Source organism: Microbacterium sp. K27, assembly GCF_004794435.1.
In the GTDB taxonomy this organism is placed as follows: Bacteria; Actinomycetota; Actinomycetes; order Actinomycetales; family Microbacteriaceae; genus Microbacterium; species Microbacterium maritypicum_A.
Window position 1 is genome coordinate 55,493 of record NZ_SSDK01000032.1, and the last position, 56,181, is coordinate 111,673.

The window sequence follows — 56,181 nt, forward strand, 5'->3', positions numbered from 1 at the left end:
GCCGAGTACGCGGCACTGCAGGATGGGTTCACCCTCGACACCACGTTCCGCCTCGACTCGATCTCGGGCGGCTACGTCGACGTCTTCGGTGGCATGCAGAGCGGCGGCATCGGCCTCGAAGCCGTCGGCACCAGCGCGACGACGTACGAGCTGCAGTTCTGGTACGCCTCGCCGCGTCCGACGGTCAGCCTGAAGTACGGCCAGTGGTACCACGTGACCGCCTGGTACGACGGTCACGATGCGCGGCTCTACGTCGACGGCGTGCGCAAGGCCGAGACCGAAGGGGTGTCGTTCTCCGTCAAGCCCAGTGCGGCCGATGCGCGCTACATGGTGATCGGCGGTGACGCGAACACCTCGGGCGCGCTCGACGACTCCACGATGGACGGACGGATCGCCGGCGTCGAGATCTACAGCGCTCCCCTCTCGGACAAGGACGTGTATCGCGTCGCGACACGGGAGGTCACCGCACTCGACACGATGCCGCCGCTCGTGCGCGTCGCCCCGGAACCTGCGGGTGAGGCCACGGTCGGAACCGCCTACACCGCCCCGCGCGCCGAGGCCGTGGACAACTCGGGACGCGTGAGCACGATGCTCGAGGTGACCGACCCGTCGGGTGCCCCCGTGGCGGTCGACGACCCGGCGTCCGGCCTGCGGGCGCTCGCCGCGGCTGCCGGAGACGGATACACGTTCACCCCGACCGCGACCGGCACCTACACCCTGAAGTACATCGCGACCGACGCGGCCGCCCGGCAGAACCAGGTCACGTTCACCGTGACGGCGATCGCGGGGTCGGACGGTGGCAACCCCGGCGGTAACCCCGGTGGCAACCCCGGCGGTAACCCTGGCGGCGGCCCCGGTAGCGGCGCGAACCAGGGCGGCGGCTCCGCCGGTGGACAGTCCGATCCACTGGCGGCGACCGGTGGCCCGGCCCCGACGATGCTCGCCTTCGCCGGACTGCTGCTGCTCGCCGGTGGCGGGGTCCTGGTCCGGCGGCTGCGGCGTCGTACGGAGGGTCAGGCATGACGACAGCACGTCGTCGTGCGGCGTCGCGGACGCGCACCCGACCGTCGATCCGCACCCTCGTCGCCGGAGCCGTCGCCGTCGCCGGGGTCGCCGTCAGCATCATGCTGGCGGCGGCCCCGGCCGCGGCGCACAGCTACTCGGCGACCGTCTTCGCCGATGTCTCGGAACCGGAACGCGGCGTCGTGCGCACCGTGCTCGACATCGAGTACGTGCTTCTCGCCACCGACGGGGCGCGAGAGATGGGCGACACGGCCTTCGAGCAGGAGGCCTACGCGGATGTGCAGGCGAGCGGTCGAGACCCGGAGAAGCTCACGCCCGCGGTGCTCGCCGAGCATGCCGATACGGTCGAGGGATACGTGCTGCCGCGTTTCTCGGTGAGCGTCGCGCAGGAGGGTGAGCCGACGGATGCCTGCCCCAGTGCCGTGGTGGCGCCCTACGAGATCGTCATCCGCGACGGTGTGCCGCATGCACGTCTGGTGATCGAAGCCGACTGCACGGCGCAGGTAGAGGCGATGCCCGTGCCGTATCGGATCACGACCGAGTTGTTTCCCGGAACGGCTCCCGGGGGCATGACGACGACCATCGTCGACTACGACGTGCGTTCGGGGGCGGGTGTGGCCAGCCTCGACACCGACACGAACCCCTCGATGGTCACCACGACCGACTGGGGCTCTCGGATGGGTGAGTTCCTCGTGCTGGGGGCGGAGCATCTGCTGCTCGGCCCCGACCACCTGCTGTTCCTGCTGGCGCTGATCATCGGATCTCGCCGGCTCAGGGACATCGTGCTGGCGGCGACGGCGTTCACGGTCGCGCACTCGGCGACTTTCATCCTCGCCGCCCTCGGGGTGGTGAGCATTCCCGCGTGGATCGTGGAGCCGGCCATCGCCCTGTCGATCGCCGTCGTCGCGCTCTGGGAGATGCGGCGGTTCCGGCGTGCACGGGGTGTGGACGACGCAGGCTCGGGCAGCGGTCTCGCGGAGGTGCCGGTTCTCCGAGGCCGGCCGCTCACCGGGACCGGAGGATCCGCTGTCGCTCTGCGTGAGCGGATCCTCGCGACGCCGTCCCCTGGGCCGACGGTCGACGGCTTCACCCGAGGGGATCTGCTGCGCATCGGCGTGGTCTTCGCCTTCGGGTTGATGCACGGCGTGGGCTTCGCCGGAGCGTTGGGAATCGACGAACCGTTCTCGTGGGATCTGCTCGGGGCGCTCCTCGTCTTCAACGTGGGTATCGAGCTGGCGCAGCTCCTGGTGATCGCGGTGGTGTTCCCGCTGTTCGTGCTGCTGCGCCGTCGGCTGCCGTCGGCGGGCTTCTGGATCGCGGCTGTGGTCGCCGCGATCGGGCTGTTCTGGTTCGCCGAGAGGCTGATCGCCGGAGTCTGATCCGCGTGCGCCCGCCTCCGACACGGGGGTGGGCGCACGGTGGTCTCAGCCGCGGGAGGCGAGCCCGGCGAGCAGTTCGAGGACGCACAGCGCCGCGAGCCGCACGGTGCGGGCATCGTCGGCGTCGGCGGTCGCATCGACCTCCGCGAGGTCGGCACTCACGACGCGGGCGTCCGCAGCCACGGCACGTGTGAGGGTCCGAAGCTCCCATGCCTGCAGGCCGCCGGGAACGCTCGCGGGGCACCCGGGCGCGACGGAGCGGTCGCACACGTCCACATCGATGTCGAGGTGGACGCGCGGATCGGCTCCGGTGCCGGCGACCTCCACCGCCTCCGAGACCACGTCGTCGATGCCGCGGCGGCGCAGCTCGTCGAGTGCGATGACGCGGATGCCCCAGTCGGCGGCGCGCCGGGCGTAGGCGGCCGAGTTCGCGAAGTCGGCGATCCCGATCTGCACGATCCTCGTCGGGTCGATCCGAGAGGTGTGCAGCGAGGATGAGCCGGGGACGTCCTCCACCAGACGCCGCACGGGCGTGCCGTTGGAGACGCCGTCGCGCAGGTCGAAGTGCGCGTCGAAGGTGATCAGTCCCGTCGCCTCGGCGCCGAGTGCCACGGGATATGTGAGCGAGTTGTCGCCGCCGAGTGCGATCACGAGTCTCGTGGCCGCGGCGAGATCGCGCACGCGGGAGATGACCCTCGCTTCGCCGGCGGAACCGTCCGGGTCGGCGACGTCACCGGCGTCGGCGATGCGCAGCACGTCATCGAGCTCGACCATGGGAGGCCCCATCACAGTCGTCCCGTAGCGGGGGAGCGCATTGCGGATGGCCGCGGGCGTCGCGTGCGCGCCCGTCGGCGAGAGCGAGGTGCGCCAGGTGGGCACGCCGAGCAGCACGGCGTCGGCGGCGGTGTCGAAGGCGGCCCAGGATCCGGCGCGCGGCCAGAGCGGGTCGTGACTCAGCTGTCGGGAGGAGGGGGACATGGTCAGACTCCGGGGATCAGGGCGTGGGCGATGGAGAAGATGGCGAGACCGGCCAGGGCGCCGACGAACGTGCCGTTCAGGCGGATGTACTGCAGGTCGCGGCCGACCATGAGCTCGATCTTCTCGGTGGTCTCGGCCGGATCCCAGCGCTCGACGGTGTCGGTGATGATCGAGGCGATGTCGTGCCGGTAACGGTCGACGAGGAAGACCGCGGCGTCGGATACCCACGTGTCGACCCGATTCTGCAGCGCGGTATCGGTCGTGAGGCGCTCGCCGACCTCCTGCAGTGCCTGCACGGCGCGGCGGCGCAGACCGCTCTGCGGATCGGCGAGGGCCGTGAGCAGGCCGTTCTTCGCGGTGTTCCAGGCCTCGGCGGCCAGGGCGCCGACACGGGGGCTGTCGAACAGCGAGGCCTTGGCGTTCTCGAGCTTCGCGCGCGTGGCCGGATCGTTCTGCAGGCTGTCCGCCAGACGCGCCAGGTAGCCGTCGACGGCGAGACGAGCCGGATGGCGCGGGTCGGCCTGCACGGCGTGCACGAACTTCACGGCCTCGTGATAGACGGTGTCGTCGACGAACCGGTGCGCGAGCTTCGGCACCCACCCGGGAAGCCGTCGCGAGACGAGGCCGGTGAACGAATCGGCATTCGCATCGAGCCAGCGGGCGATGCTGTCGGCGGCGAGGTCGACAGCGCCATGATGGGCATCCGCCTCGACGATCTTCTCCAGCCACGCTCCGGCGGGCGGACCCCATTCGGGATCGACCAGGTGTTCGCGGGCGAGGTCGGTGATCAGGTCGCGTACGTCGTCGTCGCTCAGCGCATTGAGCACGGCCGTGGCGATCGTCGCCCCCTCGGTGCCCACCCGCTCGGCGTGCGGGGCCTCGCGCAGCCATTCACCGGCGCGGAGCGCGATCCGCGTGCTCGACAACTTGGTGCGCACCACGTCGGCTGCGAGGAAGTTCGTCTCCACGAACTCCCCGAGGGAGCGGCCGATCTCGTCCTTGCGGTTCGGGATGATCGCGGTGTGCGGGATGGGCAGCCCGAGCGGACGGCGGAAGAGCGCCGTCACCGCGAACCAGTCTGCGAGGGCACCCACCATGCCGCCCTCGGCCGCAGCGCGCACATAGGCGAGCCCGTCGAACCGCTGTTGGAACGCGAAGGCGAACACGAACACGACGGCCATGAACACCAGAGCCCCGAGGGCGACGGCCTTCATGCGTCGGAGCGCGCGGAGGCGTTCCTGGTCGGCGGGCGAGAGCTGCGTCATCGGTGTTCGCGGCATGACGTCATCCTTTCACGGTGCTGCCCCGACGCTCCCGACCGGCGACGGTGCGGTGTCTCGGTGCGCAGACAGCCGCGCACCCGGAGAGACGAGTACCCTCAAGGGGTGATCGAAGACATCAAGAAGCGTGCGCTGCACCGCACCAGCATCCTCGAGGGGCAGATGCGCGGCGTCGCGCGGATGATCGAGAACGAGGACTACTGCATGGACATCATCACGCAGTCCCGTGCGATCCAGCGCTCGTTGGAGTCGCTGAACCGGCTGCTGCTGGAGAACCACCTGCGTACGCACGTCACGCACATGTTCGACGAGGGCGGCGAGGAGCGCGACAAGGCCGTCGTCGAGCTGCTCAAGGCCTTCGACTTCGACCGCAAGTAGAGCGCTCCGGGGTCGGGCACGACACAGCGCCCCGACCGACTCGTCGAGGCGCTGTGCGCGGACTCACCTGCCGCTGTCGTCGAACACCTCACCCTCCATGGCGTCATAGCCCTCGGTCTGCGGATCGCCGTGCGAGCCGCCCGAGATCGCGTACTCCTCCTCCGGGGAGAGCACCAGGCGGTGGCGGAAGAAGAGCCCGAACCCGAGCAGGATCACGACGTAGACGATCGCGATCGCGATGATCGCCGGTCCGAACGTCGGGTTCAGCAGGAATCCGACGAAGATGAGCGCGGCGATCACCAGCGCGACGGCCGCACCGGGGATGCCCCACGGGCTGCGGTACGGGCGGTCGACGTTCGGATACTTCTTCCGCAGGATCATGAACGACACCAGCTGCAGGCCGTAGGCGAGCACGGCACCCCAGACCGCGATGTTCAGCACGATCGCACCGGCGACCGAACCCGCGCCCTCGGCGTCGACGGCCGCGAGCACATCGAGCACGATGAGGGCGACGAAGCCGATCGCCGCACCCACGACGAGAGCCACCCAGGGGGTCTGTCGTTTGCCGGTGAGGGACAGGAACCGCGGGTAGTAGCCCGCACGGGACAGTGAGTACATGTTGCGGCCGTAGGCGAACATGATGCCCTGCAGGGACGCGAGCAGTCCGATCAGGGCGAAGAGGGCGAGCACCGCGGCGAGCTGGTCGCCGACGATCGCGCGGAAGCCGTCGAGCAGGGGCTCGCCGGCGGTGCCCGTGGCCTCGGCCCCGATCACGCCCGTGTTCAGGAACAGCACGAGCAGTCCCGTGACGATGAGGGTGCCGCGAGCCCAGAACCCGGCCTTGGGGATGTCGCGGGTGGGGTTGTGCGATTCCTCCGCGGCGAGGGGCAGTTCTTCGATGCCGAGGAAGAACCACATCGCGAACGGGAGAGCGAACAGGATCGGCAGCACTCCGTGTGGCAGGAACTCGGTCTGGCCCGGGTCGGGCGCGATGTTCCAGAGAGCGTCCCAGCTGAAGGCGCCGGAGAAGATGGCCATCAGGGAGAAGACCAGGATGATGCCGATCGAGATGATCGACACGACGATCGCGAAGCGGAAGGAGATCGCCGCGCCCGCGGAGTTCAGCGTGATGAAGACGACGTAGAGGATCAGGTACCAGAGCCACCCCGGCAGTTCCAGCCCCAGCAGCTCGCTCGTGATGCCGTTCGCATACGACGCCGAGAAGTAGACGATCACCGCCGTGGTCGCCACGTACTCGATGGTCTCGGCGGCGCCGGTCACCAGGCCGCCCCACGGGCCCATCGCGGAACGGGCGAACGAGTAGGCGCCGCCGGTGTGCGGCATCATCGCGGCCATCTCGCCGATCGCGAAGATCATGCCGTAGTACATGAGGACGAGGATCACGAAGGCGATCAGCATCCCGCCGAAGCCCGCGAAGTCGATACCGAAGTTCCATCCGGAGAAGTCGCCGGAGATGACGGCTGCGACCGCGAGCCCCCACAGTCCCCAGACGCCGGCGGATCTCTTCAGCGTCCGTTTCTCGAAGTACTCGCTTCCGGCACGTGTATAGGTCGCCCCAGCGACCTTGCGGGACTCACTGCTCTGCTCAGACATCCGCTCTCCGTTCGCATGCACACAGGCGCCGGGTGCACCTTGCGGATGATTGTGGCAGTCAATGGTGGTTTCGTCTACCTTTAGACGCCGAGGTGATCTACTCTGAGGGCGAAGCCGGTCGGCCGATCGCTTCACCACGACGACGGGAGCGAGAAGATGTCGGGAAACCTGAGCATCGAGCAGCTGGATGCCGGCATCGCCGCCGGCGAGATCGACACGGTGATCGTCGCCTTCGCCGATGCGCAGGGACGGCTGGTCGGCAAACGGGTCTCCGCGAGGCTGTTCCAGGAGGACATCCTGCATCACGGCGCCGAAGCGTGCGACTACCTGCTGTCGGTCGATGTCGACATGAACACGGTCGACGGCTACGCGATGTCGGGATGGGATCGCGGGTACGGCGACATGGTGCTGCGGCCCGACGTCGCGACCCTCCGCCGCATCCCGTGGCTCGATGGAACCGCGCTCGTGATCGCCGACCTGGTGTGGGGGAACGGTGAACCGGTGGGGCCCTCGCCGAGAGCCATCCTCGATCGGCAGCGCGACCGTCTCGCCGAGCGGGGCTGGACAGCGTTCTCGGGCACCGAGCTCGAGTTCATCGTCTTCGACGACACCTATCGCGAAGCATGGGCCCGCAAGTACGAGGGGCTCACACCGTCGACCGATTACAACGTCGACTACAACCTGCTCGCCTCCACGCGCCTCGAACCCCTGCTGCGCGACATCCGCAACAGCATGGACGGCGCGGGACTGTACTGCGAGGGCGTGAAGGGGGAGTGCAACCTGGGGCAGCAGGAGATCGCGTTCCGCTACGCCGAGGTGCGCGAGACCGCCGACCAGCATGCGCTCTACAAGAACGGCGCGAAGGAGATCGCGGAGCAGCACGGACAGGCACTCACCTTCATGGCCAAGTTCAACGAGCGCGAGGGCAACAGCTGCCACATCCATCTCTCCCTACGTACCGCCGACGGCACCCCGGTCATGGCGGGGGACGGTGAGCATGGGTTCAGCCCGATCATGGAGCACTGGATCGCCGGCATCCTCGCGACCCTGCGCGAATTCACCCTGCTCTACGCGCCCAACATCAACTCGTACAAGCGGTTCGCGAAGGGCAGCTTCGCCCCGACCGGCGTCGCCTGGGGCATCGACAATCGCACCTGCGCGCTGCGCGTGATCGGCTCCGGCTCCGGCCTCCGGGTCGAGAACCGGGTGCCGGGCGGCGACGTGAACCCCTACCTCGGCATCTCGGCGATCATCGCCGGGGGCCTGCACGGCATCGAGAACGAGCTGCCGTTGCCCGAGTGCTTCACAGGCAACGCCTACGAATCCGGCGTCGAGCACCTGCCCACCACCCTCCGGGAGGCGGCGCAGCTGTTCAGCGAATCATCCATCGCCCGCGCGGCGTTCGGCGACGACGTCGTGGACCACTACCTGAACCAGGCGCGCATCGAGGTCGAGGCCTACGACGCCGCCGTCACCGACTGGGAGCGCATCCGTGGTTTCGAGCGGCTCTGACCTGGCCCCGCTGATCGGTGTCACGACCTATCTCGAGCGGGCGCAGCAGGGGGTGTGGGATGTGCGGGCGGCGTTCCTGCCCGAGCAGTATCTGGCCGGGGTGACGGATGCCGGCGGCATCGCGCTGCTGCTGCCGCCACAGGACCCGGCGTCGGCGGAGGCCGCCATCGCCGGCATGGACGGCCTGATCCTCTCCGGAGGTGCGGATGTCGCCCCCGAGCTCTACGGCGAGGAGCGGCATCCGCTCACCGATCCCGCACGCGTGGACCGCGACGCGTGGGAGCTGGCGCTGTTCCGTGCGGCCGAGCGACGACGCATCCCGGTGCTCGCGATCTGCCGAGGGCTGCAGCTCGTCAACGTGGCACGGGGAGGCACACTCCAGCAGCATCTACCCGAATCGCTCGGCACCGAGCGGTACCGCCTCGGCGGCGGCATCTTCGCCGAGAACGACATCGAGGTCTCGGGCGACACCACGCTCGCCGAGGTGCTCGGTGCGGGCGGCGTGCGCGTGCACAGCTACCACCACCAGGGCATCGATCGCCTCGGGGAAGGGCTGATCGCGGCTGCGCACTCCGACGACGGACTCGTGCAGGCGTTCGTCGACACCTCGGCCGGCCACATCGTCGGCATCCAATGGCATCCGGAGGAGAACGCCGACGACCGGCGCCTCTTCGCCGATCTCGTCTCACAGGCTCGTGCGCTCGCCGCGCGGCGGAAGGAGGGCGCCCGATGAGCGCGTTCACAGTCATCAACCCGTCGACCGGGAAAGCGATCCGCGACGTCGCCCGTGCCGATGCCGCCGAGACCGATGCCGCGATCGCCCGAGCCGTCGCTGCTCAGCGCCGATGGGCGGCGCTCGTCCCGGTCGCGCGGGCCGATGCCCTCCGGTCGTTCGCCCGTGCTGTCGAGGGCGCGGTCGAGGAACTGGCGCAGCTCGAGGTGCTCAACTCCGGGCATCCGATCGGCTCCGCCCGGTGGGAAGCCGGCCACGTGGCCCAGGTGCTCAACTACTACTCCGCCGACCCGGAGCGGCTGTCCGGGCGTCAGATCCCGGTGGCCGGTGGCCTCGACGTCACCTTCCACGACCCCTACGGCGTGATCGGCGTCATCGTGCCGTGGAACTTCCCCATGACGATCGCGTCCTGGGCGTTCGCGCCGGCGCTCGCCGCGGGCAATGCCGTGGTGCTGAAGCCGGCCGAGCTCACACCGCTCACCGCGCTCCGCCTGGGCGAGCTCGCGCTCGAGGCGGGGCTCCCCGAGGGGCTGTTCCAGGTCGTCACGGGCTCGGGCTCCGTCGTCGGCCAGCGTCTGGTCGAGCATCCGGATGTGCGCAAGGTGGTCTTCACGGGCTCGACCGAGGTCGGGATCGAGGTCGCCGCCGGATGCGCCAGGGCGCTCAAGCCCGTGACGCTCGAGCTCGGCGGCAAGAGCGCGAACATCGTCTTCGCCGATGCCGACCTCGAGCGGGCGGCGGCGGGAGTCCCGGGCTCGGTGTTCGACAACGCCGGCCAGGACTGCTGCGCACGCAGTCGGCTCCTGGTGCAGCGCTCGGTGTACGACCGCTTCCTCGAGCTGCTCGAACCGGCCGTGACCGCGTGGCGCGTGGGCGACCCCGCGCGTGAGGACACCGACATGGGGCCGCTCATCTCGGCGGGGCACCGCGACACCGTCGCCTCGTTCCTCGACGGCGCCGACATCGCGTTCCGCGGGAGCGCGCCCGAGGGAGACGGCTTCTGGTTCGCGCCGGCCGTCGTGCTCGCGGCTCCCGCCGACCGCATCGCCCAGCAGGAGGTGTTCGGTCCCGTCCTCGCGGTGATGCCCTTCGAAGACGAGGCCGACGCGATCCGCCTGGCGAACGACACGGCCTATGGTCTCGCCGGCTCGGTGTGGACCGAGAGCCTCGGGCGCGGGGTGCGTGTCGCGCGTGGTGTGCGCAGCGGCGTGCTGTCGGTGAACTCTCACTCCTCGGTGCGGTACTCCACGCCCTTCGGCGGCATGAAGGCGTCGGGGCTGGGGCGCGAGCTCGGGCCGGACGCCGCGGAGCACTTCACCGAGACCAAGAACGTCTTCTTCGCGACCGATGAATCCTGATCGTCGCGCAACCCACCCCATCCGGAACGGAGAACCCACATGAGCATCGATCTGACCCAGCGACTGAAGGACCGCGTCGCCATCATCACCGGTGGCGCGAGCGGAATCGGGTTCGCCACCGCGCAGCGCTTCGCAGCGGAGGGTGCGTTCGTCGTGATCGCCGACGTCGATCCGGCCACGGGCGAGACGGCGGCTGCCGAGGTGGGTGGGGTGTTCCGCCGGGTCGACGTCGCCGACGAAGACCTGGTCAATGCGCTGTTCGACGGCGTCGCCGAGGAGTTCGGACGTATCGACATCGCCTTCAACAATGCGGGCATCTCGCCGGCGGACGACGATTCGATCGAGACGACCGAGCTCCCGGCGTGGGATCGGGTGCAGGACGTGAACCTCAAGAGCGTGTACCTGTGCAGCCGCGCCGCGCTGCGTCACATGGTGCCGGCGGGACGCGGGTCGATCATCAACACCGCCTCCTTCGTCGCGCTGCTCGGTTCGGCGACCTCGCAGATCAGCTACACCGCGTCGAAGGGCGGCGTGCTGGCGATGTCCCGCGAGCTGGGGGTGCAGTTCGCGCGCCAGGGAGTGCGGGTGAACGCGCTGTGCCCCGGACCGGTGAACACCCCGCTGCTGCAGGAGCTGTTCGCGAAGGATCCGGAGCGGGCGCAGCGGCGCCTCGTGCATGTGCCGATGGGACGCTTCGCCGAGCCGACGGAACTCGCAGCGGCGGTCGCCTTCCTCGCCTCGGACGACTCGTCGTTCATCACGGCGAGCGCCTTCGTCGTCGACGGCGGGATCACGAACGCCTACGTCACCCCGCTGTGAGCGACCCTCACCTCGCTGTGACAGGGTGAAGGCATGAGCGAGCACCCCCACGACGGCGACCTCGTCGAGGTGCGCAGAGCGGTCTACCGGCCGTTGCGGCGCGGCAACGCCCTGGAGGACACGGTCGCCCGGCTCGTGCAGACGATCCGTCTCGGCGTCGTCGCTCCGGGGGAATCCCTGCCGCCCGAGCGCGAGCTCGCGGCATCGTTCGGGGTCAGTCGCGACACCGTGCGCGAGGCGATCCGCGAACTCGCGGACACCGGCTACCTGCTCCCGCGGCGCGGCCGGTACGGAGGGACGTTCGTCGCCGATCCGCTGCCGCACCCGACCGTGTCGGGCACCGTGACCGCGGAGGAGATCGACGATGTGCTCGGGCTGCGCCTCGTGCTCGAGACCGGTGCCGTGCGTGCCGCGGCGAGCCGCTCGCTCGACGCCGCGACGCGCGCCGACCTCTGGGCGCGGCACGAGGCGGCTCTGCCGGCCGGGCCGGATGAATACCGGCGCCTGGACACTTTGCTGCACCTGTCGATCGCCGAGGCCGCGGGCATCCCCTCGCTCGTCGCTCTGGTCGCCGAGAACAGGGCGGATGTGAACGCCTGGCTCGACACCTTCCCGCTGATGCCGCGCAATATCCAGCACTCGGGCGCGCAGCACGAGGGCATCGTCTCGGCGATCCTCGCCGGACGCCCGGATGCGGCCGAGGCCGCGATGCGCGATCACCTCGCCGGATCCGAGGCGTTGTTGCGCGGCTTCCTCATCTGATCAGCGCTAATCGGTCGCGACTTCGACGATTCGCAACGGATATCGTTGCGAATCGATCAAGAGACTTCCGATTTCGCTATACCTGGCGACTTTCCTGTGTCAGACTCGCGGCAAGCGAATCTCAATGGGGAGGCTCCATGCCCGACACCACCCGAACGTCGACGGCGACACTCGACGCACCCACCGTCACCGGTGCGGTCCGCATCGATGGCGTGACCAAGCGGTACGGCACCGCCATCGCGGTCGACGACCTGAGTCTCGACGTGCAACCGGGCGAGTTCCTCTCGCTCCTCGGTCCGTCGGGCTGTGGGAAGACGACCACGCTGCGTATGATCGCGGGCTTCGAGTATCCGGATGCCGGGGACATCCTCATCTCCGGCCGCAGTGTCCTGAACCTGCCGCCCTATCGGCGCGAGGTCAACACCGTCTTCCAGGCCTACGCCCTGTTCCCGCACCTCACGGTCGCCGAGAACGTCGCCTACGGTCTGCAGCAACGGCGCGTTCCCAAAGCCGAGCAGCGGGAGCGGGTGAGTGAAGCGCTCGACATGGTGCAGCTGCGGGCGTTCGCCGATCGCAAGCCGACGCAGCTCTCCGGCGGCCAGCAGCAGCGGATCGCGCTGTCGCGGGCGCTCATCAACCGGCCGAGCGTGCTCCTGCTGGATGAGCCGCTCGCGGCGCTGGACCGTCAGCTGCGCGAGGAGATGCAGCTCGAGCTCAAGCTTCTGCAGGCCCGCCTCGGTACGACTTTCGTGTTCGTCACGCACGATCAGGCCGAGGCGCTGTCGATGAGCGATCGGATCGCGGTGATGCGCGCGGGACGGATCGAGCAGCTCGATGCGCCCGCGGCCATCTATGCGGAGCCCGCGTCGGCCTACGTCGCCTCGTTCATCGGGCAGCAGAACTTCGTGCATGGCACGGTGCGTGCCGACGGTGAGGCCGTCGACACGGCGATCGGCGTGATCGCCGGTCGCTGGGGTGGCGAGCGGGTCGCCGCCGGTCAGCCGGCGGTCGCTGCGATCCGGCCCGAGTACGTCCGCCTGGAACAGGGCGAGGGTGCAGGGGTCCGCGGTCGTGTGCTCGGGGTCTCGCATCTCGGCGAGACACTGCAGGTCGCTGTGCGCATCGGCGAGGATGCCACGTTCCTCTCGCGCATGCCGGCGCCCACCGCGCCGGAGGTCGGAGTCGACGACGAGGTCCGTTGCGTCTGGAATCCCGCGGATGCACGGCTGTTCGCCGCGGACGGCATCCCCACGACGGCGACGCACGTGATCACCCTGCCCAAGGACGGCGGCCGGTGACCGGTACGCCTCCGGTGCGGGTGCTCGCGCACCGGAGCGCCGCGCGGGTGATCCGCACCGAGCTGACCAGGCGCGGCTTCCTCGCCACCGCCATCATGGCGGGCGGCGCGGTCGTGCTCAGCGCGTGCGCACCGGGCCAGAACGCCGCGGCCGTGCACGCCAAGGGGGGACCGCTCGAGGACAAGCTCTCGATCTACAGCTGGGGCGACTACGACGCGCCGGAGGTGCTCGAGCAGTTCACAGCCGAGAGCGGCCCGCGCATCGTGCTCGACGCCTTCAACTCGAACGAAGAGCTGATCGCCAAGCTCGTCGCGGCGCGGGGCACCTCGGGCTACGACATCGTGGTGCCGACCGGCGTCTTCGTCGGACCGATGGCCGAGAACGGCCTCCTGCAGAAGTTCAACCTCGACCTGTTGCCGAACATGAAGCACGTGGCGCCGGAGTTCCGCGGGCGCTCGTGGGATCCGGGCAACGAGTACTCCGTGTGCAAGGCATGGGGGACGACCGGTTTCGTGTACGACAAGAGGGTGATCTCCCGAGAGCTCACGACCTGGAACGACTTCATCGACGCCGCACAGAACGAGGCCTCCGGTTCGACCTCGGTGCTCGACGATCCGGCGCCGCTGCTCGGCATCTACTTCTGGGCGAACGGTATCGACTGGACCACCACGGACCCGGACGACCTCGACGCCGTCGAGAAGTTCCTGGTGAAGGACCTCGCGCCGCACATCTCGGCGTTCGACTCGTACCCGGGAGGTTCGTCGATCCCGCAGGCCTCGCACGCGCTGCTGCAGTCCTACAACGGCGACGCGCGGCTCGGCATCTTCGAGTCCGACGACCCCGATCGGTGGCAGTGGGTGCTGGGGAGCCCCGCGACCGAGCTGTGGATGGACAACTGGGCGATCGCCGCCGGTGCCCCGCACCCCGAGGCGGCACACGCATTCATCGACTTCGTGCTGCAGCCCGACGTGCAGCTCGCACAGGTCGACTACATCGGCTACGACACCGGCATCTCGGGGATCCGGGAGGAGGCGGAGGCCGCGGGGCTGGAACGGCTCGACATGGTGTTCTTCGACGAGGAGCAGGTGGCCACGATGCACGAGGGCAAGCTGACGGACGCACAGGACCGCGTCGTCTCGATCTGGAACTCGATGAAGGCGGCTGCCGGTGCCTAAGCTCAAGTTCGGTCTCGCCATCCCGGCCTGGGTGTGGTTGCTCGTCTTCTTCGTCGCCCCGATCTTCATGGTGATCGTGTTCAGCTTCGGATACAAGCCGAGCATCTTCGCCACGCATGCGCTCGACCACCTCTCGTTCGACCGCTACCTCGAGGCGCTCTCGCCGACCTTCTTCAGCACGTTCCTGAACACGCTGTGGATCGGCATCCTGGGCACGGCCCTGTGCCTCGTGATCGGCGGGCCGGTCGCCTACTGGATCGCGGTGAAGGCACCGCCCTCGAAGCGGGGGTTGCTTCTCGCGCTGGTGATGGTGCCGTTCTGGACCAACTTCCTGGTGCGTACCATCGGCTGGCAGGTGATCCTCGCGCCCGAGGGCTGGCTCTCGCAGCTGCTGCAGGGGATCGGGGTCATCCCCGGTCCGCTCGACCTGCTGTACTCGCGCGGCGCCGTGCTCCTCGGCGTCGTATACAACTACCTGCCGCTGATGATCCTGCCGCTGTTCGTCGCCTTCGACCGGGTGTCGGGACCGCTGCGCGAGGCGAGCAAGGATCTGGGTGCGAACAGCGTGACGACGTTCCTCCGGGTGACGGTGCCGCTGGCCCGACCCGGCATCATCGCCGGCGTGCTCCTGGTGTACATCCCGTTGATGGGCGACTACATCACCGCCACCGTGCTGGGCGGAGCGAAGGGCAACATGATCGGGCAGGTGGTGGCGAGCCAGTTCCAGACCGCGCAGAACTGGGCATTGGGCTCGGCGATGGCCGTGCTGCTGATCATCGTCATCATGCTCTCGATCGCGGTCGCGGCCGGACTCCTCTGGCTCCTGACCCTGCCGCTCAGACAACGCAACCGACTCGTCCTGGGGGAGGGATCATGACCGATACGAAGACCGCCATGACGGCACCGCGCGTGCGCCGGGGAGCCGGACGCTTCGTGCTGCCGATCTGGGCGGCGCTGGTGTTCCTGTTCCTGTTCCTGCCGATTCTCGTGATCATCGCGTACTCGTTCAACGTCGGGCGCCTGCTGGTGTCCTGGGACCACTTCGGCTTCGACTCGTTCCTCGCGATCGTGAACAAGCCCGCGATCCGCGATGCCGTGCTCGTGTCGGTGCGCACCGGTCTGCTCGCGGCTCTGCTCGCCACGGCGCTCGGCACACTGGCGGGCATCGCGATGGCACGCAATCCCGGCAGGTGGGTGTGGTGGTTCCTCGGGCTTCTGCTGCTCGTGTCGGTCACGCCCGAGATCGTCGACGCGGTCGCGCTGCTGCCGTGGCTGGTGTTCCTCGGGCAGGATGCCGGGATAGGCATCTTCAACGACGGCACGATGAGACTCGTGGTGGGGCAGTCGCTGTTCTCGATCGCCATCGTGTCGTACATCGTGCGGGCGCGGCTGGTCGGGCTCGACGCCCGCCTGGAGGAGGCATCGGCCGACCTCTACGCGCCGCCCGTGCGCACGTTCCTCAAGATCACGCTGCCGCTCGCGATGCCGGCCGTGCTCGCCGGGTTCCTGCTCTCGTTCACGCTGAGCCTCGACAACACGGTCGTGTCGGCGTTCGTGCAGGTGTCGGGAACGACGCCGTGGCCCGTCTACGTGCTCAGCGCGCTGCGCAGCGGCTTGCGTCCGGAGATCGCCGCGGTGTCGACGATCATGCTCGTACTCACGCTGTTGGCGCTCGCGCTGGTGGCCGTGGTTCTGAAGAGGGCGGGGGACTCGGCGACCGAGATCGCCCGCACGATGGCAGGGGGTTGAGCGTGGGATACGCAGATCTGGTGTTCACGGGTGGCGTGCGCGGAGGGCGGGTGTTCCTCGCCGATGCCGCGCGCACCACGGCGCACGCGGTCGCCGTGACGGACGGGTTCATCAGCGCGGTGGGACACGACGTCGCGGCGCTGATCGGGCCGGAGACCGAGGTGATCGACCTCGCCGGCGGACTGCTGGTGCCCGGTTTCCAGGACGCGCACGTGCACCCGGTGTGGGGCGGGTTGGACATGCTCCGCTGCGATCTGTCCGCTCTGGCCACCCGCGAGGAGTACCTCGACCGGATCGCCCGGTATGCGGCCGCGCACCCGGACGACGAGTGGATCCTCGGGGGCGGATGGCAGATGTCGGCGTTCCCCGGAGGCACACCGACGGCAGAGGACCTCGACTCCGTCGTGCCCGATCGCCCGGCGTTCCTGCCGAACCGTGACGGACACGGTGCCTGGGTCAACTCCCGTGCGCTCGCGCTCGCCGGCATCACCCGCGAGACGGCCGACCCCGCGGACGGGCGGATCGAGCGCGATGCGACCGGTGCCCCCAGCGGCACGCTGCACGAGGGCGCGATGGGCCTGGTCAACCGGCTCCTGCCGACCGAGGCGCCCGAGCGGCTCGTGGAGGCGCTCCTGCAGGGGCAGCGCCACCTGCACTCCTACGGGGTGACGGCCTGGCAGGATGCGATCGTCGGCACCGAGTACGGCGATGCGGGCGATCCGCTCCCGGCCTATCGGACCGCCGCCGCATCCGGGATGCTCACCGGTCGCGTCGTCGGCTCCCTGTGGTGGGATCGATCACGGGGCCTGGAGCAGATCGACGACATCGTGCGCCGTCGGGACGAGAGCACGGTCGGCCGCTTCCGGGCGCGCAGCGTGAAGATCATGCAGGACGGCGTCGCCGAGAACTTCACCGCCGCGATGCTGGAACCGTACTGCGACGGCCACGGGCACCCGCGCGAGGATTCGGGGATCTCCTTCGTCGAACCGGAGCTGCTCAAAGAAGCCGCGACCCGGCTCGACGCCCTCGGCTTCACGCTGCACTTCCACGCGATCGGCGACCGCGCCGTGCGCGAGTGCCTCGATGCGGTCGAGGCCGCGCTCGTGCAGAACGGTCCGCGCGGCAACCGGCACCACATCTCCCACATCCAGGTCGTGCACCCCGACGACATCCCACGGTTCCGGGCCCTCGACGTCACCGCCAACATGCAGATGCTGTGGGCGACGCTCGAGCCGCAGATGGTCGACCTCACCATCCCGTTCCTCGGAGCGCAGCGCAGCGCGTGGCAGTACCCGTTCGGCGACCTGTTGCGTTCCGGTGCCGCGCTCGCGGCGGGCAGTGACTGGTCGGTCAGCACGCCGAACCCGATGGCGGCGATCCACGTGGCCGTCAACCGCCGTTCCGCGCCGACCGAGTGGGAGGGCGACTACGAACCGTTCCTCCCGGAGCAGGCGATCGACCTCGCCACGGCCCTCGTCGCCTACACGGCGGGATCGGCGCGGGTGAACCACCTCGACGACACCGGGACGATCGCGGTGGGGATGCGGGCCGACCTCGCTCTGCTCGACCGGGATCCGTTCGAGCATCCGGCGGAGGAGATCGGTCTGACCGAGGTGCGCGGCACCTGGGTCGAGGGAGTGCGGGTGTTCGACTCCGTGGGCGATTGAATGACACCACACCGACAATTACGCCGAGGGAAATCGGGGGGAGTAGCTCAGGGCCCCTCGGTCGCTAACCGCCCCCAGACCTGGTGCGTTGCGATCTCCTCGGCGGCCGCCGGACGCACAACGATCTGCGTGCGAAAGGTGGGGCCGGCGTAGACCTCGGGAAGCCACCAGTCGAACACATCGACGTGAGAGCGGAGTTTGCCGCCTAATCGTATATCGGTCGCTCTTCGCGATGTGGCGCGGGTTTCGCTGGTCCGTCCCCCGAATGGTGGACAGACAGGTTCTGCTGGAGTGCGGGATGCTTGTGCGCGCGGCGGGTCGAGTGATCGGAGAAACACAGTGAGATATCGAACGAAGGTTTCGGCTGGGGCGGTGGTGGCCTCCCTGGCTCTGATCTGTACGTGGGTGGGTCCGGCATATGCGTCCGAGGATGTTGACACGGTTTCGGTGGCAGACGTTGAGCGGGCTCTTGCCGGAGTGAGGGCAGGTTTGGTTGAGGATGCGGCGGCGTCTTCGCGTACAGATGATGCGGTGGCGGTGCTCGATGTCGGGGGAAGCACGGCTACCGTGCCGCGGGATGCGTCCGAGGGAGTGAAGCTCGCCGTCGGGGATGCTGTGGTGGGCATCAGCCTTCCTGCTGCGGAAGGGGGTGAAGCGGGCGTCTCATTGGAATCGGGGGCTGTCGCATACCCCTCGGATAACGGTGTGGCTAACACGGTCGTGCCATTTCAGATGGTGTGCAGATGCTCACCACGATCGCTTCATCGAAAGCTCCCGAGCGCTTCGCCTACGGAATCGACGTTCCTGTCGGCGGTTCGGTGATGTTGGTCGAGGACGGATCAGCGGTGGTTGCGGATCGAGATGGCATCACGGTGCTCACAACGAATGTGCCATGGGCGGTCGATGCGAACGGCGCTGCAGTTCCGACTCGATACGAAGTTGATGGCACTCAGCTCGTGCAGGTCGTTGAACACACTGCCCGCGATGTGGCCTATCCGGTCGTCGCCGATCCGACCTATTGGTGGGGAGGGAAAACGTGGATCCCCGCGAACAAGGTCTCGATCAGTCAAACTGCGTCCATCCTGTACGCACTGATTCCAGGATTTGTTGGCCCGGTAGCTCTCTACAACGTGGGGCTGGGGCTTTGCAACCAGGCCGGTAAGGGCATCTGGGTGTACTGGACCTGGGCGGGTCACATCTGGTGTACAGGACCGTAAGGAGATAAGGAGCTTCAACCATGGTCTCTCTCAATGAACTTGGCCCTATGGCGAAACGGAAGCGCAGTCTTCTCATCATCAGCTGGGTGGCGCCTGTCCTCGCGCTGGTCGCAGCTATCGTTTTCTGGAATGACCCTCCAATGCTGAGCGCGATCGCTGCAGCGATCTTGCTGCTCATGATGACGGCGCTCTATCTTGTAGAAAGAAGATTCTCCAGAGCCCTTATCGCGGCTCTGAGGCGTCAACAAACATGAAGTGACGAACGAGAAGGGGTGAGAGCGGCTGCGCTCACCCCTCCGCTGTTCCGGACTAGCGGCTAGTGCCCTCGTTGAGGTTCGCGTGGGTCGTAGCGAGGGCTGTAGTCGGGCTCGTAGTACGAGGGTCGAAGGTCGTCATCTGAAAACCCGTGTTCTCGCGTCAGCCTGCGGCGGCCTCGTCGGCCACGGAGAGCGCTTCGTCGAGCACGGTGAGTCCGCGCACCAGGTCTTCTTCGCTGATCACCAGCGGCGGGGCCACGTGCATGCGGTTGAAATGCGTGAACGGCCAGACACCGGCCTTCTTGGCGGCAGCGGCGAAGGCGCCCATCGGAGCGGCATCCGCGCCGGAGGCGTTGAACGGCACGAGGGGCTCGCGCGTCTCCTGGTCACGGACCAGCTCGACCGCCCAGAACAGTCCGAGACCGCGCACATCCCCGACGCTCGGGTGCTTCTCGGCCCAGGAGCGCACAGTCGGACCGACCACGCGTTCGCCGAGGTCGCGCACGCGCTCGAGGATGCCGTCGCGACGGAACACCTCGAACGTCGCGACGCCCGCCGCACAGGCCAACGGGTGCCCCGAGTAGGTCAGCCCGCCGGCGAAGGGCATCGTGTCGAAGGCGCTGGCGATGCGGTCGGAGATCACCACGCCGCCGAGGGGCACGTAGCCCGAGTTCACGCCCTTCGCGAAGGTGATCAGGTCGGGGCTGGCGTCGAACGCGTCGATGCCGAACCATTCGCCCAGTCGCCCGAATCCCACCATGACCTCGTCGGCGATGTAGACGATGCCGTAGCGGTCGCACAGCTCGCGCACGCCCTGCAGATATCCGGGCGGCGGCACCAGCACGCCGTTGGTGCCGACGACCGTCTCGATGATGATCGCCGCGATCGTCTGCGGCCCCTCGAGCTGGATCGTCTGCTCGAGATGCGCGAGTGCTCGTTCGGACTCCTGCTCCGGGGTCTCGGCGTGGAACGGCGAGCGGTACAGGTACGGTCCGAAGAAGCGCACGGCGCCGGAGTCGACGGTGTCGTTCGCCCAACGCCGCGGGTCGCCGGTGAGCGAGATCGCGGTCGATGTGGAGCCGTGGTAGCTGCGGTACATCGACAGCACCTTGCGACGGCCGGTGAACTGGCGGGCCATGCGCACCGCATACTCGTTGGCCTCGGCGCCGCCGTTGGTGAAGAACACCTTCTCAAGACCTTCCGGCGCGACCTCGGCGATCAGACGCGCGAGTTCCCCGCGCACGTCGTTGGCGATCGCGGGCTGGATCGTCGCGAGACGCCCCGCCTGCTCTTGGATCGCCGCGACCAGGTCGGGATGCTGGTGCCCCAGGTTCAGGTTCACGAGCTGGCTCGAGAAGTCGAGGTACGCGTTGCCCTGGTAGTCCCAGAACGTCGAGCCCTCGCCCGCGGCGACGGGAAGCGGATCGATCAGGCCCTGCGCGCTCCAGGAGTGGAACACGTGGCCGCGGTCGTCCGCACGCACCTGCGCTTCGGCCTCGGGCGCGGGGAGCGGGTGCGAGACGCCGTGGCGGTCGGTGAAGTTCGTCATCGTGGTCGCTCCTCGTCAGTGGTTGCTCGGGAAGCCCAGGTCGACCTGGGAGGGCGTGTGGTCGGGCCACCGGGTGGTGACGACCTTGGAGCGTGTGTAGAAGTGCACCGACTCGGGACCGTAGATGTGGGAGTCTCCGAACAGCGAGTCCTTCCATCCGCCGAACGAGTAGGCGCCGATCGGCACCGGGATCGGCACGTTGACGCCGACCATCCCGACCTCGATGTCGAACTCGTACTGCCGGGCCGTGCCGCCGTCGCGCGTGAAGATCGCGGTGCCGTTGCCGTAGGCGTTGGCGTTGACCAGCTCGACCGCCTCGGCGTAGGTCTCGACGCGCACGACCGACAGCACCGGGCCGAAGATCTCGTCGTCGTAGACCTTCATCCCCGGGGCGACCTCGTCGATCAGGCTGACGCCCAGGAAGAAGCCCTCGGAGTCGAACTGCTTCTGCGTGCCGTCGACGACGATCTTCGCGCCCTCGCCCTCAGCCCCCGTCACGTACGAGGCGACCTTGTCGCGGTGCTCGCGGGTGATGAGCGGACCCATCTCGCTCGCGGCATCCGTGCCGGCACCGATCGTGAGGCCGCCGATGCGGTCGGCGATCGCGGTGACGAGGTCGTCGGCGATGTCGCCGACGGCGACCAGCACCGAGACGGCCATGCAACGCTCGCCGGCGGAGCCGTAGGCGGCGGAGACAGCAGCGTCGGCAGCCGCATCGATGTCGGCATCGGGCATCACCACCATGTGGTTCTTCGCGCCGCCGAGCGCCTGCACCCGCTTGCCGGCGGCGGAGGCGCGCTGGTAGATCGAGCGGGCGATCGGGGTCGAGCCGACGAAGCTCACGGCGTTCACCCGCGGCGACTCCAGGATCGTGTCGACGGCCTCCTTGTCGCCGTGGACCACGTTGAGCACGCCGTCGGGCAGCCCGGCCTCGGCGAAGAGCTTCGCGAGCCACACGGAAGCCGACGGATCCTTCTCGCTCGGCTTGAGCACGACCGTGTTGCCGCAGGCGATCGCCGAGGCGACCATCCACAACGGCACCATGACCGGGAAGTTGAACGGGGTGATCGCCGCGACGACGCCGACCGGCTGCTTGACCGAGTGCACGTCGACACCGCGTGACACCTGCTCGCTGCGTTCACCCTTGAGCAGATGCACGAGTCCCGCCGCGAACTCGACGTTCTCGATGCCGCGCGACACCTCGCCGGCAGCGTCCGAGAGCACCTTGCCGTGCTCGGAGGTGACGATCGCGGCGAGTTCGGGTGTGCGCTCCTTGAGCAGCTGCCGCAAGCGGAAGAAGACGTCGGCGCGCTTGATCAGGCTCGTCTCGCGCCAGGCGGGGAGCGCGGCCGCCGCCGCGGCGATGGCGGAGTCGACCTCGGCGGTCGAGGCGAATGCGACCTGCTTCGACACCTGGCCGGTGGCGGGGTCGAAGACCTGGCCGGTGCGGGCCGCTTCTGCGGCCTCCACTCCGTTGATGACGTGACGGACGATGTCCACGATGTTCCTCCGAGGCTGAAGAATACGGATTCGAACACTCTGACTGAACGTTCGATACGCTGATGTTCCTCAATGATCACAGAGCGGAAGAGCGTCGAGTGGTGTCAGAACGTCAGGACTTGAGCCCGCATCGGACAGATCGTCCGAGTCGGGCAGGGGGTGTGCTCACGGTGGCCGACGTTCTCGCCGATCCGGTGCTGCAGGCGGGCGCACCGGACGTGGTCGTGGGCGGCGCCGCTCTCGATGCCGACGTGCGCTGGGTGCATGTCTCCGACAGCGCAGGAGTCGCCCGACTGCTCGACGGCGGCGAGCTGCTGCTCAGCACCGGGGCGGGATGGCCGACGGCTCCGGACGAGCTGCGCGACTTCGCGAGAGCCCTGCACCGTGCGGGGATCGCGGGCATCGTCGTGGAGCTCGGGTCCGGCCAATCGCAGATCCCCGATGCCGTGACCGAGGTGTGCCGGGACGTCGGTCTCGCCCTGATCGCCCTGACCAGCGAGATCAAGTTCGTCGCGGTGACGGAGTCGGTGCACAGATCGCTCATCGCCGCTCAGACGGATGCGCTGCACGAACGCCAGCGCCTGCACGAGCTCTTCACTGCGCTGAGCCTGCAGGGCGCTCCGGCCGACGTCGTCGTCGCCGAGACCGCGAGAGCGCTCGGCGCGCCCGTCGTGTTGGAGAACCTCGCGCACGAGGTGATCGCGCTCGAGACCCTGCGGATGCCGGTCGCGCAGGCGCTCGGACAGCTCGACGCGGCCGATCGCATCCCGGTGCAGGCGCGGGGGGTGCGGTGGGGAACCCTGCTCGCCCTTCCGGGCCCCGTGCACCCGGCGGGCCGGCACACGGTGCTCGAACAGGGGGCGACGGCACTGGCCTTCGGCTGCCTGGCGGACGGGGGCGACACCGAGTGGTCGCTGCTCGCGCAGCGGGGCATCATCGACGATCTGCTCGGCGCGCGGTTCGCGAACCCGGCCGACATCGCCGCCCGTCTGGCTTCGGGCGGGTTCGCTCTTTCGGGTCGGCATTGCCACGGCATCGTCGCCCGCGGGGCGGAGTCGGCGGCCGAGCTCGCCTACCGGGCTCGGCAGGCCGGGGCCGCCGTGGTCGCCGCACGCGTGGGAGAGGACGACGTCGCCCTGCTGTCGCTCCCTGAGTCCGCCCCGCTCACCGATGCTCTCGCCGTGCGCATCGCGGGGCCCGCGCGCACGGTCTTCGTCGGCCCTCCCGCCGAAGATGTCCTGGGGCTGCTCGCTTCGTTGCGCGCGGCGAGAGACCTCGCGGCGAGCGACCGCTCCGAATCCGGCCCGCGCGTGCGACGCGTCGACGACCGTCCGCTGGAACGCTTCGTCGCCTCGCTGCGCGACGATCAGCGGCTGCTCGCACACAGCGAGCGGATGCTCGCCCCGGTCGTGGCGTACGACCGCGAGCGGCGCGGAGACCTGCTCGACGTGCTCGCGGCGCTCGTCACCCACCCCGGGAATCGCTCCGCGGCGGCGGCCGCGAGCCACCTCTCGAGATCCGTCTTCTACCAGCGGCTCACCCTGATCGGTGATCTGCTCGACGTCGACCTCGACGACGGGGAGACGCTCGCCGCGCTCCACCTCGCCCTGCTGGCGAAGCGGAGCGCGGTGCCGGTGGCCTGACCCGTATCCGCCCGATCGGTGCGCGCGAGGGTCAGAGCACCGACTGCGCGCGTGTCAGCACGTCGCGCAGGATCTGCTCGATCTCGCGGAATTCCGAAGGCCCGACGGTGAGCGGCGGCGCGAGCTGGATCACGGGGTCGCCGCGGTCGTCGGCGCGGCAATACAGACCGGCCTCGAACAGGGCGGGGGAGAGGAAGCCGCGCAGCAGCCGCTCGGACTCGTCGTCGTCGAAGGTCTCCTTGGTCGACTTGTCCTTCACGAGCTCGATGCCGAAGAAGTAGCCGTCGCCCCGCACGTCGCCCACCAGCGGCAGGTCGAGCAGCTTCTCGAGCTCGGTGCGGAACAGCGGGGAATTCTCGCGCACGTGCGCGTTCAGCCCCTCCTCGTCGAAGATCGCCAGGTTCTCCAGAGCGACAGCGGCCGACACCGGGTGCCCGCCGAACGTGTAGCCGTGCGGGAAGGACAGATCGCCCTTCGAGAAGGGCTCGTAGATACGGTCGCTGACGATGGTCGCGCCGATGGGGGAGTAGCCGCTCGTCATGCCCTTGGCGCACGTGATCATGTCGGGCACGTAGCCCAGGCCCGTGCACGCGAAGGTGTGACCGAGGCGGCCGAAGGCGCAGATGACCTCGTCCGAGACGAGCAGCACGTCGTGGCGGTCGCAGATCTCGCGGACGCGGGCGAAGTAGCCGGGAGGGGGCGGGAAGCATCCGCCGGAGTTCTGCACCGGCTCGAGGAACACGGCGGCCACGGTGTCAGCGCCTTCGAAGAGGATCATCTCCTCGATGCGGTCGGCCGCCCAGCGTCCGAATGCCTCGAGGTCGTCGGCGGGTCCACCCATCTCGGCCGCGCGGTAGAAGTTGGTGTTGGGCACGCGGAAGCCGCCGGGGGTGACGGGCTCGAACATCGACTTCATCGCCGGGATGCCCGTGATCGCCAGCGCGCCCTGCGGGGTGCCGTGATACGCGACGGCGCGAGAGATCACCTTGTGCTTGGCGGGCTTGCCCTGCAGCTTCCAGTAGTGCTTCGCGAGCTTGAACGCGGTCTCGACCGCCTCGCCGCCCCCGGTGGAGAAGAAGACCTTGTTGAGGTCGCCCGGCGCCTCGTCGGCGAGACGGTCGGCCAGCTCGATCGCTGCCGGGTGCGCATACGACCAGAGGGGGAAGAAAGCCAGCTCGGAGGCCTGCGCCGCCGCGGCCTCGGCCAGCCGACGCCGACCGTGGCCGGCGTTCACGACGAAGAGTCCGGCCAGGCCGTCGAAGTATTCCTTGCCCTTGGCATCCCAGATACGATGCCCGTCTCCCTTGACGATGATGGGCACACCCGACTCCGCCATCGTCGACTGCCGGGTGAAGTGCATCCAGAGATGGTCCTTCGCCATCGTCTGCAGTGCGGACTCGGAAGGGATGGTGCGTGCGGTGCTCATCTGGTCCCCCAGTTGTAGAGCTGCTTCTGCAGCTTGGCGTAGATGAAGGTTTCGGTGGAGAGGACGCCATCGATCGGGCGGATGACGTCGTTGATCAGCGCGAGCAGGTCGTCGTCGTCCTCGCAGACGACCTCGGCGAGGACGTCGAACGAGCCGACCGTGATGACCACGTAGTCGACGGACTCGATCGCGGCGATGGCCTCGGCGACACGGCGCGCGTCGCCGGACACGCGGACGCCGATCATGGCCTGGCGGTGGAAGCCCAGCTGCATCGGGTCGGTGACGGCGACGATCTGCATCACACCCGACTCGGTGAGCCGCTGCACCCTCTGGCGCACCGCGGCTTCGCTCATCCCGACGGTGCGGCCGATCTCCGAATACGAACGACGGCCGTCCTCTTGGAGCAGCTCGACGATCGTCTTCGAGACCGCATCGAGGGAAGGGTGCTTCTTCGCCGGACTCATGGTGCGATCTTCGCACTCCGCAATGCGCTCGGCAACCGATTTCGCAGAATCTGGCGATTCGTCCAGCGGAATCGGCAGGAAATTCAGCTCTCGAGCGGACCCAGCCAGGCGTTCGCCGCCGTCGAATGCGCGGATTCGGGGTCGGAGGGGTGGAACGCCCCGGCCAGCACGTCACGGTAGAGACGCGAGAGCTCGTTGGCGGAGAAGTACGACCCGCCGCCGGCCACGAGCATCGCCTCGTCGACCACGTGCTTGGCCATCGTGATCGCCCGGTGCTTGACGCCGGAGAGCTGCGGGAACCAGCGCGCGCCGTGATCGACGCCGTCGTCCACATCACGGGCGAGGGAGGCGATCTGCGGCGGCAGGGCGTCGTAGGCGATGGCCATGTCGGCGATGCGCCAGCGGATGTCGGGGTCCTGGCTGTAGGCGAGGCCGGTCTTCTTCGAGTGCCGCTTCTGCGCCGTCGTCACGGCGAGCTCGAGCGCTCGCCGGGCGATGCCGGTGTAGACGGAGGCGAGCAGGATCTCGAACACCGAGAAGATGCCGAACACGATCGGATCGGGGCTGGGCCCGGGGTCGATGCGCCGCACCACGTGCGCGGCATCGGCCACGGCGCCGTTCAGCCGGGTGGTGCGGCTCTGCGTGCCCCGCATGCCGAGGGTGTCCCAGTCGTCGGACGTCGTGACGGCGTGCGTCCGCTCCACGAAGGCGAACACGAGCTTCGGCCCATCGGGGCTGGTGGTGTCGAGGCCGTGCAGCCCCAGCCGCGTCCAGACCGGAGCGAGGGAGGTGAAGATCTTGGTCCCGGTGAACGCGTAGCCGCCGTCGCCGTCGGGCACGGCCGCGGTGTCGCTGCCGAACAGTACCAGGTCGTTGCCGCCCTCGCTGATGCCGAAGGCGAAGACCTCGCCTGCCGCAGCGCCGTCCTGCACGAACTCGAGGCCGGGGACGCCTCTGTCGGAGAAGACCTTCGCCACGCCGGTCCACACGAGATGCATGTTGATGGCCAGCGCCGTCGCCGGCGCGGCACCGGCGAGACGCTGCTGCAGGATCGCGGCCTCGGCGAGTCCGAGCCCCGCCCCTCCGCGCTCCTTCGGCACCAGGATCGACAGGTAGCCGGCCGCGCGCAACTCGTCGAGGTCCTGCTGGGGGAAGGTGTTCTCGCGGTCGTGGATCGGTGCGCGCTCGCGGATGCGCTCGAGAAGGTCGTCGGGCAGGAGCGTCGCAGGGTCGAATGTCATGCCAGAGCCTCCAGAAGCTGACGGACGGATTCCTCCGGGCGGTCGCGGTGCAGGGAGTGTCCTGCACCCTCGACGACGGAGAGGGTGATCAGGGGGTTCGCCGCGAGGACCTCGTCGGCGAGTTCTCCCGTGAAGATGCTGTAGACCGCGGGGTCGGCGCCGATCACATGCGTGGGCACGGTCAGACGCGCAGCCTCTGCCCGTACGTCCCAGGGCTGATTCTGGGCACTGGTCTGCTCCACCGCCCACGCGCTCGCACGCAGCACCGCGTCGACCTTGAGCTCCTGATCCTGCGGATGCCAGTGCGGATGCTCCGCCTGCACCACTTCGAGGCGGGTGTCGGCGAATGCGCGCTCCTGGCTCCGTCGCACGATCGCCGCATCGCGCCCGCCCACATGGATCGCGGGGTCGATCAGCACCAGCCGTCGAGTCCATTCCGGGGTCGAAGCCGCCGCGACCGTGCTGGATGCGCCGCCGAGCGAATGGCCGATGACCGCGTCCCACGCGCCGCCGCCGTCCGGGAGGGTGGCGGCGAGATCGGCACCGTACGCGGCCACCGAGTAGTCGAGAGCGCGCGGTGCATCGCCGTGACCCCGCAGGTCGACGGCGGTCGCGTGCCATCCCGCTGCGGCGAGAGCGTCTCCGAGACGCCACATCAGTGCTCCTGAGGAACCGAGACCGTGGACGAGGAGGGCGCGACGGGATGCCGACGGGGAGCCCCACGAGATACGGGGCAGGGTGAGCGGGGCGGGCATGGCACCAGCCTACGACCGGTGGTGTTCAGGCGGCCGGGATCACCCGAGCCGCGTCAGGCGAGCGGCACCAGCGGTGGGAGGTCGGCGGCGATCGCCAGCACGCGCTCCGCGGCCGCGTGGCCGGCGGAGAGGCGCGCGGCGAGGTCGGCTCCGTCGAGGGTCGCCGCCAGGAAGCCGGATGCGAACGCATCTCCCGCGCCGACCGGCTCGACGACGTCGACCACGGGAGCGGGCACGAAGATCGGCTCGTCGTCGCCATGGAAGGCGGTGGCGCCGACATCGCCGTCCTTGACGACCAGCAGCGCGCAGTTCGGGAGGAAGGCGCGGATCTCGGCGGGTGTCGCGGTACCCCAGATGCGTTCAGCCTCGTCTCGGCCGACGAAGGAGATGTCCGCGGTGTCGGCCAGGCGGGCGAGCGTCTCTGCGGCCTCCTCCCTGCTCCACAGCGGACGCCGGTCGTTCACGTCGAACGACACGAGGGCTCCCGCGGTGCGGGCGTCGGAGAAGAGCTGGTCGACCGTCTCGCGGCACGACGCGGACAGCGCGGGGGTGATCCCGGTGGTGTGCACGATCCGCACCCCGTCGAGACGCCGCGCGGTCAGGAACCCCGGCTCCATGCGGGAGGCAGCGGATCCCCGACGGTAGTAGTAGACGGAGGAGGATTCGGCGCCCGGGTCCTTGAACATCACTCCGGTGGGTGCGGCATCGTCGCGCTCGACCCACAACTCCACACCCCGCCGCTCGAGCTCTGAGGCGACCCTGTCGCCGAGCGGGTCGTCGCCCAGGCGCGACGCCCAGGCGACGCGGTGTCCGGAGGAGGCGACGCCGGCGGCCACGTTGGACTCGGCGCCGGCCAGGCCGATCGACGCCTGCGCGGCGTCGGCGAGCGGGGCATCCGTCGGAGTGATCAGCGCCATCGTCTCGCCGATGCAGACGATCTCGGGGGCAGAGGTCGAAGAGATGGGGGAGCTCATGAGGGGGTGACCGCCAAGGGTTCGGTGTCGGGATGCGGACTCGCGTCGCGGTGACGCAGATCGGGGAAGGAACGGACGAAGACGACGGCCACGAGCAGTCCCACCGCGGCGAAGATCGTGGCGGCGAGGTAGGCGCCGCGCCAGTCGCCGACATCGACGAGGAAGCCGGCGACCGCGGATCCGGCGGCGGCGCCGATGAGCTGGCCGGTGCCGGCCCAGCCGAAGGCCTCAGCGGTCTCGCTGAACTTCACGCTGGCCGAGGTGATCGCGAAGAGCACGGCGAGAGCCGGAGCGATGCCGATGCCGGCGAGGATCAGGGTGCTGCCGAGCCAGAACACGTTGAGCATGACCATCGTCAGGCCGAGGCCGATCGTGACGATCAGCAGACGGCGCGCCATGGCCCATGGCCCGATGGGGATGTGACCGAAGGCCAGACCGCCGGCGAGGCTTCCCGCCGAGAATACGGCGAGCACGAGACCGGCCGCGAGGCTTCCGTGCTCGAACGTCGCGACGACTCCCACCTCGACAGCCGCACAGGCTCCGATCAGGAGGAAACCGATCACGGTCGCCAGCAGTACAGGCGGCTTGAGTACGACCTTGCCCAGAGCGTTGCGGCTCCGGGGGATGCGGACCCGTCCGACCTCGGGGGAGAGGATGAACCAGGCGCCGCCGCCGACGAGGATGATCGCCACCAGCAGCAGGCCCTCCGGCGTGCCGATCTGGGTCGAGACGAGCGTGATCACGACGGGGGCCAGCACCCAGATGATCTCCTGCAGCGACGCGTCGAGGGAGAATAGCGGCGTGAGGTTCGAGGAGTTGACGAGCTTCGGGTAGATGGTGCGCACCGCGGCCTGGACGGGCGGGGTGGAGAGTCCGGCGACCATGCCGAGAGCCATGTAGCCCGGTACCTCGAGCGGCAGCAGTGCGAGGCACAGCACCGCCACGACGCACACCGACAGTGTGAGCGTGAGCACGCGTCGCATGCCCCAGACGCCCATCCAGCGGCTGGTGATGGGACCGGCGATCGCCTGGCCCACACTGGTCGCGGCGAGGACCAGGCCTGCCGATCCGTACGACCCGGTCTGCTGCTCGACGTGCAGCAGGATCGCCAGCGACATCATTCCGTTGGGGAAGCGCGCGGTCAGCTGAGCAGCGATCATGCGCGCCACTCCCGGCGTGCGAAGAAGATCCCGATATCCCGCCACCAGACCACGGTACCGGGCCGCGGGGTCGGCCGCCGAAGAGGTCGATCCGCGACACGCCCGCGACACGCCGAAGGTCGATTTCCACAGGAATCCGAATGTCGGTGGGGCGTCGTAACGTCCCCCCTGTGGATGGATCGCTCACAGGGGCTTCCCAGCCGCGATTTCACGCGGTTCGAGTGCCTCCGGACGAGGGCTCAGCCTGTGGAAGAAACGGTGGAGAACCTGTGTTGTATCTGTAGAGAACGGTGGATAACTACACGGATGTAACTACTACCCCTTGTGGTCGCCCCCAATGTCGGTCCCCATATGTAGTATTGAAGTCCCGGCAGGGGGTCTACCGGGAAACAGCCTGATGAGAAGCAGGCCAGAGATTTGAGGGGTTACGAAAAAGATGTCGATCACGGTCTACACAAAGCCTTCCTGCGTTCAGTGCAACGCCACCTACCGTGCCCTCGATGCCAAGGGCATCGAGTACGAGATCCTCGACCTGTCGGAAGACCCGACGGCACTCGAGCAGGTCAAGGCGCTCGGCTACATGCAGGCACCCGTCGTCGTCACCGACGAGGGTCACTGGTCGGGTTTCCGTCCCGACAAGATCGACGAACTCGCCTCCCGTCTGGCGTGACGCCGCATGAGCGCCGTCGCGACCGCAGCGCCGCTCCTGATCTACTTCTCGAGCGTCTCGGGTAACACCGCGCGGTTCATCGAGAAGCTCGGACTCCCGTCCCGACGCATCCCCCTCCACCGACACGAAGAAGACCTCGTCATCGACGAGCCCTTCGTGCTGGTCACCCCCACCTACGGCGGGGGAGCGGGGCGCGGCGTCGAGAAGGGTGCCGTTCCGAAACAGGTGATCCGGTTCCTCAACGATGAGCGCAACCGGCGCCACATCCGCGGCGTGATCTCCGCGGGCAACACCAACTTCGGCGACGCCTTCTGCCTCGCCGGTGACATCATCAGCCGCAAGTGCAACGTGCCTCACTTGTATCGGCTCGAGATCTTCGGCACACAAGACGATGTGGATCGCGTGAGCGACGGATTGGAACGACGGTGGCAGCTTCAGTGACCGAGACAGTGGCATTCAAGGCGAACCCCTCTTACGAGGGTCTCGACTATCACGCCCTCAACGCGATGCTCAACCTGTACGACGCGAACGGGAAGATCCAGTTCGACGCCGACAAGCGCGCCGCGCGGGAGTACTTCCTGCAGCACGTGAACCAGAACACGGTGTTCTTCCACTCGCTCAAGGAGCGTCTGGACTACCTCGTGGAGAAGGAGTACTACGAAGGCGCCGTCATCGAGAAGTACTCGATGGAGTTCATCCAGAAGCTCAACGACCTCGCCTACGGCAAGAAGTTCCGTTTCGAGACGTTCCTCGGCGCGTTCAAGTACTACACGAGCTACACGCTGAAGACGTTCGACGGCAAGCGCTACCTCGAGCGCTTCGAGGACCGCGTCGTGATGACCGCCCTCGGCCTCGCCGACGGTGATGAGAAGCTCGCGGTCGCGCTCGTCGAAGAGATCATCTCCGGTCGCTTCCAGCCGGCCACCCCGACATTCCTCAACGCCGGCAAGGCGCAGCGCGGCGAACTCGTCAGCTGCTTCCTGCTGCGCATCGAAGACAACATGGAGTCGATCGCCCGCGGCATCAACTCGGCTCTGCAGCTCTCCAAGCGCGGCGGCGGCGTCGCCCTGCTGCTGTCGAACATCCGCGAGTCGGGTGCGCCGATCAAGCAGATCGAGAACCAGTCCTCCGGCATCATCCCCGTGATGAAGCTCCTCGAAGACAGCTTCAGCTACGCCAACCAGCTCGGTGCGCGTCAGGGCGCCGGTGCGGTGTACCTCAACGCCCACCACCCCGACATCATGCGCTTCCTCGACACCAAGCGCGAGAACGCCGATGAGAAGATCCGCATCAAGACGCTGTCGCTGGGCGTCGTGGTTCCGGACATCACGTTCGAACTCGCCAAGAACGACGAGGACATGTACCTGTTCTCGCCGTACGACGTCGAGAAGGTCTACGGCGTTCCGTTCGGCGACATCTCGGTCACCGAGAAGTACCGCGAGATGGTCGACGACCCGCGCATCAAGAAGACCAAGATCAACGCGCGCGAGTTCTTCCAGACCGTCGCCGAGATCCAGTTCGAGTCCGGCTACCCGTACGTCATGTTCGAAGACACGGTGAACAAGGCCAACCCGATCAAGGGTCGGATCAACATGTCCAACCTCTGCAGCGAGATCCTGCAGGTGAACACGCCGACCACGTACAACGACGACCTGTCGTACGACAACATCGGCAAGGACATCTCCTGCAACCTCGGCTCGATGAACATCGCGCTGTCGATGGATGCCGATGACCTGGGGCAGACCGTCGAGACGGCGATCCGCGCCCTCACCGCGGTGAGCGACCAGAGCCACATCGGCTCGGTGCGGTCGATCGAGGACGGCAACGACCGCTCGCACGCGATCGGCCTCGGCCAGATGAACCTGCACGGATACCTTGCCCGCGAGCATGTGTACTACGGCTCCGAAGAGGGCATCGACTTCACGAACATCTACTTCTACACGGTGCTGTTCCACGCCCTGCGGGCGTCCAACAACCTCGCGATCGAGCGCGGCACGACGTTCGACGGGTTCGAGGACTCGAAGTATGCGTCGGGGGAGTTCTTCGACAAGTACATCGACCAGGCGTGGGTTCCCGCGACCGAGAAGGTCAAGGAGCTCTTCGCCGGCAAGCACATCCCGACCCAGGACGACTGGGCCGAGCTGAAGGCGTCGATCCAGAAGCACGGCATCTACAACCAGAACCTTCAGGCCGTCCCGCCGACCGGCTCGATCTCGTACATCAACAACTCCACGTCGTCGATCCACCCGATCGCGTCGAAGATCGAGATCCGCAAGGAAGGCAAGCTCGGTCGCGTCTACTACCCGGCGGCGTTCATGACGAACGACAACCTGGAGTACTACCAGGACGCGTACGAGATCGGTTACGAGAAGGTCATCGACACCTACGCGGCCGCCACGCAGCACGTCGACCAGGGTCTGTCTCTGACCCTGTTCTTCAAGGACACCGCCACCACGCGTGACATCAACAAGGCGCAGATCTACGCATGGCGCAAGGGCATCAAGACGATCTACTACATCCGTCTGCGTCAGCTGGCGCTCGAGGGCACCGACATGGCCGAGTGCGTCTCGTGCATGCTCTGACCTGACAAACTGTCGACCCGAGAACGCGGCTGAAACCCGAGAAACGACGAAGAAATGACTCCTGAAAGACTCAAGCTGGTCTCCAGCGTGCAGGCGATCAACTGGAACCGCATCCAGGACGACAAGGACCTCGAGGTCTGGAACCGTCTGGTGAACAACTTCTGGCTGCCCGAGAAGGTGCCGCTGTCGAACGACGTGCAGTCGTGGAACACGCTCACGCCCGACGAGCAGCTGCTCACCATGCGGGTGTTCACCGGTCTCACGTTGCTCGACACGATCCAGGGCACCGTGGGCGCGGTGTCGCTGATCCCCGACGCGATCACCCCTCACGAAGAGGCCGTGTACACGAACATCGCGTTCATGGAGTCGGTGCACGCGAAGAGCTACTCCTCGATCTTCTCGACCCTCGCGTCGACGAAGGAGATCGACGAGGCGTTCCGCTGGTCCACCGAGAACCCGAACCTTCAGAAGAAGGCTCAGATCATCATGGACTACTACCAGGGCGACGACCCGCTCAAGCGCAAGGTGGCCTCCACCCTTCTGGAGTCGTTCCTCTTCTACTCGGGCTTCTACCTGCCGATCTACTGGTCGTCGAAGGCGAAGCTGACGAACACGGCCGACCTGATCCGCCTCATCATCCGTGACGAGGCCGTGCACGGGTACTACATCGGCTACAAGTTCCAGAAGGGCCTCGAGAACGAGACCCAGGCGCGCCGCGACGAGCTCAAGGACTACACGTTCTCGCTCATGTACGAGCTCTACGACAACGAGGTGCAGTACACGCAGGACCTCTACGACGGTGTCGGTCTGACCGAAGACGTCAAGAAGTTCCTGCACTACAACGCCAACAAGGCCCTCATGAACCTGGGCTACGAGGCGATGTTCCCCTCCAGCGTCACGAACGTGAACCCGGCGATCCTGTCGGCGCTCTCGCCGAACGCCGACGAGAACCACGACTTCTTCTCGGGGTCGGGCTCGTCTTACGTCATCGGCAAGGCCGAAGCCACCGAAGACGACGACTGGGACTTCTGAGAAGTCTTGGAGACTCTCTGAACTTCGTGCACCAGCGAAGGTCTACCGGGTGGAAGAGCCGCGGAATCACTCGATTCCGCGGCTCTTCTCGTGGGCCAAGCGGGCTCGTCGCTCCTCCTCGCGCTTCGAGTACGTGGCGGCGCGGATCGCATCGTCGGATTCCAACCCCGTCCCCAAAGCTCCGCCGAGTGTCGCGGCCGACGCGACGAACCAGGTGAGCACGAACAGATCCTCGACGCCGACGGCACGGCCGAGGGCATCGCTCATCACCGTCGTGTCGAGGACGAACAGCGCCCAGGCCAGGTTCACGACGTACAACGCCAGATAGCAGATGATGATGCCGATGGTCAGAGTCAGCAGCGTCGAAGTGTTGTAGAGACGGGATCTCTCTCGCGCCTGTGGCGAGTCGTTGTCGGGGCGGTCCCAGAGCCTGCCGTCGATCACGATCCAGGCGATGATGATCGTGATGGAGGCCAGCGTCGCCGCAGTCAGTCGCCAGCCCGACAGCGAGATGGCGAGCGACCACACCGTGGGCTCGATGGTCGCCACCGCCCCGGTAGCCAGGGCCGCCACCAGGGCGGACTTGAGCCCAGCGGCGAGCAGCCACGGACGGTTCGCCAACACCATGCCCAGAAGTACGCGTCCCCGGGCGCTGATGCGGGGAAGCGGCAGACGCTGTTCCCGGGGCGAGGCGGGTTCCGCCATGCCGCTGACGAGTCCTCGCACCGCGTGGCGGGCGCGGGCCTGCACGCGGTAGCCGCCCAGAGCGGGCAGTGACAGCACCGCGGACTGGCGTCGCGGATCGATCGCCGCCAGCAGGTAACGGCCGTCGTCATCACGAAGAGGAAGCTCGGTGACGCCGACGACGAGGTCCCACCGGTTCTGCTCGGCGTGCGCGCGAAGGCGTTCGAGGGCGGTGTCCACGTCTTCAGAACCGACGGTGAACGGCTCGCTCACGAGTTCGACGATCCAGCCCCCGGCCTCAGACGAGACCGGGGGTGTGAGGTCGGTCATCCGACGCGCGACGGCCGTGGGCGAAGCCGGGTCAGCCACGAGACCCACTCGGATCGGCTCCATCTCCGCAACCTACACCCGCCTCGAGACGACCGCATCGGCAACTGCGGCTCCTGAGGTGATCGGCGTCTGTCATGGGCCACCCATAGAATTCGGGAATGCGCACGCACAGAAGCCGCCTTGCAGAGCCATGCCCCTGACGCGCGAGATGCTCCTCCACGAGATGGAGGCGACCCTCGACCGCATCGGTGTCGGCATGAACGACTGGCCCGAGCGGGTCGACGTCGCGACGCTGTCACCACGTGGTCAGCTCGTGGCGCTGCTGCTCGTCATGGACGTGAGCCCCAGACGTGTGAACGGCTGGCGATTCCGGTCCGCTGAAGACGACATCGTGCGCTTCCTGCCGCGGAAGACCCTGCCCTGGGACTCCGACACGGCCGTGTTCGCGCTGCAGGCCGCGTTGAACGTCGATTGCATGAATTACATCTGCGGACCGGCTCTGCGGGGCGCGGAGAAGGCGATGGCTGACGGTTACGTCGATACCGCCTTGTACGAGGCACTCGACGCCTGCGCGATCCACCTTGCCGGCCTGATGCACGGGCGGATCGCGACCCGTTGGAACGTCGACAAAGACCTCAAGACGGCCAACCGGCTGCTGGCCTCTTTCCTCCCACCCGGAGTCCTCGACCTGACGGCCGTCCACGACGGTGACGAGTGGGCGGAGCGAGCCCGGCAGCTGGCCCGCGCGCACCCGGTCGACGATGTCGAGCCCCTGATCCGCCACCTCGCGGTGCTCGGTCACAAGACCCCGTCCCAGACCTGGCAGCGACAGCTGCAGGAGGTGCTGCGTCCCGACGCTGCTCGCGCTCTCGTCGGGGAATGGGTTCGTGCGGCACGGGAGACGGAAGTCGCCGAAGACGGTCATCTCTACGCGCCCTCTAACGAAGACCTGGTGCGGGCCGCCGTCATCGCCGCACGCTCGATGGACGTGACCGAGGTGCCCGCAGCGGTGCTGGGTGCCCTGGTGCGGCAGGGCGCCGAGACCCGCCCTCCTTCCACGGAGTCTCTGGCGCTCCGTGTGGCCAGCGCTGCCGTCGACACGCTCGCGCAGCGCTCCGCCGACGGCGACCTGGCCGAACTGGAGGCCCTTCTCGACGACATCTCCCGCCGCGACCTTCTGAAGCGGATCGGTGCCGCACTGGGGCCGGAGGCCGTTGCGCGCGCGGGGAAGCGCGACGCCGAGCTCAAGAAGGAGAAGGCCGCCGCCGTGCGGGCGAAGGCGAGTCCCATCCCGAAGCTCCTGCGCGGAGAGGTCGACCGCATGCTGGAAGAGCACGTGAACGGCACTATGCGCGAGCTGGGCTTCCGTAAATCGGGCCGCACCTGGCGCCGGTGGGTGGATGCACGCGTGGAGGTCGTCGATTTCTACTCCAGCGACCTGTACATGAGCGTGCAGTACGGGGTGCTGTTCGAAGGGCTGCATCCCGAAGGCGGCCCGGCGACGCAGCGGGACCCGAAGCGGGTGAAGCCCTTCGAGCTCGACCTGCTCGTGTCCGACACCGGATGGTTCGCTGACGACGACGTGCTCGACCTGCTCGCCGAGCGCGTGCGCACGGAGATCATCCCGTTCCTCCAGCGCTGCGGCGACCGCACCGCGCTCTTCGAGCTGCTGCTGCACGGGGTGGGTCTGCCGCCGGTCGTCGACCGCGGGGATCCGAGGTTCCGCGACACGGACTACTCCGTGTCCTTGCGCAGGAGGCCCGCGCAATCGGGTGTTCTGCTCGGAGCGCTCGCCTGCATCGACGGGGACCGTGCCGCAGCGGAGAGCTGGCTCGGCGCGGCCGACCGGCAGGTCGATCCCCTCAGTCACCATGCCACGAAATCCGAGATCGACTACTGGCGGACGCGCGTCGCCGCCCTCCCTGCGTCGTAGCATCATCTCGATGCCCGAGGAGACCGCCGCCGAAGCGCGCGTGCGTGTGAAGGTGACACGCACGCTCGTGCGCAATCCCCTCGTCGTGGGCGCCGTGCTGCTTCTCGCGGCCATCGCATTCACGCTGCTGGGCGATGACCTGAGCTTCTTACCGTTCCTGCTCATGCTGGTCGGCGGCTGGTGCTTCGGCTTCGCGTTCGTGAATGCGACGCAGGGAATCGTGCCGGCGCGCAACGGGGCGGTCCTGCATCTCGGCGTCGCCGTCGTCCTCGGTGCGCTCGTCGCGTTCGTGGTGGAGTTCGGGGGAGACCTGCTCGATCCGTTCCCCGAGGCGGTGCGCGGGATCGCCGTGGTCCTGCAGCTTGCAGCGATACCGGCCACCGGGTGGATCTGGCTCGCACTCATCGGCCGTGTCACCGACTTCTTCGCGCGCCGTGACACGAAGAAGAAGCCGCCGCCGGTGACACCGGACTGGGAACGGGAGGAGAGTGGCGACGGGTCGATCGTGCGATTCCCCGCCATCGAGCTCCGGATGCGTGCGCTCACCCAGGCGATCGTGGCGATCGTCGTGGTCGCCGGACTGTTCGGTGTCGCACTCCTGATCGCACTCGACGACATCGTGATGCGGATGGGGCCTCGGATCGCGATCGTCCTCATGGGAATCGTGGTCGGACTTCCGGTGTACCTCGTGTTCACCGCGATCCTGCGCCGACGCACTGCGCAGTGCACGGTCGCCTTCGGGAACGACGAGCTACGTGTGCAGGTGGACGATGAACTCCACACGATCCCGTTCCGGAACCTCGAGTTCCTGCGCTGGCGGTGCCGCAGCGATTACGCGCGCATCGAGGTGCGCGGCTCCGGTGCCGATCTGTCGTTGTTCGCCGGGCTCGCCACACCGCCGCGAGGCTTCTCCGCCGAACTCCCCGCCCTGCCGCGACGGGTGTATCGACGACTCGAGCTGGCAGGACTCACCGTCGAGAAGGCCCGCCGGGGCGAGGTCATCACGTTCCGCGCGCCGTCGGAGCCGTCGTCGCGCGCACCGGCGCACTGAGCGCATGTCCGTGACCCGTGCCAGGATCCGAGCATGGAGAATCTCCGCCTCCGGATCTGGTCCGAGAACGACCTCGAGCTGCTGCGCGCGGCCAACACCCCGGAGATGACCGCGCATCTCAACGGCCCGGAGACCGAAGACGAGATCGTGGAACGGCACGCCCGCTACCTGCGTCTGGTCGCCTCCGGTGAGGCGCGGATGTTCGTCATCGAAGACGGTGAGGGACGCTCTCTCGGATCGATCGGCCATTGGCACGTCGTCTGGCGGGAAGAGCCTGCGCTCGAGACGGGATGGTTCGTTCGGCCTGAGGCGCAGGGGCACGGTGTGGCGTCCGCCGCCCTTGCTCTCCTCATCGACGACGCCCGTGCGCATCGCCACGACCGACGCTTCCTGACGGCGTTTCCCGGGGTCGAGAACCCGGCATCGAACGGGGTGTGTCGACGCAACGGATTCACCCTGGCGGGGAGCTTCACGGAGGAGTTCCGCGGCGCCGAGCTGACCGTGAACGAATGGGCACTCGACCTCGCGGAGTGACCGAGATCACTCCGCGGGATACTCCTGCGCCTTGAGCAGTCGGGCCAGGTGTGCGGCGTTCCTCGTCGCCGTCCCGATGGCCGACGCGACCTTCTCGGGTGTCTCCTCGAGATCCTTGTAGTCGACGGTGTGCATCGCCTCGCCGTTCCAATAGACCGAGCCCTGTGCGGCGACCGTGTATCCCACGTCGTTCAGCGACTGGAAGAGGATCGCCGCGATGTGGTGCGCGCCGTCTTCATTCCCGACGACGCCCGCGATGGCCACCTTGTCGAACAGGGTGGGGCGGCCGCGGGTGTCCGTCTCGCCGAGCTCCGCATCGAGACGTTCGAGCACGCGCTGTGCGACGCTCGAATGCTGCCCCATCCACGTGGGGGTGACGAGGACGAGGATGTCGGCGTCCAGCACTCGCCGACGGATCTGGGGCCATTCGTCGTCGCCACCCATGTCCTTCTCGACACCGGGGCTGAGGGAGAGGTCGACGGCGCGGACCACGTCACCGGTGACGCCGTGGTCGGCGAGGCCGTCGAGCAGCTGCGTCGCGAGGAGATCGGAGCTGGAGGGCGCGGGCGACGGCTTGAGTGTGCAGGAGATGGCGACGGCGGTCAGTGGTGTCTTCATGCTCCGAGCAGACCAGACGAGGAAGAACATGCACAGGGGGTTTCCGAGTCCGGGCTATCCTGGTAGACGGCACCGACGACAGGAGATCCCGTGATCCTCAGCTTCCTCTTCTTCATGATCCTCTTCATCGGAGGGATCCTGCTGATGGGCATCTCGTTCGGGCTGCCGGCGTTCCAGGCTCTCGCCTTCTGCGGTGGGCTCCTGCTGGTGACCCTGGCCATGGCCTTCATCTTCCGCCAGGGCGGCTCGGCCACCCGCCGGTCGAACAACTGGTCGGGCAACGCCACCGAGTGACTCCCCGCGGTCCGCGGGTCGTCAGGCGTGGCGGCTGACCGCCGACGGTCGACGGTTCACCGTCGTCTGGCGAGCCTCGCTTCGAGGTTCGCCCTGACAGCGGGCCACTCCGGCTCGATGATGGAATACTCCACGCTGTCGCGCAACGCGCCGTTGCGGTAGCGGCTCATGGCCCGCATGACGCCGTCCTGCTTGGCGCCGAGCCGCTCGATCGCCGTGCGCGACTGGAAGTTCACCCATTGCGTGGTCAGGCCCACGCGGAAGACTCCCAGCGTCTCGAACGCGTGCCGGAGCAGCAGCAGCTTGGACTCGGCATTCGTGCCCGTGCCGTGTGCCGACGGTCGGTTCCACGTGAAGCCGATGTGCAGCCGGGGAACGTCGGCGACGATGTCGTAGTACGACGTGAGTCCCAGGATGCGACCAGTGGCGTCGAACGTCGTGAAAGGGACCATCTCGCCCTTCTCGACGAGCCCGAGCCGGCGCTCGACCTCCGCGGCGACACCATCGGGTGCGGGTACCGAGGTGTACCAGGCCGTCTTCCACAGGTCGCCCTCCTCCACGGCCTCGATCAGTCCATCGACGTGGGCGCGTTCGAGGGGACGGAGTTCGACGAGTTCGCCGGTCAGGGTGACAGGGGAGGGCGTGACGAGGAAGGGCATGACGATATTCAACCAGCGACGAGGATCGTCTGACGCAGCAGCCGCTGGTAGGCCGTGACGAGCTCGATCGTGACCTCCAGCTCGAAGGCCAAGCTCGCGAGATGCGGACCTCGAACCGCTTCTGCTTCCGCGTAGGCGCGCGGCGTGATGAGCTGCGACGCCGCCCATTCATCCGCCTGGCGCTCCTGCTGGGCGCGGATGGCGGGGGTCGGGGCGGGAACGTGGCCGAGAGCGGCGTGTCCGAGCTCGTGCGCGAGCACGCTGCGAGTGGTGCGGACGCTCATGCCGGGGCTGAGGCGGATCGTGCGAGTCGCGGGGTCGTAGCCCCCGCGCGTTCGACCGGTCCGCTCGACGACGCGAACCCGCTGTTCATCGGCGAGCCGGAGAAGGTGGTGCATGGTCACTCCTCCCGTGCCGATCTCGCGCCGGGAGCGGTGCCCGGCCTATTCGTAGAGGTCGTCGGTGTCGGCGTCGTGGCGGACACCGGATTCGAAGGCGACCTCTCGGGTATCTTCGCGCGTGCCGGCGACATCGGGCGCGCGTCGGATCGGCGTGATGCGCGCGACGGCCTCTCCGTCGGCGCGGAGACGTTCTTCCGCGCGTGCCAGCAGCACGTGGGGTTCGACACCGAGATCGGCGCACACCGCGTAGACGACGGGGACCGGGATCGCACGCTTGCCCGTCACGTAGTTGTCCAGTGCGCTGCGCGCGATCCCGATGGTGCGCGCCATGGCGGCGATGCTGCTGCGCGACGCGGCGATCTCGGCACGCATCTGGCGCCCGACAGCGTCGTTGAAATCCTCGGCAGGTGTCTTCACCCGGCTCACCATAGCAGCGAGACGACGCCAAAATGCTGCCATTCTGGTCCATTCGACCGCCATGCGGGTTCGTTCGTGGCGGTAGTGTAGGCGTATGGGGACAGAATTGCGTCATTTGCTGGCATCCGAAGTCGACGGGGCCCGGTTCCACGCCGGAGTGTCCTTCTCCGAGCTCTCCGCGCGCTCGGGCATCGACCCCGATGCCCTGGGGAATCTGCTCGACGGCATGGAGGACTTCACGGTGGTCGACCTCGCGCGCATCGCCGGAGTCCTCGGCGTTCCGGTCACGGCGCTGATTCCCGGCGCCGCGACCGAAGATTCCTGACGACGTCGGTGCGGGGCGGTAGCGTGATGCGCATGAAGACAGTGCCGTTCGGATCAGCCACCGCCCCCGCCGTGATCGCCGGCATGATGCGCATCGACGACAAGGACGACTCTCACATCCGCACGCTGTACGGCACCGCGCGGACGGCGGGCATCGACTTCTTCGACCACGCCGACATCTACGGCGGCAGCATGCACCATTGCGAGGCGCGGTTCGCCGACGCGTTGCAGCTCACCCCGTCCGAGCGTGACGAGATCGTGCTGCAGACGAAGTGCGGCATCGTGCCCTCGCAGGGGATGTTCGACTTCTCGTACGCGCACATCCTGGCGCAGGTGGAGGGTTCGCTCGCGGCGCTGCGCACGGACCGCCTCGACGTGCTCCTGCTCCACCGCCCCGACGCGCTCGTCGAGCCCGACGAGGTGGCGCGCGCGTTCGACGACCTGGAGCGCGCGGGCAAGGTCAGGGCGTTCGGCGTCTCGAACCACACGCCTCGCCAGATCGACCTCCTCCGCACGGCGGTCCGGCAGCCGCTGGTCGCGAATCAGCTGCAGCTGTCGATCACGCACGCGCCGATCATCGCGCAGCCGGTCGCAGCCAACATGGCCGGACAGGAGCAGAGCGTGGTGCGCGACGGCGGTGGCATCGTGGAGTACTGCCGCATCAACGACATCACGATCCAGGCCTGGTCGCCGTTCCAGGACGGGTTCTCCCACGGGGTGTTCCTCGGCAACCCCGAGTACGCGGAACTGAACGCCGTGATCGATCGCCTCGCAGCGGCGTACGACGTCGCGCCGATCGCCATCGCGACCGCGTGGATCACTCGCCACCCCGCCGGTATGCAGGTCGTGCTCGGTACCACCACACCCCAGCGGGTGCAGGACGCGGCGGCCGGAGCCGACATCACGCTCACGCGGCCCGAGTGGTACGAACTGTTCCGCGCCGGCGGGCATCTGCTGCCGTAGCCCGAGCGGCACGGCGCGGCGTCGTCTACCCTGAACTCATGTCGTTCCTGTTCTCGCTCCTCGTCATCGCGCTGATGATCGGTGCACTGATCGACATCATCACGCGGGACAGCTCGCTGGTGAAGTTCCTGCCGAAGCTGGCGTGGATCATCATCGTGATCCTGCTGCCGTTGATCGGTGGCCTGCTGTGGTTCGGGCTCGGGCGTGACTACGGCGAGTCCGGCATCCAGATGCCGCGGATGCGGAGAGCCGAGCGACCCGCGACGCCGACCGATGTGCGTCCGGCGCCACCCAGGGACACCCGCACGACGGAGCAGCAGATCGCCGACCTCGACCGTGAGATCGAGGAGTGGCGATTGCGCCAGGAGATCGAGAAGAAGCGCGGCACCGACGGCGAGGGGCCCGCCGGGGCGGCGAACGCCGGCTAAGCAGCGGGTTCGCGGTCGAACGACTCGCGGATCGCCTCTTCGAGGGTCGGGTATCGGAACTCGAATCCGGCCGTGGTGAGCTTCTCCGGCAACACCCACCGACTCTTCAAGATCAGCTCGGTCTCGGTGCGCATGCCGATCGCTCCGAGTTCCAGCATCCACCGCGGCATCGGCACACCGATGCGCGCGCCCAGCACCCGACGCACCGTCGCCATGAATTCGACGTTGTCGACCGGGTGCGGAGATGCGGCGTTGACGGGCCCTTCGAGGGAAGGCGTCTGCTCGAGGAATTCGATGATGCGGGCCACGTCTTCGATGTGCACCCAGCTGAAGCGCTGGCGGCCGCGACGGGCGCCGGGGAAGTGGCCGGTGCCTGCGGCCCGACGCGCAGCGCTGACCGGCCATCGTCCGTCGTGCTGGGATCCGCCGAGCCCGAGCCGGGCGAGGTCTTTCACCGGACCGAGGACACCGCCGTGGCCGAGGACGATGGCGCTGCGCAGCGCGACGCGTCGCGTGGAGGGGAGGTCGTCGGCGAACAGGGCTTTCTCCCAGGCCTTGGCGACCTCGACCGAGAACCCGGTGCCGATCTCGCCGGTCGACTCGGTCATGGCACGGTCTTCCGCATGACGGTAGATGGTCGCGGTCGAGGAGTTCACCCAGAGCGCCGGCGGCGTCGAGGCGCGGGCGATCGCGGTGCTCAAGGATGCCGTCGTGTCGAGGCGTGAGCGGAAGATCTCCGCGCGATTCTCCGGTGTGTAACGACAGTTCACGCTCTTGCCGGCCAGGCCAACCACGAGGGCCGCGCCATCGACGGCGCGGTCGATCTCGACCTGGTCGCCCCAGCGGATGTCGGCGCCCGAACGGGAGATCGTGACGACTTCACGGCCCTCGGCGCGGAACCGCGGCAGCAGGAATCTGCCCATGAAACCCGTGGACCCGCCGACCACGACCCGTCCTGCGCTCATGCCACCTGCTCCGTCTCGGAATGGTGGATGCGATAAGTGAAGTCGCCTCGGTACTCGTACACGCGGCCCAGCAGCGGCGCGTCGACGGTCAGCGACATGCGCTGACGGTCGAGGGCGTCGTCGAAGCGTTCGGTGAGGCGGATCACGGGGGTGACCGCACGTGGGAGGCGCACCCGGAGGCGTCCGAGACGCAGGCCGACCGCGCGACTGGTGAGGTGCAGGGCCCCCTGGTGGACGTCCACATCGAAGCAGGCGGCGAGGAGGGCGGGCTCTCCGAGCTCGTCGACCACGCGGCCGTGTCGAGTGAGCGCGGCCGCGTCGCGCATGGTCCACCCGCCGTGAGAAAACTGGAAGGTGCGCTCTCCGATGGCCCTCGACGCGATGGTCCGATTCTCCACGCGGAACGGCACATCGCGCTCCCACCCTGCGGCGACCACCCCGCGGCGCTCGAGCAGCCGGAGCAACGGCCACAGCCATCGCCGCGGGGTGCCGACGCGCCCGAACACCCCCTCGCCGATGCCGACGGCGCCGGCGGGGATCGCCTCGAAGTACGTGCGAAGCCGGGGATGCAGCTCATCGATGCGCTCGCCGAGCGCCCGGGCGTAGGGAGACTGCGGCACGGGCGTCACGTTTCGAGCCTAGCCCGGTCGTCGGGGTCCCGATCCGCGCCACGTCCTGCTCAGGATGCGGGTCGCAGCAGTCGGTCGAGGAGCGCGAGCGCTTCGTGCTGCGGTGCGGTCTCGTCGAGCAGCCACTGCGTCTGCAAGCCGTCGGATGCCGCGACGACGAGGGCGGCGACCGCATCCGGGTCGATATCGTCGCGGATCCGGCCGTCCTCCTGCTGGCGACGGACGACGTCGGCGAGTCGGGCGCGGAGGCGGCTGAAGCGACCGGTGGCGAACGTGCGGGCCGCCGGGTGTCCCTCTTCGAGAGCGGTGGCGACGAGGGTCGAGTAGAGCTGGACGAGGCCGGGGATCGCGCGGTTGGTCCGCGCGGATTCGATCATCATCTCCACCGGTGTCGCATCCTCCGGGGGAGAGCTGGACTGACGGGACGGGACCGTGCTCTCCTCGTAGACGGCGACGAGGAGCTCTTCCAGCGAGCCGAAGTAGTGCGTGAGCGCCGCATGGGTGACCCCGACCTCGCGAGCGATCGCCCGCAGGCTCGTGCGGTCCGCGCCGCGCTCGGCGAAGACCTCGATCGCGCGATCGAGGATCTCCTGTCGTCGAGCGATCCCCTTGGCGTACGCGCCGCGTGGGCGGGGAGGATCGGCGTGATCGGACGTGTCGGGGAGCATGTGGCGAGTCTAGTCAATCAAAACGTCCGCATGGAGGTATTTGGTGATAGCGTGCCTGCACGGGACAGCGGTCCCGCCACGTCACCGATGACCGAAGGAGCACGACCGATGACGATTCGGACTTCCCTGCAGCTGTTCACGATCAAGGACGAGCTGGAGGCCGACCTCGAATCCTCCCTGGCGGCGGTCGCCGCCCGCGGATTCACCGCCGTGGAGCCCTATGACTTCGTCCGCCGCGCCGAGCCCCTCGCTGCCGCACTGTCCACCGCCGGGTTGGTCGCCCCGTCCGGCCACGCCTTCCTGGCGTCGGAGTCGTTCGTGAACCCCGACGGCAGCGGCACCACGGTGCCGGTGCCGTCACCCGCTGAGGTCTTCGCCGCAGCGAAGGTGCTCGGCATGGACACGGTCATCGATCCGTACACCGAGCCCGCGCGCTGGGAGTCGGTCGAGCAGATCGAGCAGACCGCGCGACTGCTGAACGAGGCGGCGGAGATCGGTGCGACCGTGGGCGTGCGCGTCGGATACCACAACCACGCACACGAGCTGGAGGCCGTGTTCGACGGCGTCACCGGATTGGAGGTCCTCGCGGGCCTCCTCGACGAGCGCGTCGTGCTCGAGGTCGACCTGTACTGGGTCGCCCGCGGCGGCGTCGACCCCGTCGCGCTGCTCGAGCGTCTGGGCAGCCGCGTCGTGGCCGTGCACGCCAAGGACGGCACGCTCGACCCCGCGCTCGCCGGCGCCTACCCGCCCGCCGACCAGGTGGCCGCGGGCGAAGGATCCGTTCCGCTCGTCGAGGCCATCGCCGCGGCTCCGGCCCTCGAGCTCGCGATCGTGGAGTTCGACCACTACGAGGGCGACCTGTTCGACGCCATCGAGCGCAGCCGGGTGTACCTCGACGAGAAGGTCGCCGGCTGATGGTGGGCGACACCCGTTCGTTCGGGGACGGCCCCGTCGGCGTCGGCATCATCGGCGCCGGGAACATCAGCGATCAGTACCTGTCGAACCTGACGACTTTCCCGGATGTGCGCGTCCTCGCGATCGGCGACCTGCTCGAGGACCGCGCGCAGGCGCAAGCCGAGAAATACGGCGTCCCGCGCTCCGGCGGCGTCGACGCGGTGCTCGCCGATCCGGAGATCGACATCGTCGTGAACCTCACGATCCCTGCCGTGCACGTCGAGGTGTCCGAGGCGATCATCGCGGCGGGCAAGCATGTCTGGACCGAGAAGCCGATCGGCGTGAGCCGTGAGGAGTCCCGCCGACTGCTGGAGAAGGCGGATGCGGCCGGTCTCCGCATCGGAGTCGCCCCCGATACCGTGCTCGGACCGGGTGTGCAGACGGCGAAGCGGGCGATCGCGCGCGGCGACATCGGCCGTCCGCTGTTCGCGCAGACCACGTTCCAGTGGTCGGGACCGGAGATCTTCCACCCGAACCCCGCATTCCTGTACGCCAAGGGCGCGGGCCCGCTGCTCGACATGGGCCCCTACTATGTATCGGCTCTCGTGCACGTCTTCGGCCCGGTCGCCTCGGTCGCGGCCCTCGGGTTGCAGGGGACGCCGACGCGGCGTGTGCAGGTCGGCGAGTTGGCCGGCCAGGAGTTCCCGGTCGAGATCCCGTCGACCCTGAGCGTGCTGATGGACTTCGAGCAGGGAGGGCAGGCGCAGAGCGTCTACAGCACCGACTCGCCCGTCATCCGGCAGGGGATCGTCGAGATCACCGGCACCGAGGGCACCATCGTGATCCCCGACCCGAACACCTTCGGCGGCGCGATCTCGATCACCCGACCGCTCACGCGTCTGTTCATCCCACCGGAGCCCGTCCAGCAGGACATCATCGACGTCGAGCAGGAGGGTGTGCTCTCCGGCCGCGGCGTGGGGCTGCTCGACATGGCACGCTCGATCGCCGCCGGTCGCCCGCACGTGGCGACGGGGGAGTTCGGCTACCACGTGCTCGACACGCTCCTGTCGATCGAGGAGGCCGCCGAATCGCGCAGCTTCGTCGACGTCGAGAGCACGCTCGATCAGGTCGGTTCGATCGCCTCTGACTTCGACCCGTTCGAAGCAACGCTCTGATCGCAGCAGGTGGCGGCGGCGGTGGCGGCGGCGGAGGTTCGGATCACCGAGCCTTCGTCGCCACCGACCGGATCAGGGGGCAGGTTCGCGCGTGCTGATCAGGCAGCGCGTCGATCAGGCGGCGGGCTCGCGCAGACGGACGAGTCGCTCGTGCCCGGTCTCCTCCAGTTCGGCGATGTCGTCGCGCGACTTCAGGAAATCGGAGAACGAGCGGTAGCCGAGGGCCTTCTCGCTGAAGGACGGATCCATGCGGCGCATGTGCGTCTTGACCGCTGAGCTGTGCAGCCACTCGTCGGCGTCGGCCTTGTCGTGGCCGAGACGCAGCGCGCGTTCGAGCAGTTGGGTCGCTTCGCCCTGCTCGTCGAGCTTGGGCTCCTCGACCTTGGGTGCGGCCGCCTTCGACTTCGCCCGGCGCGGGGTCTTCGCCTTGACCGCGTCTGCGACATCGGGCACAGCCTCGGGCGCGGGCTCCGCGACGGCCTCGGCCTTCGCGGCGACGGCGGGCGCCGCCTTCACGGGGCGGACCACACCGGGAAGCGAGTCGTAGGATTCGAACTCGTCGCACGCGGCGGCCAGCGACTTGGCTGTGGAGCCTGACACTCCGACGCCGATCACGTAGCGTCCGAGGCGCTTGCACCGCTGAGCCAGCGGCACGTAGTCGCTGTCGCCCGCCACGATCACGACGTGCGTGAGGTCGGGCAACCGGAACATGTCCTCGACCGCATCGACGGCGAGGCGGATGTCGGCGCCGTTCTTGGCGTAGGCAGCTGCCGGGAACAGCTGCACGAGGTCGACGGCGCGCGCCACGAGCTGCGAACGGTACTCGGCGTTCACGGGAGACGACCAGTCGGCGTAGGCCCTCGTGAGCACCAGGGTGCCGAACGAGGCCGCGTAGTCGATGATGGCGCCGACCTCGATCATCGCGCGACTCAGCCGGTCGGTGACCTCAGGATCGTTCGGGTTCTCGCTGATCCGCTGACGGTCCTTGCCGTAGGCGTTGCGTCCGTGCACGCGGTCGTACCAGGAGATGACGATGTTGTCGAAGTCGAGGTAGACGGCCACGCGGGCATCGGTGGTCTCGGCCATGATCAGACCTCCTCACGGGGATAGCGGACGCCGATCTGCGCTCTGATCTCGTCGAGAGTGCCCATGATGGCGACGCTCTCGGCGATGGGCAGGATGTCGCCCTCGAGGATGCCGTCGCGGACGAGCCGCTCGGCGGCGAGTGCCTGGTACTGCATCCCGCGGCCCTCGACCTCGGACGTGTAGGTCTCGTGAACGGTGCCGTCGGCGAGGACGACCCGGAACGTGGTCGGGCTGTACCAGACCGTATCGATGTCGATGCGGGCGGCCGTGCCGATGATGCTCGCGACGTTGGGTCCGGCGGCGCGCGACGACGACAGACTGGTCGAGATCGCTCCGCCCTCGTGCGTCATGACGGTCGCGACCTCGGAGTCGGCTCCGGTCTCCACGAGCCGGCCGACGGCGTGGAGCGTGGTCGGTGCACCGAGGATGTCCCAGATGAAGGAGATCGGGTAGATCCCGAGGTCGAGGAGCGCGCCGCCGCCGAGCTCGAGGGCATTGAGGCGGTGGGTGGGGTCGGAGGGCAGCAGCTGCGTGTGGTCGGCGCTCACCGCGCGGATCTCGCCGAGGACGCCGTCGGCGATGAGCTCGCGGATGCGGACCATGTGCGGCAGGTAACGGGTCCACATCGCCTCCATGACGAGCAGGCCGCGTTCGACCGCAAGCGCCTGCAGATCCTCCGCCTCGGCGCGGTTCAGCGTGAACGCCTTCTCGGCGAGCACGTGCTTGCCGTTCTCGAGCGCGAGCCGGGCGTTCTCGTGATGCATGGGGTGCGGCGTCGACACGTAGATGATGTCGACGTCGGGATCGGACACCAGCGCCTCGTACGAGGGGTGCGCGCGGGGGATGTCGAAACGGGCGGCGAACGCGTCCGCCGACTCCTGCGAGCGGGACCCGACGGCCACGAGGTCGAGCCCCGCGGTTCTCAGATCGGACGCGAATGCGCCGGCGATACCGCCGGTCGCGAGGATTCCCCACCGAAGACCTGTCATGGTCTCAGCGTAGGGGGTGTGCCGGCTGTGACGGACTGTTACATCCCGTGACGCCCGGCATCGGCGCCCTGGCAGCGGAGGCTCGACGGCTCCTACCGTGACGCCATGACCGAACCCCTCATCATCGGCGCCATGGTGCGCACCCTGGGCGCGTACCCCTCGGGCTGGCGGCAGCCCGGCGCGCATCGTGATCCCGCGTCCGACGCCGACATCCTGCGGCACATCGCGCGGGAGGGGGAGGACGCCGGCCTCGACTACCTCTTCTTCGGGGACTGGCTCGCCACCGGCCCGGATCTGGAGTTCCGCGACCCGTACCTGCTGGCCCGCATCGATCCCGTGAGCGCCGTGCTCTTCCTCGCGGGGGTGACCTCGCGGATCGGCCTGATCGCCACGGTCAACACCACGTACGCCGACCCGTACACGACGGCACGCTCGCTGGCGTCCCTCGACGTGCTCACCCGAGGCCGTGCCGGGATCAACCTCGTCACCGGCGCCGAGCCGCGTGCAGCGGGCAACCACGGCCGCGAGGAGCACGCCGACAACGAGTCCCGCTACGACCGGGCGGAGGAGTTCGTCGAGGCACTGCGCCGACTGTGGGACTCGTGGGGCGAGGACGCCTGGATCGCCGACGCCGACCGCGGGGTGCTGATCGACCCGGAGGCACTCCGCGCCGCCGACCTGCGGGGAACGCAGGTGCGCGTCACGGGACCGCTCAACGTCGCCCGCCCGCCGCAGGGACAGATCCCGATCGTGCACGCGGGGACGTCGCCGCGCTCGAGGGCGCTCGCGGCCACCGAAGCCGATCTCGCGCTGACGGCCGCGCCCACGCTGGCCGATGCGATCGCGACCCGTCGACTGCTGCGTGACATCGCGGCGGAATCCGGACGATCGCCGGATGCGCTGAAGGTGATCGCCCCGGTGCTTCCCGTCGTCGCGGACACGGATGCCGACGCGCGACGCATCGTGGAGCGGCTGCTCGCCCTGGTGCCGCTGGCCGAGGGGCACCAGGCGGCCAGAACGGCGTTCCCGTCGAATCGCACCGTCGCCGCGCTCGCCGATGCATTCGACGTCCCGCTCGACGACCCGCTGCGCACCTCGACCTTCGACGCGCCCGTGACCTCTGCGGAGGCCCTGCGGCTGGGAGAGCGCGGCGCCGCGCTGATCGAGCGCCTCGGCATCATCGCCGGGCTGCGCGTCTCCGCATCGAAGGTCTCGGGATCGGGCATCGGGAACGGCGATCCGCTCACATGGCGGCACCTGGTCGCCGCGCATGCGGTGCCGGCGGCGTTCGTCGTGGGAGACGCGGCGACGATCGCCGACCATTTCGAGACCTGGCGTGAGGAGGGCGCCGCGGACGGGTTCAACGTGCTGTCGGCGTTCCAGCCCGCGCAGTTCGAGGCTTTCACGCGACAGGCGGCTCCCGAGCTGCGCCGTCGCGGCCTGCTGCGAGACGCGCAGGAGAGCACCCGAGCGACCCTCCGCGACCGTCTGCGCATTTCCTCGTATGTCGACGCGTGACCACGCGTGTCGCCACGCGACATCCGGAGTCGGCCACCTCGCGCCGGAGGAACCGCGATTCCTACGGTGAAGTCACCTCACCACAGCACCCGAAGCACCGCACAGCACCCGAAGCACCGCACCCGAATCCTGGAGGCCCACCCATGAACCGTCGTCTCATCCGCGCCGCGGCCATCGCGCTGCCGCTCGTCCTCGCGGGCAGCCTCGCCGCCTGCGCGTCGACGCCCGCACCGGCGAACTCGCCTGCCGAAGGCGGCGACCCCGTCACGGGAGGAACGCTCACCTACCTCGAGCACCAGGCGTACACGAACCTCTACCCGCCGCAGGCCGGCTTCTACCCGAACGGCGGCATCGTGAACAACATCGCGGCCCGTCTCACCTGGCAGAATCCGGAAACGCTCGAGATCGAGCCCTGGATCGCCTCCGACTGGACCGTGAACGACGACGCCACCGAGTACACGTTCAACCTGAACCCCGACGTCACGTTCTCGGACGGCACGGTGCTCGACGCCGCGGCCGTGAAGAAGAACTTCGACACCTACGGGCTGGGCGATGCCGAGCGGGGACTCACTGTCTCCGAGGCGATCAACAACTACGCCAGCAGTGAGGTGGTCGACGAGGACACCGTCACATTCCATTTCTCGGCGCCGTCGCCCGGGTTCCTGCAGGCGACCTCGACGATCAACTCGGGCCTCCTGTCGCCTACGACCCTCGACGGCACGATCGAGGACTTCGGTGCGGGCAACGCGGCCGAGATCATCGGCTCGGGGCCGTTCACCGTCACGGGAGAGAAGCTCGGCACCGAGTACACGCTCACCGCCCGCGACGACTACGACTGGGGCCCCGACAGCGTCGACAACGACGGCCGCCCCTACCTGGATGCCGTGCACGTGCTGATCACGCCGGAGGACTCGGTGCGCATCGGCTCGCTGCTCGCCGGCCAGGCCGACTACGTCCGCTACGTGCAGGCGTTCGACGAGGACCGCGTCGAGGCGGCCGGCTTCACGCTCTACGCCCCGCAGACCCGCGGGGTGAACAACTCGATCGCCCTCCGCCCCGAGAACCCGCTGCTCTCCGACATCCGCGTCCGGCAGGCGATCATCTCCGCCGTGGATGCGCAGGAGGTCGTGGACACGCTCTTCACCGAGAACTACCCGGTGGCGACCTCGGTGCTGTCCTCTCAGGCCCTCGGCTACAAGGACGAATCAGAGCACTACGGGTACGACCCGAAGAAGGCCGAGAAGCTGCTCGACGAGGCCGGATGGAAGCCCGGTGCCGACGGCATCCGCGAGAAGGACGGAGAGCGTCTCGCGATCACGGTCTACGAGGCGAAGCCCCAGCCCCTGTCGAAGCAGACCCTCGAACTCGTCGCGCAGCAGCTGGCGAAGGTGGGTGTCGAGCTCTCGGTCAAGCCCGGCGACGCCGGCAGCTACGCCGAAGACACCCGTGACCCGCTGAAGACCGGCTTCTACCACTCGATGGTCGGCCGGGCGGATCTCGACGTGATCAAGAGCCAGTACTTCACGAAGAACCGCGACGTGCTCATCTCGAAGGATGCGAAGCTCGACGAGCTGCTCCTCGCGGTGGCCTCCGAGCCCGACGCCGACAAGCGCGTCGCTGCGTCGCAGGCCGTGCAGGACTACATCGCCGAGCAGGCCTACGTCATCCCGCTGTTCGAGGAGCCGCAGGTGTACGGCACGGCGACATATGTGCACGGCGTCGCGTTCGAGTCGGTGGGGCGCCCGACGTTCTCCGGCGTCTGGCTCTCCGAGCACTGATCGGCATGGTGCGTCGATGAATTTCGTCCTCCGACGAGCCGGGCAGGCCGCGATCGTTCTGATCGCGGCCTTCACGGCCACCTTCTTCCTGCTGCAGCTGTTGCCGGGCGATGCGATCCTGATCAAGTTCTCCGACCCCAGCCTCGGGCTGTCGCCGGATCAGCTCGACAGCATCCGCGCCACGTACGGTGCCGACCTGCCCTGGTGGCAGCAGTACGTGCACGCAGGGCTCGGCTTCCTCGCCGGGGACTTCGGATTCTCGACGCAGTTCGGCACGCCGGTGCTGGCGATGCTCGCCGAGGCGCTGCCGGCGACACTGCTGCTCGCGTCGCTCGGACTCCTCGTCGCGCTGCTGCTGGCGGTCCTGATCGCGGGGCTCTCGTCCCTCGCGCCGTTCGCCTGGCTGCGTGATGGTCTGCGCCAGATCCCCGGACTCTTCGTCGCCGTGCCGGTGTTCTGGCTGGGCATCCTGCTCATCCAGGTGTTCTCTTTCGGACTCGGCTGGGTGCCGATCGTCGGGGCCGACCCGGCGAGCGGGCTCATCCTCCCCGTGCTGACCCTCGCGGTGCCGATCTCGGCGCCCTTGGCGCAGGTGCTGGTCCGGGCGATCGATCAGGTGCAGGCGCAGCCGTTCGTCACGGTGGTGCGCGCGAAGGGCGCGCCGCCGCTCTGGGTGCTCACGCGTTCGGTCGCCCGCAACGCCGCGGTGCCGACGTTGACCATCGCCGGCGTGCTGTTCGGAGAGCTCGTCGGGGGAGCGGTCGTGACCGAGACCGTGTTCGGTCGCACGGGAGTGGGCAGGCTCACGGAGCAGGCCGTCGCGAACCAGGACATCCCGGTGCTGCAGGGCGTCGTGCTGCTCTCGGCTCTCGGATTCGTGGTCATCAGCTTCGCGGTCGACCTCGTCACCCCGCTCATCGACCCGCGCCAGCGGACGCTCACGCGCTCCCGCCCATCCGCCGCGTTCGCCCCCTCGAAGCCCGCACCCCAGGAGGTGTCAGCATGACCGCTCCCGTGATCGCCGAGACGAGCGTCGAGCCCGGAGCCGTGCCGGCACCGACCCCTCAGGAGCAAGCGCCGGCACCTCGGCGGCGTGGTCGTCTGCACGGCCGCGCCTGGGGCCTGTATCTGGCGCTCGCCGTCGTGGCGCTCGCCGTGCTCTGGGCAGTCGTCCCCGGGGTGTTCGCCCCCGGCGACCCGCTCACCGGCGTACCGGCCGACAAGCTGCTGCCGCCGAGCGCCGCCCACTGGTTCGGAACCGACACCCTCGGACGCGACCTGTTCGGACGCGTCGTCCATGGCGCGGTGCATTCGCTCTCCGGCGCGCTGATCGCGGTCACGGTCGGCCTCGCGCTCGGCACGGTGCTGGGCGCGATCGCCGGGGCCGTGGGCGGTGTGGTCGATGACGTGCTCATGCGCGTCGTCGACGTGCTCCTCGCGATCCCCGGGCTCCTGCTGTCGCTGTCGGTCATCATCCTGCTCGGATTCGGCACCGTCAATGCCGCCATCGCGGTCGGTCTCGGCAGCGTCGCCGCCTTCGCCCGGCTGATGCGCGCCGAGGTCGCCCGCGTGCGGCGCACCGAGTACGTCGAGGCGGCCTTCGGCAGCGGCGCCACCTTCTTCGCGGTGCTGCGTCGGCATGTGCTGCCCAATTCGCTCACACCCATCGTGGCGCTCGCTGCGCTGCAGTTCGGCACCGCGATCCTGGCGATCTCGACTCTCGGTTTCCTCGGCTACGGCGCCCCGCCGCCCACCCCGGAATGGGGGCTGCTGATCGCCGAAGGACGCAACTACGTGGGGACCGCCTGGTGGCTCACGGCACTTCCCGGTCTCGTCGTCGTCGCGGTCGTTCTCAGCGCCAACCGCATCAGCCACCGCATCGGAGGGGGGACGCGATGAGCGTTCTGGCTGCGACGGATCTGCGGATCTCCTACGGGGGTCGCGAAGTCGTGCACGGCATCTCGTTCGAGATCGAGGAGGGCGAGACCCTCGCGCTCGTCGGCGAGTCGGGATCGGGCAAGTCCACGACCGCTCATGCGCTCCTCGGTCTGCTTCCGGCCGGCGGGAAGGTCGATGGCGGGACCGTGGCACTCGGAGACCTCGACATCTCCGGATGGACCGATCGCGCGCTGCGGGGCATCCGCGGCGCGGAGATCGGCCTCGTGCCGCAGGACCCCACGACCTCGCTCGATCCGGTGCGTCCGATCGGCGCGCAGGTCGAGGAGATCCTGCGCCTGCACGGACACCGGGACCGGCGTTCGCGTCGCGCGCGTGCGATCGAGCTGCTCGACCGCGTCGGCATCGACGATCCGGACCTGCGGGCGCGCCAGTACCCGCACGAGCTCTCCGGCGGTATGCGGCAGCGCGTGCTGATCGCGACCGCGATCGCCCTGCAGCCGCGCCTGCTGATCGCGGACGAACCGACCAGCGCCCTCGATGCCACCGTGCAGCGCAAGGTGCTCGACCTGCTCGACGAGCTGCAACGTGAGGAGGGCACCAGCATCCTGCTCGTGACCCACGACCTCGGTGTGGCCGCCGATCGCGCGGAAAGGCTGGTCGTGCTCAAAGACGGCCGGATCGTGGAGCAGGGCCCGAGCGCAGTGGTGCTCGCTGCGCCGTCCGACCCGTACACGCGGCAGCTGCTCGCCGATGCTCCTGCATTCACGACCGGATTCCGCCGCCCGGAGGCGCCGCCGTTCCTGCGGGACGCGGCGGCCGTCGCCGCGGAGAACCCCTATGCGATCGTGGCCGAGGGGCTCGTGAAGGAGTTCCGCGTCGCGGGGCGCGAGCGCTTCCGCGCGGTCGACGACGTCTCGTTCCGTGTGCGTCGGGGCACCACTCACGCTCTCGTCGGGGAGTCCGGGTCAGGCAAGACGACCACGGCGCGGCTGGTCACGCGCTTCCATCAGCCCGACGCCGGCACGATCGAGGTCGACGGCGAAGACGTGACCCACGCGAAGCGCGAACAGCTGCGCGCGCTGCGCCGACGCGTGCAACTCGTCTACCAGAACCCGTTCGCCTCGTTGGATCCTCGTCAGCACATCATCGACATCGTGGCGGAGCCGCTGCAGAACTTCCGCGTCGGATCGAGCGCCGAGCGCCGAGAGCGGGCGCTGGCCCTCCTCGACCGGGTCTCGCTCCCGGCCGACGTCGCGAGGCGCACTCCGCGCGAGCTCTCGGGTGGCCAGCGACAGCGCGTCGCGATCGCCAGGGCGCTCGCGATCGATCCGGAGGTCGTGGTGCTCGACGAGGCGGTGTCGGCACTGGACGTGACCGTGCAGGCGCGCATCCTCGAGCTGCTCACCTCGCTGCAGTCCGAGCTCGGGCTCACGTACCTGTTCATCTCGCACGACCTCGCGGTGGTGCGCAGGATCAGCCACACGGTCTCGGTGATGCGTCGTGGCCGGATCGTCGAGGAAGGACAGACGGAGGAACTCTTCCGCGACCCGCAGCACGACTACACCCGGGAGCTGCTCGCCGCTGTCCCCGGACGAACGGAGACCGTCGTATGACCACCGCACCCACCGTCGCCTTCTTCACCCGCCTGCTCGACGACGCTGCACCTGTCGAGAGGTATGCGCTCGCGACCGCGCAGATCCAGCAGGCCGAGCGGCACGGGATCGGGCGGGCCTGGGTCGCCCAACACCA

56 protein-coding genes (2 of these 56 only partly in view) are annotated in these 56,181 nt (G+C 68.5%); 35 read left to right on the forward strand and 21 right to left on the reverse strand.

Translation table 11 applies throughout. The annotated features are described in order from the left end of the window. On the forward strand, positions 1-1,023 hold the 3' end of the coding sequence (locus DW307_RS04765) for a LamG-like jellyroll fold domain-containing protein (RefSeq protein ID WP_205810379.1). The gene continues 2,106 nt to the left of window position 1, outside the view; 1,023 of the gene's 3,129 nt are visible here — the last part of the coding sequence; its start codon lies off the left edge, out of view; the stop codon is at positions 1,021-1,023. Beyond that, positions 1,020-2,402, forward strand: a complete 1,383-nt coding sequence (locus DW307_RS04770) for a HupE/UreJ family protein (RefSeq protein WP_240750489.1) — start codon at positions 1,020-1,022, stop codon at positions 2,400-2,402. The genes DW307_RS04765 and DW307_RS04770 overlap by 4 nt, the downstream gene beginning before the upstream one ends. Before the next feature lie 45 nt (positions 2,403-2,447). Here DW307_RS04770 and DW307_RS04775 read toward each other — a convergent pair whose 3' ends face one another. Beyond that, complete coding sequence (locus tag DW307_RS04775) at positions 2,448-3,380, reverse strand: arginase family protein (RefSeq protein WP_029267155.1); 933 nt, start codon at positions 3,378-3,380, stop codon at positions 2,448-2,450. 2 nt (positions 3,381-3,382) lie between these two features. Beyond that, complete coding sequence (locus DW307_RS04780; RefSeq protein WP_029267154.1) at positions 3,383-4,660, reverse strand: DUF445 domain-containing protein; 1,278 nt, start codon at positions 4,658-4,660, stop codon at positions 3,383-3,385. A 105-nt stretch (positions 4,661-4,765) separates the two neighbouring features. Between DW307_RS04780 and DW307_RS04785 the strand changes: the two genes are divergently transcribed. Continuing rightward, positions 4,766-5,038, forward strand: coding sequence for a metal-sensitive transcriptional regulator (locus DW307_RS04785; RefSeq protein WP_021199979.1), 273 nt, complete (start codon positions 4,766-4,768; stop codon positions 5,036-5,038). Positions 5,039-5,101: 63 nt separating this feature from the next. Here the strand turns inward: DW307_RS04785 and DW307_RS04790 are convergent, their stop codons facing one another. Further along, complete coding sequence (locus tag DW307_RS04790; protein WP_029267153.1) at positions 5,102-6,652, reverse strand: amino acid permease; 1,551 nt, start codon at positions 6,650-6,652, stop codon at positions 5,102-5,104. A gap of 156 nt (positions 6,653-6,808) precedes the next feature. Between DW307_RS04790 and DW307_RS04795 the strand changes: the two genes are divergently transcribed. The 12 genes from DW307_RS04795 (at position 6,809) to DW307_RS04850 (ending at position 19,196) form a co-directional block, all read left to right on the forward strand. Beyond that, on the forward strand, positions 6,809-8,164 hold the full coding sequence (locus DW307_RS04795) for a glutamine synthetase family protein (RefSeq protein ID WP_136024172.1): 1,356 nt from the start codon (positions 6,809-6,811) through the stop codon (positions 8,162-8,164). Beyond that, complete coding sequence (locus DW307_RS04800) at positions 8,145-8,897, forward strand: gamma-glutamyl-gamma-aminobutyrate hydrolase family protein (protein WP_036331577.1); 753 nt, start codon at positions 8,145-8,147, stop codon at positions 8,895-8,897. The genes DW307_RS04795 and DW307_RS04800 overlap by 20 nt, the downstream gene beginning before the upstream one ends. Beyond that, positions 8,894-10,255, forward strand: a complete 1,362-nt coding sequence (locus tag DW307_RS04805) for an aldehyde dehydrogenase family protein (protein WP_029267147.1) — start codon at positions 8,894-8,896, stop codon at positions 10,253-10,255. Before DW307_RS04800 ends, DW307_RS04805 begins: the two co-directional genes overlap by 4 nt. Before the next feature lie 39 nt (positions 10,256-10,294). After that, a complete protein-coding gene (locus DW307_RS04810; RefSeq protein ID WP_021199974.1) occupies positions 10,295-11,074 on the forward strand; it encodes a 3-oxoacyl-ACP reductase in 780 nt (259 codons plus the stop codon). A gap of 33 nt (positions 11,075-11,107) precedes the next feature. After that, positions 11,108-11,836, forward strand: coding sequence for a FadR/GntR family transcriptional regulator (locus DW307_RS04815; RefSeq protein ID WP_136024173.1), 729 nt, complete (start codon positions 11,108-11,110; stop codon positions 11,834-11,836). Between the two features lie 137 nt (positions 11,837-11,973). Then, a complete protein-coding gene (locus DW307_RS04820) occupies positions 11,974-13,134 on the forward strand; it encodes an ABC transporter ATP-binding protein (RefSeq protein WP_021199972.1) in 1,161 nt (386 codons plus the stop codon). Continuing rightward, positions 13,131-14,309 carry a polyamine ABC transporter substrate-binding protein gene (locus tag DW307_RS04825; protein ID WP_021199971.1) on the forward strand — a complete coding sequence of 393 codons (1,179 nt, stop codon included), beginning with the start codon at positions 13,131-13,133 and terminating at the stop codon, positions 14,307-14,309. The genes DW307_RS04820 and DW307_RS04825 overlap by 4 nt, the downstream gene beginning before the upstream one ends. Further along, on the forward strand, positions 14,302-15,186 hold the full coding sequence (locus DW307_RS04830) for an ABC transporter permease (RefSeq protein WP_029259561.1): 885 nt from the start codon (positions 14,302-14,304) through the stop codon (positions 15,184-15,186). The genes DW307_RS04825 and DW307_RS04830 overlap by 8 nt, the downstream gene beginning before the upstream one ends. After that, positions 15,183-16,058: an ABC transporter permease gene (locus DW307_RS04835; protein ID WP_021199969.1), complete on the forward strand. Its 876-nt coding sequence runs from the start codon at positions 15,183-15,185 to the stop codon at positions 16,056-16,058. The genes DW307_RS04830 and DW307_RS04835 overlap by 4 nt, the downstream gene beginning before the upstream one ends. 2 nt (positions 16,059-16,060) lie before the next feature. Continuing rightward, positions 16,061-17,725, forward strand: a complete 1,665-nt coding sequence (locus DW307_RS04840; RefSeq protein ID WP_168440986.1) for an amidohydrolase — start codon at positions 16,061-16,063, stop codon at positions 17,723-17,725. 743 nt (positions 17,726-18,468) lie between these two features. Further along, positions 18,469-18,942, forward strand: coding sequence for a hypothetical protein (locus DW307_RS04845; protein ID WP_136024174.1), 474 nt, complete (start codon positions 18,469-18,471; stop codon positions 18,940-18,942). Positions 18,943-18,962: 20 nt separating this feature from the next. Further along, complete coding sequence (locus DW307_RS04850; RefSeq protein WP_021199966.1) at positions 18,963-19,196, forward strand: hypothetical protein; 234 nt, start codon at positions 18,963-18,965, stop codon at positions 19,194-19,196. Between the two features lie 163 nt (positions 19,197-19,359). On the opposite strand, the gene DW307_RS04855 is transcribed toward DW307_RS04850, so the two are convergent. Next, on the reverse strand, positions 19,360-20,748 hold the full coding sequence (locus DW307_RS04855) for an aspartate aminotransferase family protein (RefSeq protein WP_136024175.1): 1,389 nt from the start codon (positions 20,746-20,748) through the stop codon (positions 19,360-19,362). Positions 20,749-20,763: 15 nt separating this feature from the next. After that, positions 20,764-22,248 (reverse strand): CoA-acylating methylmalonate-semialdehyde dehydrogenase, encoded by a 1,485-nt coding sequence (locus tag DW307_RS04860; RefSeq protein WP_029267138.1) that lies wholly within the window; start codon positions 22,246-22,248, stop codon positions 20,764-20,766. Positions 22,249-22,418: 170 nt separating this feature from the next. On the opposite strand from DW307_RS04860, the gene DW307_RS04865 reads away from it, so the two are divergent. Further along, positions 22,419-23,891: a PucR family transcriptional regulator gene (locus DW307_RS04865; RefSeq protein WP_029267136.1), complete on the forward strand. Its 1,473-nt coding sequence runs from the start codon at positions 22,419-22,421 to the stop codon at positions 23,889-23,891. A gap of 31 nt (positions 23,892-23,922) precedes the next feature. Here the strand turns inward: DW307_RS04865 and DW307_RS04870 are convergent, their stop codons facing one another. The 6 genes from DW307_RS04870 to DW307_RS04895 all read right to left on the reverse strand — a co-directional run bounded on the left by DW307_RS04870 (position 23,923) and on the right by DW307_RS04895 (position 29,911). Further along, complete coding sequence (locus DW307_RS04870; protein ID WP_021199962.1) at positions 23,923-25,317, reverse strand: aspartate aminotransferase family protein; 1,395 nt, start codon at positions 25,315-25,317, stop codon at positions 23,923-23,925. After that, on the reverse strand, positions 25,314-25,781 hold the full coding sequence (locus DW307_RS04875; RefSeq protein WP_021199961.1) for an Lrp/AsnC family transcriptional regulator: 468 nt from the start codon (positions 25,779-25,781) through the stop codon (positions 25,314-25,316). The genes DW307_RS04870 and DW307_RS04875 overlap by 4 nt, the downstream gene beginning before the upstream one ends. An 83-nt stretch (positions 25,782-25,864) precedes the next feature. Then, complete coding sequence (locus DW307_RS04880) at positions 25,865-27,022, reverse strand: acyl-CoA dehydrogenase family protein (protein WP_021199960.1); 1,158 nt, start codon at positions 27,020-27,022, stop codon at positions 25,865-25,867. Then, a complete protein-coding gene (locus DW307_RS04885; protein WP_029267134.1) occupies positions 27,019-27,777 on the reverse strand; it encodes an alpha/beta fold hydrolase in 759 nt (252 codons plus the stop codon). The genes DW307_RS04880 and DW307_RS04885 overlap by 4 nt, the downstream gene beginning before the upstream one ends. Positions 27,778-27,830: 53 nt before the next feature. After that, positions 27,831-28,751, reverse strand: a complete 921-nt coding sequence (locus DW307_RS04890) for a sugar kinase (protein ID WP_136024176.1) — start codon at positions 28,749-28,751, stop codon at positions 27,831-27,833. Next, positions 28,748-29,911, reverse strand: a complete 1,164-nt coding sequence (locus DW307_RS04895; RefSeq protein WP_136024177.1) for an MFS transporter — start codon at positions 29,909-29,911, stop codon at positions 28,748-28,750. Before DW307_RS04895 ends, DW307_RS04890 begins: the two co-directional genes overlap by 4 nt. A 436-nt stretch (positions 29,912-30,347) precedes the next feature. Between DW307_RS04895 and nrdH the strand changes: the two genes are divergently transcribed. Genes nrdH through nrdF form a run of 4 tightly spaced genes read left to right on the forward strand, consistent with a single transcriptional unit; the run spans position 30,348 to position 34,195 of the window. Further along, the gene (gene nrdH, locus DW307_RS04900) at positions 30,348-30,581 is read left to right on the forward strand and encodes a glutaredoxin-like protein NrdH (RefSeq protein WP_017828869.1); all 234 of its coding nucleotides are present in this window, start codon (positions 30,348-30,350) and stop codon (positions 30,579-30,581) included. Between the two features lie 6 nt (positions 30,582-30,587). Beyond that, entirely contained in the window at positions 30,588-31,022 is a 435-nt protein-coding gene (nrdI, locus tag DW307_RS04905) for a class Ib ribonucleoside-diphosphate reductase assembly flavoprotein NrdI (RefSeq protein ID WP_021199956.1), read from the forward strand. Further along, positions 31,019-33,163, forward strand: coding sequence for a class 1b ribonucleoside-diphosphate reductase subunit alpha (gene nrdE, locus DW307_RS04910; protein WP_021199955.1), 2,145 nt, complete (start codon positions 31,019-31,021; stop codon positions 33,161-33,163). Before nrdI ends, nrdE begins: the two co-directional genes overlap by 4 nt. A 54-nt stretch (positions 33,164-33,217) precedes the next feature. Beyond that, positions 33,218-34,195, forward strand: a complete 978-nt coding sequence (gene nrdF / locus DW307_RS04915) for a class 1b ribonucleoside-diphosphate reductase subunit beta (RefSeq protein WP_045263442.1) — start codon at positions 33,218-33,220, stop codon at positions 34,193-34,195. Between the two features lie 66 nt (positions 34,196-34,261). Here nrdF and DW307_RS04920 read toward each other — a convergent pair whose 3' ends face one another. Next, the gene (locus DW307_RS04920; protein ID WP_029267126.1) at positions 34,262-35,272 is read right to left on the reverse strand and encodes a hypothetical protein; all 1,011 of its coding nucleotides are present in this window, start codon (positions 35,270-35,272) and stop codon (positions 34,262-34,264) included. Between the two features lie 127 nt (positions 35,273-35,399). On the opposite strand from DW307_RS04920, the gene DW307_RS04925 reads away from it, so the two are divergent. Genes DW307_RS04925 through DW307_RS04935 form a run of 3 tightly spaced genes read left to right on the forward strand, consistent with a single transcriptional unit; the run spans position 35,400 to position 38,727 of the window. After that, on the forward strand, positions 35,400-37,142 hold the full coding sequence (locus tag DW307_RS04925; protein WP_136024178.1) for a DUF4304 domain-containing protein: 1,743 nt from the start codon (positions 35,400-35,402) through the stop codon (positions 37,140-37,142). Positions 37,143-37,152: 10 nt separating this feature from the next. Beyond that, positions 37,153-38,193: a hypothetical protein gene (locus DW307_RS04930; protein WP_029267123.1), complete on the forward strand. Its 1,041-nt coding sequence runs from the start codon at positions 37,153-37,155 to the stop codon at positions 38,191-38,193. Positions 38,194-38,226: 33 nt separating this feature from the next. Further along, on the forward strand, positions 38,227-38,727 hold the full coding sequence (locus DW307_RS04935; protein WP_136024179.1) for a GNAT family N-acetyltransferase: 501 nt from the start codon (positions 38,227-38,229) through the stop codon (positions 38,725-38,727). Between the two features lie 6 nt (positions 38,728-38,733). On the opposite strand, the gene DW307_RS04940 is transcribed toward DW307_RS04935, so the two are convergent. Further along, a complete protein-coding gene (locus DW307_RS04940; RefSeq protein WP_136024180.1) occupies positions 38,734-39,345 on the reverse strand; it encodes a flavodoxin family protein in 612 nt (203 codons plus the stop codon). 90 nt (positions 39,346-39,435) lie between these two features. On the opposite strand from DW307_RS04940, the gene DW307_RS04945 reads away from it, so the two are divergent. Then, positions 39,436-39,639, forward strand: a complete 204-nt coding sequence (locus DW307_RS04945) for a hypothetical protein (RefSeq protein WP_136024181.1) — start codon at positions 39,436-39,438, stop codon at positions 39,637-39,639. A gap of 56 nt (positions 39,640-39,695) precedes the next feature. Here DW307_RS04945 and DW307_RS04950 read toward each other — a convergent pair whose 3' ends face one another. The 3 genes from DW307_RS04950 to DW307_RS04960 are packed head-to-tail and all read right to left on the reverse strand — an operon-like array spanning position 39,696 to position 41,116. Next, positions 39,696-40,298 (reverse strand): GNAT family N-acetyltransferase, encoded by a 603-nt coding sequence (locus DW307_RS04950; RefSeq protein WP_136024182.1) that lies wholly within the window; start codon positions 40,296-40,298, stop codon positions 39,696-39,698. A gap of 8 nt (positions 40,299-40,306) precedes the next feature. Further along, the gene (locus DW307_RS04955; RefSeq protein WP_268741825.1) at positions 40,307-40,717 is read right to left on the reverse strand and encodes a zinc metallopeptidase; all 411 of its coding nucleotides are present in this window, start codon (positions 40,715-40,717) and stop codon (positions 40,307-40,309) included. Between the two features lie 24 nt (positions 40,718-40,741). Then, on the reverse strand, positions 40,742-41,116 hold the full coding sequence (locus DW307_RS04960; protein ID WP_240750491.1) for a helix-turn-helix domain-containing protein: 375 nt from the start codon (positions 41,114-41,116) through the stop codon (positions 40,742-40,744). A 94-nt stretch (positions 41,117-41,210) separates the two neighbouring features. Here DW307_RS04960 and DW307_RS04965 point away from each other — a divergent pair, with 94 nt between their 5' ends. From DW307_RS04965 to DW307_RS04975, 3 genes are read left to right on the forward strand one after another with little or no spacing between them, the layout of a single operon-like run. Then, positions 41,211-41,441: a helix-turn-helix domain-containing protein gene (locus DW307_RS04965; protein ID WP_235045227.1), complete on the forward strand. Its 231-nt coding sequence runs from the start codon at positions 41,211-41,213 to the stop codon at positions 41,439-41,441. A gap of 32 nt (positions 41,442-41,473) precedes the next feature. Then, positions 41,474-42,403, forward strand: a complete 930-nt coding sequence (locus tag DW307_RS04970; protein ID WP_084487343.1) for an aldo/keto reductase — start codon at positions 41,474-41,476, stop codon at positions 42,401-42,403. A 38-nt stretch (positions 42,404-42,441) separates the two neighbouring features. Next, a complete protein-coding gene (locus DW307_RS04975) occupies positions 42,442-42,831 on the forward strand; it encodes a PLDc N-terminal domain-containing protein (protein ID WP_021199942.1) in 390 nt (129 codons plus the stop codon). Here DW307_RS04975 and DW307_RS04980 read toward each other — a convergent pair. From DW307_RS04980 to DW307_RS04990, 3 genes are read right to left on the reverse strand one after another with little or no spacing between them, the layout of a single operon-like run. After that, positions 42,828-43,796, reverse strand: a complete 969-nt coding sequence (locus DW307_RS04980) for an epimerase (RefSeq protein WP_136024184.1) — start codon at positions 43,794-43,796, stop codon at positions 42,828-42,830. The genes DW307_RS04975 and DW307_RS04980 overlap by 4 nt on opposite strands. Beyond that, on the reverse strand, positions 43,793-44,425 hold the full coding sequence (locus DW307_RS04985) for a DUF4166 domain-containing protein (protein ID WP_136024185.1): 633 nt from the start codon (positions 44,423-44,425) through the stop codon (positions 43,793-43,795). Before DW307_RS04985 ends, DW307_RS04980 begins: the two co-directional genes overlap by 4 nt. A gap of 50 nt (positions 44,426-44,475) precedes the next feature. Then, on the reverse strand, positions 44,476-45,093 hold the full coding sequence (locus DW307_RS04990; protein WP_136024186.1) for a TetR/AcrR family transcriptional regulator: 618 nt from the start codon (positions 45,091-45,093) through the stop codon (positions 44,476-44,478). Between the two features lie 108 nt (positions 45,094-45,201). Here DW307_RS04990 and DW307_RS04995 point away from each other — a divergent pair, with 108 nt between their 5' ends. Both DW307_RS04995 and DW307_RS05000 read left to right on the forward strand, forming a co-directional pair. After that, positions 45,202-46,008: a sugar phosphate isomerase/epimerase family protein gene (locus DW307_RS04995; RefSeq protein ID WP_021199938.1), complete on the forward strand. Its 807-nt coding sequence runs from the start codon at positions 45,202-45,204 to the stop codon at positions 46,006-46,008. Next, a complete protein-coding gene (locus tag DW307_RS05000) occupies positions 46,008-47,162 on the forward strand; it encodes a Gfo/Idh/MocA family protein (RefSeq protein WP_136024187.1) in 1,155 nt (384 codons plus the stop codon). Before DW307_RS04995 ends, DW307_RS05000 begins: the two co-directional genes overlap by 1 nt. A gap of 114 nt (positions 47,163-47,276) precedes the next feature. Here the strand turns inward: DW307_RS05000 and DW307_RS05005 are convergent, their stop codons facing one another. After that, positions 47,277-48,248 carry an NYN domain-containing protein gene (locus DW307_RS05005; protein ID WP_136024188.1) on the reverse strand — a complete coding sequence of 324 codons (972 nt, stop codon included), beginning with the start codon at positions 48,246-48,248 and terminating at the stop codon, positions 47,277-47,279. A 2-nt stretch (positions 48,249-48,250) separates the two neighbouring features. Next, on the reverse strand, positions 48,251-49,237 hold the full coding sequence (locus tag DW307_RS05010) for a Gfo/Idh/MocA family protein (RefSeq protein ID WP_136024189.1): 987 nt from the start codon (positions 49,235-49,237) through the stop codon (positions 48,251-48,253). 105 nt (positions 49,238-49,342) lie between these two features. On the opposite strand from DW307_RS05010, the gene DW307_RS05015 reads away from it, so the two are divergent. From DW307_RS05015 to DW307_RS05040, 6 genes are all read left to right on the forward strand, one after another. Beyond that, positions 49,343-50,755 carry an NtaA/DmoA family FMN-dependent monooxygenase gene (locus tag DW307_RS05015; RefSeq protein ID WP_029267109.1) on the forward strand — a complete coding sequence of 471 codons (1,413 nt, stop codon included), beginning with the start codon at positions 49,343-49,345 and terminating at the stop codon, positions 50,753-50,755. 143 nt (positions 50,756-50,898) lie between these two features. Continuing rightward, complete coding sequence (locus DW307_RS05020) at positions 50,899-52,533, forward strand: TIGR04028 family ABC transporter substrate-binding protein (protein ID WP_029267108.1); 1,635 nt, start codon at positions 50,899-50,901, stop codon at positions 52,531-52,533. A gap of 16 nt (positions 52,534-52,549) precedes the next feature. Next, positions 52,550-53,539, forward strand: a complete 990-nt coding sequence (locus DW307_RS05025) for an ABC transporter permease (RefSeq protein ID WP_029267107.1) — start codon at positions 52,550-52,552, stop codon at positions 53,537-53,539. Continuing rightward, entirely contained in the window at positions 53,536-54,432 is an 897-nt protein-coding gene (locus tag DW307_RS05030) for an ABC transporter permease (RefSeq protein ID WP_029267106.1), read from the forward strand. The genes DW307_RS05025 and DW307_RS05030 overlap by 4 nt, the downstream gene beginning before the upstream one ends. Beyond that, complete coding sequence (locus DW307_RS05035; RefSeq protein ID WP_029267105.1) at positions 54,429-56,045, forward strand: dipeptide ABC transporter ATP-binding protein; 1,617 nt, start codon at positions 54,429-54,431, stop codon at positions 56,043-56,045. The genes DW307_RS05030 and DW307_RS05035 overlap by 4 nt, the downstream gene beginning before the upstream one ends. Next, positions 56,042-56,181, forward strand: the 5' portion of a protein-coding gene (locus DW307_RS05040; protein WP_136024190.1) for a putative FMN-dependent luciferase-like monooxygenase. 901 nt of this gene lie beyond the right edge of the window; the window shows 140 of its 1,041 coding nt (coding positions 1-140); it begins with the start codon at positions 56,042-56,044; the stop codon falls past the right edge of the window. Before DW307_RS05035 ends, DW307_RS05040 begins: the two co-directional genes overlap by 4 nt.

Bases quoted from the DNA above. Each gene is read 5' to 3' on its own strand.
- DW307_RS04770 (WP_240750489.1), top strand. From the start codon at position 1,020: ATGACGACAGCACGTCGTCGTGCGGCGTCGCGGACGCGCACCCGACCG.
- DW307_RS04775 (WP_029267155.1), bottom strand. From the start codon at position 3,380: ATGTCCCCCTCCTCCCGACAGCTGAGTCACGACCCGCTCTGGCCGCGC.
- DW307_RS04780 (WP_029267154.1), bottom strand. From the start codon at position 4,660: ATGCCGCGAACACCGATGACGCAGCTCTCGCCCGCCGACCAGGAACGC.
- DW307_RS04790 (WP_029267153.1), bottom strand. From the start codon at position 6,652: ATGTCTGAGCAGAGCAGTGAGTCCCGCAAGGTCGCTGGGGCGACCTAT.
- DW307_RS04795 (WP_136024172.1), top strand. From the start codon at position 6,809: ATGTCGGGAAACCTGAGCATCGAGCAGCTGGATGCCGGCATCGCCGCC.
- DW307_RS04805 (WP_029267147.1), top strand. From the start codon at position 8,894: ATGAGCGCGTTCACAGTCATCAACCCGTCGACCGGGAAAGCGATCCGC.
- DW307_RS04810 (WP_021199974.1), top strand. From the start codon at position 10,295: ATGAGCATCGATCTGACCCAGCGACTGAAGGACCGCGTCGCCATCATC.
- DW307_RS04815 (WP_136024173.1), top strand. From the start codon at position 11,108: ATGAGCGAGCACCCCCACGACGGCGACCTCGTCGAGGTGCGCAGAGCG.
- DW307_RS04820 (WP_021199972.1), top strand. From the start codon at position 11,974: ATGCCCGACACCACCCGAACGTCGACGGCGACACTCGACGCACCCACC.
- DW307_RS04835 (WP_021199969.1), top strand. From the start codon at position 15,183: ATGACCGATACGAAGACCGCCATGACGGCACCGCGCGTGCGCCGGGGA.
- DW307_RS04845 (WP_136024174.1), top strand. From the start codon at position 18,469: ATGCTCACCACGATCGCTTCATCGAAAGCTCCCGAGCGCTTCGCCTAC.
- DW307_RS04850 (WP_021199966.1), top strand. From the start codon at position 18,963: ATGGTCTCTCTCAATGAACTTGGCCCTATGGCGAAACGGAAGCGCAGT.
- DW307_RS04855 (WP_136024175.1), bottom strand. From the start codon at position 20,748: ATGACGAACTTCACCGACCGCCACGGCGTCTCGCACCCGCTCCCCGCG.
- DW307_RS04870 (WP_021199962.1), bottom strand. From the start codon at position 25,317: ATGAGCACCGCACGCACCATCCCTTCCGAGTCCGCACTGCAGACGATG.
- DW307_RS04875 (WP_021199961.1), bottom strand. From the start codon at position 25,781: ATGAGTCCGGCGAAGAAGCACCCTTCCCTCGATGCGGTCTCGAAGACG.
- DW307_RS04880 (WP_021199960.1), bottom strand. From the start codon at position 27,022: ATGACATTCGACCCTGCGACGCTCCTGCCCGACGACCTTCTCGAGCGC.
- DW307_RS04885 (WP_029267134.1), bottom strand. From the start codon at position 27,777: ATGCCCGCCCCGCTCACCCTGCCCCGTATCTCGTGGGGCTCCCCGTCG.
- DW307_RS04890 (WP_136024176.1), bottom strand. From the start codon at position 28,751: ATGAGCTCCCCCATCTCTTCGACCTCTGCCCCCGAGATCGTCTGCATC.
- DW307_RS04895 (WP_136024177.1), bottom strand. From the start codon at position 29,911: ATGATCGCTGCTCAGCTGACCGCGCGCTTCCCCAACGGAATGATGTCG.
- nrdH (WP_017828869.1), top strand. From the start codon at position 30,348: ATGTCGATCACGGTCTACACAAAGCCTTCCTGCGTTCAGTGCAACGCC.
- nrdI (WP_021199956.1), top strand. From the start codon at position 30,588: ATGAGCGCCGTCGCGACCGCAGCGCCGCTCCTGATCTACTTCTCGAGC.
- nrdF (WP_045263442.1), top strand. From the start codon at position 33,218: ATGACTCCTGAAAGACTCAAGCTGGTCTCCAGCGTGCAGGCGATCAAC.
- DW307_RS04920 (WP_029267126.1), bottom strand. From the start codon at position 35,272: ATGGAGCCGATCCGAGTGGGTCTCGTGGCTGACCCGGCTTCGCCCACG.
- DW307_RS04925 (WP_136024178.1), top strand. From the start codon at position 35,400: ATGCCCCTGACGCGCGAGATGCTCCTCCACGAGATGGAGGCGACCCTC.
- DW307_RS04930 (WP_029267123.1), top strand. From the start codon at position 37,153: ATGCCCGAGGAGACCGCCGCCGAAGCGCGCGTGCGTGTGAAGGTGACA.
- DW307_RS04935 (WP_136024179.1), top strand. From the start codon at position 38,227: ATGGAGAATCTCCGCCTCCGGATCTGGTCCGAGAACGACCTCGAGCTG.
- DW307_RS04940 (WP_136024180.1), bottom strand. From the start codon at position 39,345: ATGAAGACACCACTGACCGCCGTCGCCATCTCCTGCACACTCAAGCCG.
- DW307_RS04950 (WP_136024182.1), bottom strand. From the start codon at position 40,298: ATGCCCTTCCTCGTCACGCCCTCCCCTGTCACCCTGACCGGCGAACTC.
- DW307_RS04965 (WP_235045227.1), top strand. From the start codon at position 41,211: ATGGGGACAGAATTGCGTCATTTGCTGGCATCCGAAGTCGACGGGGCC.
- DW307_RS04970 (WP_084487343.1), top strand. From the start codon at position 41,474: ATGAAGACAGTGCCGTTCGGATCAGCCACCGCCCCCGCCGTGATCGCC.
- DW307_RS04975 (WP_021199942.1), top strand. From the start codon at position 42,442: ATGTCGTTCCTGTTCTCGCTCCTCGTCATCGCGCTGATGATCGGTGCA.
- DW307_RS04980 (WP_136024184.1), bottom strand. From the start codon at position 43,796: ATGAGCGCAGGACGGGTCGTGGTCGGCGGGTCCACGGGTTTCATGGGC.
- DW307_RS04990 (WP_136024186.1), bottom strand. From the start codon at position 45,093: ATGCTCCCCGACACGTCCGATCACGCCGATCCTCCCCGCCCACGCGGC.
- DW307_RS04995 (WP_021199938.1), top strand. From the start codon at position 45,202: ATGACGATTCGGACTTCCCTGCAGCTGTTCACGATCAAGGACGAGCTG.
- DW307_RS05000 (WP_136024187.1), top strand. From the start codon at position 46,008: ATGGTGGGCGACACCCGTTCGTTCGGGGACGGCCCCGTCGGCGTCGGC.
- DW307_RS05005 (WP_136024188.1), bottom strand. From the start codon at position 48,248: ATGGCCGAGACCACCGATGCCCGCGTGGCCGTCTACCTCGACTTCGAC.
- DW307_RS05010 (WP_136024189.1), bottom strand. From the start codon at position 49,237: ATGACAGGTCTTCGGTGGGGAATCCTCGCGACCGGCGGTATCGCCGGC.
- DW307_RS05015 (WP_029267109.1), top strand. From the start codon at position 49,343: ATGACCGAACCCCTCATCATCGGCGCCATGGTGCGCACCCTGGGCGCG.
- DW307_RS05020 (WP_029267108.1), top strand. From the start codon at position 50,899: ATGAACCGTCGTCTCATCCGCGCCGCGGCCATCGCGCTGCCGCTCGTC.
- DW307_RS05025 (WP_029267107.1), top strand. From the start codon at position 52,550: ATGAATTTCGTCCTCCGACGAGCCGGGCAGGCCGCGATCGTTCTGATC.
- DW307_RS05030 (WP_029267106.1), top strand. From the start codon at position 53,536: ATGACCGCTCCCGTGATCGCCGAGACGAGCGTCGAGCCCGGAGCCGTG.
- DW307_RS05035 (WP_029267105.1), top strand. From the start codon at position 54,429: ATGAGCGTTCTGGCTGCGACGGATCTGCGGATCTCCTACGGGGGTCGC.